Annotated in this window: 60 protein-coding genes and 2 pseudogenes (2 of these 62 only partly in view); 31 read left to right on the top strand and 31 right to left on the bottom strand. The window is 72.5% G+C overall.

The window, feature by feature from the left end:
- From ACGF1Z_RS20415 to ACGF1Z_RS20380, 8 genes are all read right to left on the bottom strand, one after another.
- A protein-coding gene (locus tag ACGF1Z_RS20415; RefSeq protein WP_393005897.1) for an FtsK/SpoIIIE domain-containing protein crosses the window boundary here: on the bottom strand, nt 1–203 show its start. 1,918 nt of this gene lie to the left of the window's left edge; the window shows 203 of its 2,121 coding nt (coding positions 1–203); the start codon lies at nt 201–203; the stop codon falls past the left edge of the window.
- Nucleotides 204–291: 88 nt separating this feature from the next.
- Nucleotides 292–495: a DUF6257 family protein gene (locus ACGF1Z_RS20410; protein WP_393005895.1), complete on the bottom strand. Its 204-nt coding sequence runs from the start codon at nt 493–495 to the stop codon at nt 292–294.
- Between the two features lie 75 nt (nt 496–570).
- Complete coding sequence (locus tag ACGF1Z_RS20405) at nt 571–948, bottom strand: DUF6251 family protein (RefSeq protein WP_393005893.1); 378 nt, start codon at nt 946–948, stop codon at nt 571–573.
- A gap of 20 nt (nt 949–968) precedes the next feature.
- Nucleotides 969–1,307, bottom strand: a complete 339-nt coding sequence (locus tag ACGF1Z_RS20400; protein WP_393005891.1) for an RRQRL motif-containing zinc-binding protein — start codon at nt 1,305–1,307, stop codon at nt 969–971.
- Entirely contained in the window at nt 1,304–2,416 is a 1,113-nt protein-coding gene (locus ACGF1Z_RS20395) for a conjugal transfer protein (protein ID WP_393005889.1), read from the bottom strand. The genes ACGF1Z_RS20400 and ACGF1Z_RS20395 overlap by 4 nt, the downstream gene beginning before the upstream one ends.
- The gene (locus ACGF1Z_RS20390) at nt 2,413–2,679 is read right to left on the bottom strand and encodes a hypothetical protein (RefSeq protein ID WP_393005887.1); all 267 of its coding nucleotides are present in this window, start codon (nt 2,677–2,679) and stop codon (nt 2,413–2,415) included. The genes ACGF1Z_RS20395 and ACGF1Z_RS20390 overlap by 4 nt, the downstream gene beginning before the upstream one ends.
- Nucleotides 2,679–2,978: a hypothetical protein gene (locus ACGF1Z_RS20385; protein WP_393005885.1), complete on the bottom strand. Its 300-nt coding sequence runs from the start codon at nt 2,976–2,978 to the stop codon at nt 2,679–2,681. Before ACGF1Z_RS20385 ends, ACGF1Z_RS20390 begins: the two co-directional genes overlap by 1 nt.
- The gene (locus ACGF1Z_RS20380; protein ID WP_393005883.1) at nt 2,975–3,241 is read right to left on the bottom strand and encodes a DUF6284 family protein; all 267 of its coding nucleotides are present in this window, start codon (nt 3,239–3,241) and stop codon (nt 2,975–2,977) included. The genes ACGF1Z_RS20385 and ACGF1Z_RS20380 overlap by 4 nt, the downstream gene beginning before the upstream one ends.
- A gap of 499 nt (nt 3,242–3,740) precedes the next feature.
- On the opposite strand from ACGF1Z_RS20380, the gene ACGF1Z_RS20375 reads away from it, so the two are divergent.
- Together ACGF1Z_RS20375 and ACGF1Z_RS20370 are read left to right on the top strand one after the other, a co-directional pair.
- Nucleotides 3,741–4,514, top strand: coding sequence for a GntR family transcriptional regulator (locus ACGF1Z_RS20375; RefSeq protein ID WP_393005881.1), 774 nt, complete (start codon nt 3,741–3,743; stop codon nt 4,512–4,514).
- Nucleotides 4,511–5,095, top strand: a complete 585-nt coding sequence (locus ACGF1Z_RS20370; protein WP_393005879.1) for a GNAT family N-acetyltransferase — start codon at nt 4,511–4,513, stop codon at nt 5,093–5,095. The genes ACGF1Z_RS20375 and ACGF1Z_RS20370 overlap by 4 nt, the downstream gene beginning before the upstream one ends.
- A gap of 50 nt (nt 5,096–5,145) precedes the next feature.
- Here ACGF1Z_RS20370 and ACGF1Z_RS20365 read toward each other — a convergent pair whose 3' ends face one another.
- Together ACGF1Z_RS20365 and ACGF1Z_RS20360 are read right to left on the bottom strand one after the other, a co-directional pair.
- Complete coding sequence (locus ACGF1Z_RS20365) at nt 5,146–5,799, bottom strand: hypothetical protein (protein ID WP_393005877.1); 654 nt, start codon at nt 5,797–5,799, stop codon at nt 5,146–5,148.
- Nucleotides 5,800–6,273: 474 nt separating this feature from the next.
- Nucleotides 6,274–6,483, bottom strand: a pseudogene (locus tag ACGF1Z_RS20360) (tyrosine-type recombinase/integrase); the annotation flags it as partial.
- Nucleotides 6,484–6,811: 328 nt separating this feature from the next.
- Between ACGF1Z_RS20360 and ACGF1Z_RS20355 the strand changes: the two are divergent.
- Nucleotides 6,812–7,003 (top strand): CsbD family protein, encoded by a 192-nt coding sequence (locus tag ACGF1Z_RS20355; RefSeq protein ID WP_393005875.1) that lies wholly within the window; start codon nt 6,812–6,814, stop codon nt 7,001–7,003.
- Between the two features lie 7 nt (nt 7,004–7,010).
- Here ACGF1Z_RS20355 and ACGF1Z_RS20350 read toward each other — a convergent pair whose 3' ends face one another.
- Complete coding sequence (locus ACGF1Z_RS20350) at nt 7,011–7,235, bottom strand: hypothetical protein (RefSeq protein ID WP_393005873.1); 225 nt, start codon at nt 7,233–7,235, stop codon at nt 7,011–7,013.
- Between the two features lie 78 nt (nt 7,236–7,313).
- The gene (gene lepB, locus ACGF1Z_RS20345) at nt 7,314–8,102 is read right to left on the bottom strand and encodes a signal peptidase I (RefSeq protein ID WP_393005871.1); all 789 of its coding nucleotides are present in this window, start codon (nt 8,100–8,102) and stop codon (nt 7,314–7,316) included.
- A 127-nt stretch (nt 8,103–8,229) separates the two neighbouring features.
- On the opposite strand from lepB, the gene ACGF1Z_RS20340 reads away from it, so the two are divergent.
- Together ACGF1Z_RS20340 and ACGF1Z_RS20335 are read left to right on the top strand one after the other, a co-directional pair.
- Complete coding sequence (locus ACGF1Z_RS20340) at nt 8,230–8,925, top strand: pyridoxamine 5'-phosphate oxidase family protein (RefSeq protein ID WP_393005869.1); 696 nt, start codon at nt 8,230–8,232, stop codon at nt 8,923–8,925.
- A gap of 125 nt (nt 8,926–9,050) precedes the next feature.
- Nucleotides 9,051–9,392: a VOC family protein gene (locus ACGF1Z_RS20335; RefSeq protein ID WP_393005867.1), complete on the top strand. Its 342-nt coding sequence runs from the start codon at nt 9,051–9,053 to the stop codon at nt 9,390–9,392.
- Between the two features lie 309 nt (nt 9,393–9,701).
- On the opposite strand, the gene ACGF1Z_RS20330 is transcribed toward ACGF1Z_RS20335, so the two are convergent.
- Together ACGF1Z_RS20330 and ACGF1Z_RS20325 are read right to left on the bottom strand one after the other, a co-directional pair.
- Nucleotides 9,702–10,484 (bottom strand): sigma factor-like helix-turn-helix DNA-binding protein, encoded by a 783-nt coding sequence (locus ACGF1Z_RS20330; protein ID WP_393005865.1) that lies wholly within the window; start codon nt 10,482–10,484, stop codon nt 9,702–9,704.
- Between the two features lie 28 nt (nt 10,485–10,512).
- A complete protein-coding gene (locus ACGF1Z_RS20325; RefSeq protein WP_393005863.1) occupies nt 10,513–10,902 on the bottom strand; it encodes a DUF6479 family protein in 390 nt (129 codons plus the stop codon).
- Nucleotides 10,903–11,102: 200 nt separating this feature from the next.
- Between ACGF1Z_RS20325 and ACGF1Z_RS20320 the strand changes: the two genes are divergently transcribed.
- Both ACGF1Z_RS20320 and ACGF1Z_RS20315 read left to right on the top strand, forming a co-directional pair.
- Complete coding sequence (locus tag ACGF1Z_RS20320; RefSeq protein WP_376626650.1) at nt 11,103–11,612, top strand: SigE family RNA polymerase sigma factor; 510 nt, start codon at nt 11,103–11,105, stop codon at nt 11,610–11,612.
- Nucleotides 11,613–11,686: 74 nt separating this feature from the next.
- Nucleotides 11,687–13,015 carry a hypothetical protein gene (locus tag ACGF1Z_RS20315; RefSeq protein WP_393005861.1) on the top strand — a complete coding sequence of 443 codons (1,329 nt, stop codon included), beginning with the start codon at nt 11,687–11,689 and terminating at the stop codon, nt 13,013–13,015.
- 360 nt (nt 13,016–13,375) lie between these two features.
- On the opposite strand, the gene ACGF1Z_RS20310 is transcribed toward ACGF1Z_RS20315, so the two are convergent.
- The gene (locus tag ACGF1Z_RS20310; RefSeq protein ID WP_393005859.1) at nt 13,376–15,097 is read right to left on the bottom strand and encodes a bifunctional 3'-5' exonuclease/DNA polymerase; all 1,722 of its coding nucleotides are present in this window, start codon (nt 15,095–15,097) and stop codon (nt 13,376–13,378) included.
- A gap of 239 nt (nt 15,098–15,336) precedes the next feature.
- A complete protein-coding gene (locus ACGF1Z_RS20305; protein WP_393005857.1) occupies nt 15,337–16,890 on the bottom strand; it encodes a LuxR C-terminal-related transcriptional regulator in 1,554 nt (517 codons plus the stop codon).
- 119 nt (nt 16,891–17,009) lie between these two features.
- Between ACGF1Z_RS20305 and ACGF1Z_RS20300 the strand changes: the two genes are divergently transcribed.
- Together ACGF1Z_RS20300 and ACGF1Z_RS20295 are read left to right on the top strand one after the other, a co-directional pair.
- A complete protein-coding gene (locus tag ACGF1Z_RS20300; RefSeq protein ID WP_393005855.1) occupies nt 17,010–17,927 on the top strand; it encodes an NADP-dependent oxidoreductase in 918 nt (305 codons plus the stop codon).
- A gap of 312 nt (nt 17,928–18,239) precedes the next feature.
- On the top strand, nt 18,240–18,719 hold the full coding sequence (locus tag ACGF1Z_RS20295; protein WP_393005853.1) for a DUF4265 domain-containing protein: 480 nt from the start codon (nt 18,240–18,242) through the stop codon (nt 18,717–18,719).
- A 46-nt stretch (nt 18,720–18,765) separates the two neighbouring features.
- Here the strand turns inward: ACGF1Z_RS20295 and ACGF1Z_RS20290 are convergent, their stop codons facing one another.
- From ACGF1Z_RS20290 to ACGF1Z_RS20280, 3 genes are all read right to left on the bottom strand, one after another.
- Nucleotides 18,766–19,248 (bottom strand): DUF1877 family protein, encoded by a 483-nt coding sequence (locus tag ACGF1Z_RS20290; protein WP_393005851.1) that lies wholly within the window; start codon nt 19,246–19,248, stop codon nt 18,766–18,768.
- A gap of 429 nt (nt 19,249–19,677) precedes the next feature.
- Nucleotides 19,678–19,803 carry a hypothetical protein gene (locus ACGF1Z_RS20285; RefSeq protein WP_393005849.1) on the bottom strand — a complete coding sequence of 42 codons (126 nt, stop codon included), beginning with the start codon at nt 19,801–19,803 and terminating at the stop codon, nt 19,678–19,680.
- 99 nt (nt 19,804–19,902) lie between these two features.
- The gene (locus ACGF1Z_RS20280) at nt 19,903–20,280 is read right to left on the bottom strand and encodes a hypothetical protein (RefSeq protein WP_393005847.1); all 378 of its coding nucleotides are present in this window, start codon (nt 20,278–20,280) and stop codon (nt 19,903–19,905) included.
- Nucleotides 20,281–20,319: 39 nt separating this feature from the next.
- Here ACGF1Z_RS20280 and ACGF1Z_RS20275 point away from each other — a divergent pair, with 39 nt between their 5' ends.
- The 7 genes from ACGF1Z_RS20275 (at nt 20,320) to ACGF1Z_RS20245 (ending at nt 26,948) form a co-directional block, all read left to right on the top strand.
- Nucleotides 20,320–20,526, top strand: coding sequence for a hypothetical protein (locus ACGF1Z_RS20275; protein WP_393005845.1), 207 nt, complete (start codon nt 20,320–20,322; stop codon nt 20,524–20,526).
- A complete protein-coding gene (locus ACGF1Z_RS20270) occupies nt 20,523–21,752 on the top strand; it encodes a DUF2786 domain-containing protein (protein ID WP_393005843.1) in 1,230 nt (409 codons plus the stop codon). Before ACGF1Z_RS20275 ends, ACGF1Z_RS20270 begins: the two co-directional genes overlap by 4 nt.
- Before the next feature lie 374 nt (nt 21,753–22,126).
- Nucleotides 22,127–24,172 carry an FUSC family protein gene (locus ACGF1Z_RS20265; protein ID WP_393005841.1) on the top strand — a complete coding sequence of 682 codons (2,046 nt, stop codon included), beginning with the start codon at nt 22,127–22,129 and terminating at the stop codon, nt 24,170–24,172.
- Between the two features lie 87 nt (nt 24,173–24,259).
- Nucleotides 24,260–24,853 carry a hypothetical protein gene (locus tag ACGF1Z_RS20260; protein WP_393005839.1) on the top strand — a complete coding sequence of 198 codons (594 nt, stop codon included), beginning with the start codon at nt 24,260–24,262 and terminating at the stop codon, nt 24,851–24,853.
- 84 nt (nt 24,854–24,937) lie between these two features.
- Nucleotides 24,938–25,483, top strand: a complete 546-nt coding sequence (locus ACGF1Z_RS20255; RefSeq protein ID WP_393005837.1) for a SigE family RNA polymerase sigma factor — start codon at nt 24,938–24,940, stop codon at nt 25,481–25,483.
- A 57-nt stretch (nt 25,484–25,540) separates the two neighbouring features.
- Nucleotides 25,541–26,497, top strand: coding sequence for a hypothetical protein (locus ACGF1Z_RS20250; protein WP_393005835.1), 957 nt, complete (start codon nt 25,541–25,543; stop codon nt 26,495–26,497).
- A gap of 238 nt (nt 26,498–26,735) precedes the next feature.
- Entirely contained in the window at nt 26,736–26,948 is a 213-nt protein-coding gene (locus ACGF1Z_RS20245; RefSeq protein WP_030219358.1) for a DUF397 domain-containing protein, read from the top strand.
- A 66-nt stretch (nt 26,949–27,014) separates the two neighbouring features.
- Here ACGF1Z_RS20245 and ACGF1Z_RS20240 read toward each other — a convergent pair whose 3' ends face one another.
- Complete coding sequence (locus ACGF1Z_RS20240; RefSeq protein WP_393005833.1) at nt 27,015–27,518, bottom strand: ATP-binding protein; 504 nt, start codon at nt 27,516–27,518, stop codon at nt 27,015–27,017.
- Between the two features lie 324 nt (nt 27,519–27,842).
- Between ACGF1Z_RS20240 and ACGF1Z_RS20235 the strand changes: the two genes are divergently transcribed.
- From ACGF1Z_RS20235 to ACGF1Z_RS20210, 6 genes are all read left to right on the top strand, one after another.
- On the top strand, nt 27,843–28,715 hold the full coding sequence (locus tag ACGF1Z_RS20235; protein ID WP_393005831.1) for a helix-turn-helix domain-containing protein: 873 nt from the start codon (nt 27,843–27,845) through the stop codon (nt 28,713–28,715).
- Between the two features lie 94 nt (nt 28,716–28,809).
- A complete protein-coding gene (locus ACGF1Z_RS20230; RefSeq protein ID WP_393005829.1) occupies nt 28,810–30,285 on the top strand; it encodes an aldehyde dehydrogenase family protein in 1,476 nt (491 codons plus the stop codon).
- 198 nt (nt 30,286–30,483) lie between these two features.
- On the top strand, nt 30,484–31,026 hold the full coding sequence (locus ACGF1Z_RS20225) for a DinB family protein (RefSeq protein WP_393005827.1): 543 nt from the start codon (nt 30,484–30,486) through the stop codon (nt 31,024–31,026).
- A gap of 66 nt (nt 31,027–31,092) precedes the next feature.
- Nucleotides 31,093–31,737, top strand: coding sequence for a PadR family transcriptional regulator (locus ACGF1Z_RS20220; RefSeq protein ID WP_393005825.1), 645 nt, complete (start codon nt 31,093–31,095; stop codon nt 31,735–31,737).
- A gap of 101 nt (nt 31,738–31,838) precedes the next feature.
- Nucleotides 31,839–32,798: an ATP-binding cassette domain-containing protein gene (locus tag ACGF1Z_RS20215; RefSeq protein ID WP_393005823.1), complete on the top strand. Its 960-nt coding sequence runs from the start codon at nt 31,839–31,841 to the stop codon at nt 32,796–32,798.
- Nucleotides 32,795–33,559 (top strand): ABC transporter permease, encoded by a 765-nt coding sequence (locus ACGF1Z_RS20210; protein ID WP_393005820.1) that lies wholly within the window; start codon nt 32,795–32,797, stop codon nt 33,557–33,559. The genes ACGF1Z_RS20215 and ACGF1Z_RS20210 overlap by 4 nt, the downstream gene beginning before the upstream one ends.
- A 210-nt stretch (nt 33,560–33,769) precedes the next feature.
- On the opposite strand, the gene ACGF1Z_RS20205 is transcribed toward ACGF1Z_RS20210, so the two are convergent.
- Nucleotides 33,770–35,179, bottom strand: coding sequence for a glutamate decarboxylase (locus ACGF1Z_RS20205; RefSeq protein ID WP_393005818.1), 1,410 nt, complete (start codon nt 35,177–35,179; stop codon nt 33,770–33,772).
- Nucleotides 35,180–35,208: 29 nt separating this feature from the next.
- Nucleotides 35,209–36,507, bottom strand: a complete 1,299-nt coding sequence (locus ACGF1Z_RS20200) for an ion channel protein (protein ID WP_393005816.1) — start codon at nt 36,505–36,507, stop codon at nt 35,209–35,211.
- 17 nt (nt 36,508–36,524) lie between these two features.
- Between ACGF1Z_RS20200 and ACGF1Z_RS20195 the strand changes: the two are divergent.
- Nucleotides 36,525–37,004 (top strand): annotated as a pseudogene (locus tag ACGF1Z_RS20195) (TipAS antibiotic-recognition domain-containing protein); the annotation flags it as partial.
- 90 nt (nt 37,005–37,094) lie between these two features.
- On the opposite strand, the gene ACGF1Z_RS20190 reads toward ACGF1Z_RS20195, so the two are convergent.
- Nucleotides 37,095–37,463 carry a YbjQ family protein gene (locus ACGF1Z_RS20190; protein WP_393005814.1) on the bottom strand — a complete coding sequence of 123 codons (369 nt, stop codon included), beginning with the start codon at nt 37,461–37,463 and terminating at the stop codon, nt 37,095–37,097.
- Between the two features lie 159 nt (nt 37,464–37,622).
- Between ACGF1Z_RS20190 and ACGF1Z_RS20185 the strand changes: the two genes are divergently transcribed.
- Nucleotides 37,623–38,321: a DedA family protein gene (locus tag ACGF1Z_RS20185; protein WP_393006897.1), complete on the top strand. Its 699-nt coding sequence runs from the start codon at nt 37,623–37,625 to the stop codon at nt 38,319–38,321.
- A 67-nt stretch (nt 38,322–38,388) separates the two neighbouring features.
- Here the strand turns inward: ACGF1Z_RS20185 and ACGF1Z_RS20180 are convergent, their stop codons facing one another.
- Together ACGF1Z_RS20180 and ACGF1Z_RS20175 are read right to left on the bottom strand one after the other, a co-directional pair.
- Nucleotides 38,389–40,047, bottom strand: a complete 1,659-nt coding sequence (locus tag ACGF1Z_RS20180) for a threonine/serine exporter ThrE family protein (protein WP_393006895.1) — start codon at nt 40,045–40,047, stop codon at nt 38,389–38,391.
- Between the two features lie 144 nt (nt 40,048–40,191).
- Nucleotides 40,192–40,683 (bottom strand): inorganic diphosphatase, encoded by a 492-nt coding sequence (locus ACGF1Z_RS20175; protein WP_376626600.1) that lies wholly within the window; start codon nt 40,681–40,683, stop codon nt 40,192–40,194.
- A gap of 105 nt (nt 40,684–40,788) precedes the next feature.
- Between ACGF1Z_RS20175 and dacB the strand changes: the two genes are divergently transcribed.
- The 6 genes from dacB (at nt 40,789) to folE (ending at nt 48,164) form a co-directional block, all read left to right on the top strand.
- Nucleotides 40,789–42,216, top strand: a complete 1,428-nt coding sequence (gene dacB / locus ACGF1Z_RS20170) for a D-alanyl-D-alanine carboxypeptidase/D-alanyl-D-alanine-endopeptidase (RefSeq protein WP_393005812.1) — start codon at nt 40,789–40,791, stop codon at nt 42,214–42,216.
- 72 nt (nt 42,217–42,288) lie between these two features.
- Entirely contained in the window at nt 42,289–43,437 is a 1,149-nt protein-coding gene (locus tag ACGF1Z_RS20165; protein WP_393005810.1) for a zinc-dependent metalloprotease, read from the top strand.
- Between the two features lie 197 nt (nt 43,438–43,634).
- Nucleotides 43,635–44,663 carry a tRNA lysidine(34) synthetase TilS gene (tilS, locus tag ACGF1Z_RS20160; RefSeq protein WP_393005808.1) on the top strand — a complete coding sequence of 343 codons (1,029 nt, stop codon included), beginning with the start codon at nt 43,635–43,637 and terminating at the stop codon, nt 44,661–44,663.
- 42 nt (nt 44,664–44,705) lie between these two features.
- Nucleotides 44,706–45,245, top strand: a complete 540-nt coding sequence (gene hpt, locus ACGF1Z_RS20155) for a hypoxanthine phosphoribosyltransferase (RefSeq protein ID WP_345530466.1) — start codon at nt 44,706–44,708, stop codon at nt 45,243–45,245.
- 189 nt (nt 45,246–45,434) lie between these two features.
- A complete protein-coding gene (gene ftsH / locus ACGF1Z_RS20150) occupies nt 45,435–47,459 on the top strand; it encodes an ATP-dependent zinc metalloprotease FtsH (protein ID WP_393005806.1) in 2,025 nt (674 codons plus the stop codon).
- A 99-nt stretch (nt 47,460–47,558) separates the two neighbouring features.
- Nucleotides 47,559–48,164 carry a GTP cyclohydrolase I FolE gene (gene folE, locus ACGF1Z_RS20145; protein ID WP_393005804.1) on the top strand — a complete coding sequence of 202 codons (606 nt, stop codon included), beginning with the start codon at nt 47,559–47,561 and terminating at the stop codon, nt 48,162–48,164.
- Nucleotides 48,165–48,322: 158 nt separating this feature from the next.
- Here the strand turns inward: folE and ACGF1Z_RS20140 are convergent, their stop codons facing one another.
- The 6 genes from ACGF1Z_RS20140 to ACGF1Z_RS20115 all read right to left on the bottom strand — a co-directional run bounded on the left by ACGF1Z_RS20140 (nt 48,323) and on the right by ACGF1Z_RS20115 (nt 53,176).
- On the bottom strand, nt 48,323–48,811 hold the full coding sequence (locus ACGF1Z_RS20140; RefSeq protein ID WP_393005802.1) for a DUF3180 domain-containing protein: 489 nt from the start codon (nt 48,809–48,811) through the stop codon (nt 48,323–48,325).
- A 57-nt stretch (nt 48,812–48,868) separates the two neighbouring features.
- Nucleotides 48,869–49,468, bottom strand: coding sequence for a 2-amino-4-hydroxy-6-hydroxymethyldihydropteridine diphosphokinase (folK, locus tag ACGF1Z_RS20135; protein WP_393005800.1), 600 nt, complete (start codon nt 49,466–49,468; stop codon nt 48,869–48,871).
- Nucleotides 49,465–49,824: a dihydroneopterin aldolase gene (folB, locus tag ACGF1Z_RS20130; RefSeq protein ID WP_356698728.1), complete on the bottom strand. Its 360-nt coding sequence runs from the start codon at nt 49,822–49,824 to the stop codon at nt 49,465–49,467. The genes folK and folB overlap by 4 nt, the downstream gene beginning before the upstream one ends.
- 121 nt (nt 49,825–49,945) lie before the next feature.
- Entirely contained in the window at nt 49,946–50,344 is a 399-nt protein-coding gene (locus tag ACGF1Z_RS20125; RefSeq protein ID WP_393006893.1) for a nuclear transport factor 2 family protein, read from the bottom strand.
- A 62-nt stretch (nt 50,345–50,406) separates the two neighbouring features.
- On the bottom strand, nt 50,407–51,267 hold the full coding sequence (gene folP / locus ACGF1Z_RS20120; RefSeq protein ID WP_393005798.1) for a dihydropteroate synthase: 861 nt from the start codon (nt 51,265–51,267) through the stop codon (nt 50,407–50,409).
- 67 nt (nt 51,268–51,334) lie between these two features.
- Nucleotides 51,335–53,176: a phosphatidylglycerol lysyltransferase domain-containing protein gene (locus tag ACGF1Z_RS20115; protein WP_393005795.1), complete on the bottom strand. Its 1,842-nt coding sequence runs from the start codon at nt 53,174–53,176 to the stop codon at nt 51,335–51,337.
- A gap of 174 nt (nt 53,177–53,350) precedes the next feature.
- Between ACGF1Z_RS20115 and ACGF1Z_RS20110 the strand changes: the two genes are divergently transcribed.
- A protein-coding gene (locus ACGF1Z_RS20110; RefSeq protein WP_393005793.1) for an alpha/beta hydrolase crosses the window boundary here: on the top strand, nt 53,351–53,497 show its 5' portion. The gene runs 966 nt beyond the window's last position; only the first 147 of its 1,113 coding nucleotides appear in the window; the start codon lies at nt 53,351–53,353; its stop codon lies beyond the right edge, outside the window.

Raw genomic sequence — 53,497 nt, 5'->3', positions numbered from 1 at the left:
TAGGAGGTGTGCCGGACCATCGCGCGGCCGGCGGCGCGGGTGCGGTCGTGACGGGCCGCCCGGACGACGCTGCGACCGGCACGCTTCCACACCCGCATGGGCTGCGCGGGGTCAGGCTGAGGGACGACCGTGAGCGGCGTGGGCGGCTCGGTGGGCTGATCGGTGGTGGGGTTCTTGAACAGGGGGACGACGTTGTCGGTCATGCTGGTCTCTCCTGCTGCTCGAAAGAGTGGAGGCAGGGCCCGGGGCGGTCGGTGATGCTTGGCGGCTGTCGGCCGCCCCGGGGCACCGCTACTTCTTGGCGTTCTTCTCGGCCCGCTTGTGGGCGCGGTCGAGGATGCGATTGACGTTGCGTTCCAGGTCGGAGCGGTCGGCGTTCTCGCCCGCGAGCGATCGCTTGGCCATGCGGGCGACGTTCCACGCGATCCGCGCGTTCTCGCCGGCGGTGAGCTGGGGGTAGTTCGGGTCCGGCTGCTCGTTCTTCTTGCTGGCCACGACGGGTTCCCTTCCGGGGCCGGACTGTCCGGCTCCCCTCACCGCCCGGCAGGTGTCGGGCGGATCGGGCAGCCGTCAGCGGCGGCGCTTGCGCGTCCTGGTCAGCGTCTTGGCGGCGCTCCTGCCGTCGGCGCCGCCGACGCTGCGGACCACGCTCACCACGCCCCAGGACAGGACAGCGGCGAGGAACGCGAGCATGGCCAGGTTCGCGGCCATGGCGGTGAGTGCGCCGACGAGCAGGGGGCCGAAGTAGACCCCGGCCGCGACCGCACCGGCACCGACACCGGACCCGAGCGCGATGCGCTGCACCGTCCGGTCCGGGGGGGCCTGGTGGATGTGCTGGTGAATGACCTGCGGCGCGGCCGTCGCGTGGAGCGTGGGCAGGTGGTCGGCGTAGGTGTAGGTGCCGTCCGGGAGCTGAACCACCCGGACCGGCTCAGGAAGGTTGTTCACGGTCGTCTCCCCGCTGCCGCTCACGCGGCGGTAGAGGTGTCGGGATGGGCGCAGGGGGTGCACATGCCGAGCGACGGCGGGATGCGGTATCCCGCGTCGCGGCGGCACTCCGGGCAGACCCGGCGGGCAGCATTCGCGCGGGCCAGGGCCGCGCGCTTGGCCTCGGTCATGGGCCGGACCGGCAGGGCCCGGTCGATGCGGTAGAGGTAGGCGACGAGCGGCCCGCGCCGACGGCGGGGCCGCTCCAACTGCGCGGCGACGTCTTGACCACCGGGGCGCAGACCGCGCGCCCGGAGCTGCCGGAACGTCGCCAACCCCTCTGGGGCAAGCCGCCATGGGTAGGTGGGGATCGTGCTCACGCCGTGGCCCGCTCAGCCTTGAGGGTGTCGCGCAGCCACCGGCCGTTCACCGGAGAGGTGCGCAGTTCCTTGCGGATCCGGTCGGCCGTCAGATGCTCGATGGGCCATGACTCGGTGAGCTGCCGTGCCTCGGCCAGCAGCTCATCCTTCGTGCGGCGGGGCTGGGTCGACTTGGCCACGTCTGGCACCCGGCGGGTGATGCGACGCGGGGTCGACTGGTCGGCGGCGACCGCCCGCGCCATGGCGGGCGGGGTGGACTCTTCGTCGTCGAACAGGTCGCACGAGTCGAGTCCGGCCGGGGCGGGCGCCGGGGCGGGTACGGGCTGGTCAGAGGTAGACCGTTCCATGCTGGTCTGGGTCGATTCCTCCGCATTTGCGGGGTCGATCGACCGGGTAGACCGATCTACCTCCAGCTCCACCGTGATCCCGCCAGAGCGGGTGGGAAGCTCCGGTCCGGTCGGGGCGAGCGTGATGGCGTACATGGCGGACAGGGCCGCCTCGGCGCCGTCGGTGAGCTGGGTGCGCTGGACGTCGAGCAGCCGCTCACCGAGCGCAAGATCCCCGGAACCGACCCGCTTGGCGAGCTTCCACGACTCCAACTCCGCCCGCTTGCGCACCTGTGCGTCCGGGTGGTTGGCGGCCATGGCCCGGTGATATGCGAGAGCCTGGACGACCTCGGCCGCACGGCGCTCCGCCTCGGCGTCACGGCCGTCGCGGTAGACCACGATCCGGCGGGCCAGGAACGCGGCGCCCTCGGCGGACGCAGTCATGCCGAGAGGGGTCAGGGCGTAGATGACCACTTCCCCCGGGGTCTTGGCAGCCATGGCCGACATGGCGGACGCGGCGGCGGGAAGAGCCCACAGGCCGACCCGGATCACGAGCGGCGCGGACTGCCCCAGCAGCGTCAGGCCGAGCAGCACGACCGCGAGGACGGCGGTGGCGCCCTCGCCGGCCGCGACCGCCCCGACCGCCGTGCCCGCTCCGTAGGCGGCCTTGATGTTGGTGAAGGTGCCTGCCGCGCCGGCGCCGCCGGTAGCGAGCATCGGCACGAACGCGAGACCGAGCACGATCTTCTGCCCCCGGCTCAGCGGCTTACCGGTGGCGTTCACCGGAACCACCCCCGCTTCTTCGGCTCCTCGGTGAAGGTCGCGTAGTCACCGGGCGGGTAGACATAGACGCTCAGCGCACCCTCGGCCGCGACGGCCGCCGCACCCAGGAGAGAGATGCCGGCAGCGGCGACCGTGGAATGGTCGGCCGCGACATCGGCGAGGCCAGCCGAAACCTGCGTAGCGCGGCGCGCCAGGTTCGGCGTGCCGTCCGGGTCGGTCATGTTGCGGATCGCGTAGTCGCGGACCTTGTCGCGCAGACCCATCACGCCACCGCCCCGGTGTCGGGACGGTCCTGCTCGGCGCGCTCGAACGGGGTGTAGGTGACGGGCTTGTCGGCGGTGTGGCGGCGGATGTACGCCGTGGTGTCCTTCAGCTCTCCGGAGCCGGGGTCCTGGAGCAGGACCGAGACGGCCACCCACACGTTCGTCGCGCGGTCGATGAGCAGCCGGTTGAACTTCTCGTCGTCGCCCTCGCAGATCGACGGGACCGGCAGGTCCAGGGCATCCGCGATCGCTCCCAGCAGCGCGGCTACGTCGCCGCGCAGCTCCGTGTGCTCGCTCATGCGGCACCGCCCGCATGCGCCAGGCCGGCGCGGTTGGTCAGGTCCCGGCGGGCCGCCATGACCCGGTTACGGGCCCGGCGGATGCGCTGGTGGTCCAGCTCATTGGCCGGACGGTCGATGGTCATGATCTGCGCGTCGAGCAGGTCGACCTCCGCCAGGATCAGCGGAAGCTCCTGCTCGATCGCGTCCAGCTCCGTGTCCGACGGCTCACCGTCGAACGGGGTGGCCGTAACAGCGGCCTGAAGTGCAGCGATGGACTTCATTGGGTGTGTTCCTCTCATCCAGGAACGGCCCGAACAGAGCCCCCGGTGTTCCCGCACTGGGGGCTCACGCCGTTTGGAACCATCCGGCTCCCCTCAGCCCCGCCCGTACGAGACGGGCGGAGGAGGCAACCGGCCACAGCGGGCAGCTGCGGCGAGGCAGGTACAGCGGTGTCCCCTTCAGGTCTGCGACTCCCGTGTCAGGTAGAGCCGCCATGCCTGTGTAGGCGTATGGGGACGTGACCTTTCGGTCTAAGCCCTCCGGTTGACCAGGGATCCGGGACCCTCGGCCCGCTCTGTCCCGGGCCCCTTGTTGCGCGTGTGGCGGGCTCCCGAACCATGGGAATACCGCCGCAAGCGGGCACACTTACAGGTGTTGCACCGCTTGCTCAACTTGTTGGTACAAGCTGATGCAGTGATGCTGCACCCACGGACAGTGAGGCGTCAAGTGATCGGGGCCAACATGTACCAACAAGTTGAGCGAGTGCGTCATGATGGGCTCATGAACAAGCAGCCGAAGTACCGGCAGGTCGCGGACGCGCTCCGTCGCGACATCGACAACGACGTCTACAAGCCGGGCTCTCGCCTGCCCTCCGAGGCCGATCTGTGTACGCGCTTCGATGCCTCCAGGAACACCGTGCGCTCCGGCCTCGCCCTGCTGGTCAGCGAGGGGTTGATCTCGTCGAGCCAGGGACTTGGGTACGAGGTCCGGAAGCATGAGGTGTTCGAGCTCAACGCGTCCCGCTTCGAGAACCTGACCTTCCCGCAGAGTGGCGACGCCTACAGCACCGACGTCACCAACGCTGGCCGCCACCCCACCCAGACGTTTCGCGTCGAAGTGACCCCGGCGACCGAGTACGTGGCGGAGCGGCTCAGGGTCCTGAGGGAGTCGACCACTGTCCTCCGGTTCTGTCATCGGTTCGTGGATGACGTGCCGTGGTCGACTCAGGCCACCTACTACCCCGACTGGCTAGTGAAGGACGCTCCGCGGCTCGCGGCGCCCGGCGACATTGCTGAGGGGACGACCCGCTATCTCGCAGCTATCGGCGTGGAGCAGATCGGCTACTTCGACGAGATCGCGGCTCGGATGCCCACGCCGGATGAAGCGCGGCTACTCGACATTGGTGCCGGCGTCCCGGTGCTGCTCTGGACGCGTACCGGCTACTCGGCGGACAAGGTCATCCGCTGCACGATCACGACCTTTCGGGGCGACCTGAACCGGATGAACTACGAGATCGGCACGCTGTCCGCTCGGCAGGAGGACGAACCGCAGTGATCATCGAGCGAGCGACCGCAGACGATTTGGATGTGCTGCTCACCTTCCGCCAGGAAGCCGCGTCGTGGCTCACGGCCCTCGGTACGGACCAGTGGCAGCGTCCGTACCCGTCCGACAAGCTTCTCGCCACGATCGAGGCCGGAGTGGTGTTCATGGTCCGCGACGGGTCGGCAACGGCGGCGACGATCACGTTGACCCCGGAAGCGGAGGAAGGGCTCTGGACGGAGCAGGAACTCCAGGAGGAGTCCCGGTTCGTGAACAAGCTGACCGTGGCGCGCACGCATGGCGGGCAAGACCTCGGTGGGCGGCTGCTCGATTGGGCGGGCGACCGGGCGTATCGTTCCGGCGCCCAGTGGCTCCGGCTCGACGCGTGGACCACGAACAAGCCGCTCCAGGATTACTACCTGAGGCATGGCTTTGAGCACGTGCGGACTGTCACGGAGGGTGGAGCAGTTAACGGCGGCCCCCGTGTGTCTGGCTGGCTGGGGCAGCGCTCGGCAGCCCCCTCAGATGGCCACAACTTCACAGACCTGACTGGCTTGCCGGCTGGACCACCTTTGAGGCACCTCCGCCCCGCCTAGGTCGACGCTGGCGGGGCGGGAGTCCACCGATGGCTCTCGCCCCACAAGGGTTAAGCCGGGTACTTCATCATGAAAGCGCGCACTCCATCGATGAAGAGCCGCACCTGAGGATTGTCGTAATCGGCGTAATCGCCATGCGCAGCCTTATTGCGCAAGTCCAGCCAGGCGGTGACCTGCTTCTGCTGCAGGCCGTCGTAGACAAGAGCCTTCTTGAGGTCGGCGTTCATGGTGTCCGCCTTTTTCGGCTTGCCGGCCACCGCTGTCGTCACGCCGTTCTTCGTGCAGAGGGCTCGCACGTGCACCTCAAGGGAAGAGCCGGTGATGACGGCAGCCGCATCCTTGTAGCCCTTGGCCAGGAGCCCTTCCGCCATCTCCAAGTAGTCGCTGAACGTGTCTGCGTGGACCAGTTCTACGACCGTTGCGGCCCACCCCGCATTGAGATCGTCTCGAAGTGAGACTGCCACCCCGTAGTCGTGCTTCAAGCGAGACGTCGGCAGAAGTCCTTGGCCCCGCTTCAGTTGATGCGAGTAGACGGAGCCATCGGGGGTGAGGCGGGTCACGGCAGCTTCCAGGCGGTTGGCCAGGATCCCTGCCTCGTCCTTCGTGGCGCCGTTGTTGTACTCCCAGCCCGGACTCGCCATAAGGGCATCAGACTTGGAGATCAGATCGTCAAGCTGCCGCACCATGTCCTCAATGGCCAACATGACTCCCGAGTAACCGATTTGGGTTGTGTGAGGTTGATCATCCTACTCTCGTGTGACGGTTTCGCGCTCGTGAGATCCGGCGTACCGGCAGGGGCGAGCGGACACCAACGGTTGAGCATCCGGTCTCACTTGTGGTCTCAGACCAGGCTTGTTCCATGGGCGTCCGCTTCGGTGTGGTGAGATCCGCTGCGGTCGCTGAGCTGCACCGCAGCGCACCTGGCGGACGTCCACGGACACCCCCAGAACAAGATCGGACAACTCGTAATGCGTAGGTCTCGGGTTCGAATCCCGAAGGCGGCTCGGATCAGCCCCAGGACTCACTCGCCGTGACCTGGGGCTTTTTCATTCACCGAATGCGACGGCGGAGCCCTGAGCGAGCCGCTCGGCTGTGCGTTGCTGTGCGTCTGCTTGCCGAGGGTGAACCCTGCCCGCTGTGCGACTGAGGCAGGGTGCCGAAAGCCCGGAGTGGCCCTGTTCGGAACGCCCCTTCACGTACCGCCGGGTCTGGGCGACCCGGGTGTGCCGCAGAATCTCCACGCTGGTCACCAGCGGGACGCCCAGCTCGTTCAGGATCGTGCCGGCAGTGTGGCGGTTCCCGTCATGGAGGCGCCGGTCATCGAATCCGGCCTCGGCGAGCAGCTCCTTGAACTCCTCCCCGTCCTGTTGCGGGTCGAGCGGGCGGCCGAATGCCGAGCGTCTCGCCTTGCCGGAAGCCCGTGCCGACATCGACCGGCCACCGCACGAACGTCGGCCGCCTGGTCGCCGCCTCCAGGACGTCAGGAAGGGTAGATCAATTTCGGCCGCCACCGACGTCAACTCGCCGTCGGACAGCATGGCGTACGCGGGGAACGAGGCGACGTCGAAGTACCAGCCGTCATCGAGCGGGTAGGCGTGTCCGCGCCCGTTCCCTTCGGGGCCTCCGCTCCTCCGACGGGCTACCTCAGAAGGCGGCCGGGGGCGCCTCATGTGTTCCTGGTGAAGAGATCTGTCCATCCCGAAATGGAGGAGATTCATGTCTGGCGCGAAGGACAAGGCCAAGGGCCTGGCGAACGAGGCGGTCGGCAACGTCAAGCAGGGCGTTGGCAAGGTCACGGACCACGACAGGCTGCGGGCCGAGGGCAAGGCGCAGGAACTCAAGGGGAAGGCGCAGCAGGTCAAGGGCGACGTCCGTGACGCGGTGAGCCGAGACGACCGCGATTCCTGAGCCGGGCTCAGCAGGGGCGCCACCGCCGGTGGCGCCCCTGCTGCCTGTTCTCCTGAGCCAGCGGGTCGGGCCGGATGCCGGAGAAGGTGAGCAGAACCATGATCGCCGCCATGGGCCGTCCCGAGGTCGTCAGGTGCAGGGTCCCTGGCAGCCACGTGAGTCCGGCAAGCACAAGAAGCACCGCACCCAGCCCGGCCGCGAGGCCCGCGTGCAGTGTGAAGCTCCACCCCATGCCCCGCATGCTGCCAGAGGCATCGATCCGAGGCGCTGCCTCTTCCCGCCGGGTTTCGGCGTTCGCCGCCTGCCGGGGTCAGTTGGTCGGGGTGAGGTTCGGCTGGTCGAAGGTGTCCGGGACCGGGAGGGTGTCCCAGTGCGAGACCGGCCAGGCCACGACGACGGCGCGGCCCACGACGTCGGTCAGGGGGACCATGCCGCCGCGGGGGTCGGACTGGTGGTAGCGGGAGTCCAGGGAGCTCTGGCGGTGGTCGCCCATCACCCACAGGTGGCCGCTCGGGACCGTGACCTTGAACTGGCCCGGACCGTCCGTGCTGCAGGGGGTGTTGCCCGCGAAGACGTACGGCTCGTCGAGAGGCTTGCCGTTCACCTTCAGGGGGCCGCTGCCCTTGCACTCGACGGTGTCCCCGGCGACGCCGATGACCCGCTTGATCAGGTGCTGTTCGCCGGCCGCCGGCATCAGGCCGATGAAGCTCAGGAACTTCTGGGCGGCGTTGGGCTCCGCCACCGGGCGGCCCGCCAGCCAGTCACCGGGGTCGCGGAAGACCACGACCTCTCCCCGGTCGGGCTCCGCCCCGAACCACGGGGTGAGCTTGTCGACCAGGACGCGGTCGTCCTGCTGCAGCGTGTTCTGCATGGAGCCCGACGGGATCAGGAACGCCTGGAGCAGGAACGTTTTGATCAGAAAGGCCATCACCAGGGCGATCGCGGCCAGGAGCGGCAACTCCAGCCAGGCGGGGCGGCCGCGCTTGCCCTTGCGGCCGGCCGGCCGGGCCTCGTCGCCCTCCGGCTCCTCCCGCTCGGACCGCGCCTCGATCGCCACGTCCCCCACTTCCACTCCCCGGTCTCGTCGCACACCTGCCATGCCAAGGGACCTTATGCCCCTTGCCGCCCCGGAGGTGCCCGTCGGCCGCCGCGCACCACGTACGAGTGACCCCGGAGGGGTGGCAATAGGGTGGCGGCCAGGGTCAGGAGAACGGGGAGGGCACCGAATGGGTGAGGAGCTCGAGGTCACCGAGCGCACACGGCTGCGGCGGATGCGGGAGAAGGGGAGCCACCGGCGGGCCGATCTGGACGCCGTGCTCGCCGCCGGTTTCCTCTGTCACCTCGGGGTCGTCGTGGACGGCGCCCCGATGGTCGTGCCCACCGTGTACGGCGTCGACGGCGACCGCATCTACGTGCACGGCTCCGTCGCCAGCCGCAGCCTCGTACAGGCTCCCGACGGGGTCGTGTGCCTCAGCGTCACGCACGTCGACGGGCTCGTGCTCGCCCGCTCCGTCTTCGAGCACGGCGTGAACTACCGCAGCGCGATGATCTACGGCGTCCCGCGCGTCGTGACCGACCCCGACGAGAAGCTCCGCGGGCTGCGCGCGCTCACCGAGCAGTCCTCGCCCGGGCAGTGGGACTACGTGCGCCGCCCGAGCCGCAAGGAGCTCGCCGCGACCGGGCTCGTGGCGCTCGACCTCACCGAGGCGTCGGTGAAGGTCGCGAGCGGTCCCCCGGACGACGGGGACGGGCCGGATGCCGAACTCGGGGTGTGGGCCGGCGTGCTGCCGCTCGTCACCCGCTTCGGCGAGCCGGTGGCCGATCCGCTGCTGCCGGCCGGAATCGAACCGCCGCCCCACATCGCCGAGCGGGCCGGGCGGGTGGCCGGGGCGTCGTCGGGGGAGCCCGTCGGCACCGTGTGACCCGTTCGGGTCTGCCCGGTGCCGTCTCGGCGCGCCCCGGGCGCGGCGGGCGGGTGTCATGGCGGGGGGAGCGTTCGTCCTCTCCCCGCCGCCGGCCTGTTCGCCGCCACCCTGAGGAGCACCTCATGCCCATGAACACGGTGATCTTTCCCGTCTCGGACCTCGACCGCGGGAAGGCCCTGCTCACCGCGCTGCTCGGAACCGGGCCCAGCATCGACCAGCCGTACTACGTCGGCTTCGACGTCGACGGCCGGCACTACGGTCTCGACCCCAACGGACACGACAAGGGGCTGACCGGGGCCGTCCCCTTCTGGGACGTCGACGACCTGCGCGGCACGCTCCAGGGCCTGCTCTCCGCCGGCGCGCAGACCGTGCAGGACGTGCAGGACGTGGGCGGCGGCATGCAGATCGCCACCGTGAAGGACGCGGACGGCAACATGATCGGGATCAGGTCGGCCGCCGGTTAGCCGGTCCCTCCGCCAGGCCGCCAGGCCGTCGGGCCGTTGGGCCGCCGGGCCGCTGGGCTGTTGCGGCTGTGGGGGCTGCTGGGCCGCCGGGGCTGCTGGGCCGCGGGGCTGCTGGGGCCGCTGGGGTCGCCGGGCCTCTGGGGTCGCCGGGCCGCCAGTCGGCCGGGCCGGGGGTTCGCCGGGTCGCCAGGCCTACGTGCCTACGTGCCCGCGCGCCTGCGGCCCACGCGCGCCCCGGCGGCCTGCCCGGTGCCGGCCCGGCCGGTCCCGGCCCGGCGGTCCCGGTCGTCCGTTCGCCGTCGGTCGGGGTCACGTGGGTCCGGTGAGGGCCAGCGCGGCCAGGGTGTGCCGGTCCGCGAGGACGTCCACGGCCGTGATCCGGCCGTCCAGGACCGTGAACGCGAGGACCGCCCCCGGTCCGCCGTCCGGTGCCTGCCGCACCAGCCCCGCCGCACCGTCCACCAGCACCGGGCGGGCCTCGCGTGCCAGACCCGCCAGGCTCCGCGCCACCGCGGGCGCCCCGTGTGCGGGCTCGGTCCCGGTCCGTACGGCCTCGGAGTCGGCCCGCAGCACCACGTCCGGGTCCATGAGCGCGAGCAGCGCCTCCGTGTCGTCCGCCCGCGCGGCCGCCAGGAACGCCGTGACGACCTCCCGGAGTCGCGCCGGGTCCGGTGCGGGCATCTCCTCCGTGCCCTGCACCCTGCGCCGGGCCCGCGCGACCAGTTGGCGGGCGGCGGCGGGGGTCAGGTCGACGACGGACGCGATCTCCTCGTGGGGCACGCCGAAGGCGTCGTGCAGCACGAAGGCCAGCCGCTCCGAGGGCGGCATCGTGTCCAGGACAGCCTCTTCCCGCCCGCGTGGGTCCCCGGGCGGGGCCGGCCGGTTCGCACCGGGGCCGGGGCGGCGCCGGGACGCGCGGGAGCGCAGGCGCTCCAGGCAGACCCGGGCGACGGTGCCCAGGTCCGCCTCGGCGCCGGTCAGACGGGGACCGGCCGCCCTCAGGGCCTCGTCGGCCTCGTCGTACGAGCCGAGCAGCCGGAACGCGACCGCGCGCAGTCGCGTCCGGTGCTCCTCCACGCTCACGGTGAGCACGGCGTGGGCGTCCGTCGGTCGGGGGGCGTCAGTCGCCGTGGCCGGGGCCGCCGCTGCCGAAGCCGCCGCTGGAGATCCCGCCCCACTTGCGCTTCTCCTCGGTCGGCGGTTCCGGGTTGGGCTCGGAGCCGTCCTTCAGCTGGTACGGCATGAGCCGGTGCTCACCGTCGGTCTGCGGCATCTCCGCCGGCCGGCGGTACTCGGACATCTCGCCGGGGAGTGCGTCGGTGTCGGGCCGGTGGGGCTGACTCTCCGGGTCGGGCGGGGGCAGTTCCTTGTTCTTGAGCCGGATCCCGAACATGAAGGCGCCGATCAGGACGAGGACCACGACGAGGCCGCCCACGACCTGGGCGAGGCCGGACTGCCAGACACCGGCCGCCGTGGTGACCTGTGCCGAATCAACCAGGAAAGTGTTCATACTCCAGGATTACCCCGTTTCCGACCGTTTGTTCCTCCGGGCTGCTCCCGAAGTCCCCCCAGGCGCCTCCCGGACCGAAAAACGGGGTGAAACATTTCCCGCGGCCCATCGCGTCAGTGAGGTGGAGGCGCGAACGAGCGCCGACAGGCACCACGACGCACCGCACAAGCGAGCTCGTGACAGCGATGGAGGGGAGGGGCATGAGAACGTCCCGCGCGGACGAGTTCCTGGAGTTCGCCTCCGCCCGTACGGGGCATCTGTTCCGCTCGGCATGCCTGCTGACCAGCGGCGACACCCATCTCGCCGAGGATCTGACGCAGGAGACCCTGGGCCGGATGTACGCCCTCTGGGGACGGGCGAACCGGATCGGGAACCCCGCGGGCTACGCCCAGACCGTGCTCGTGCGGACCTTCCTCAGCCACCGGAGGCGCCGCTCGGCCACCGAGCGCCCCCTGGGGGAGCTGCCCGACCGGGCTCCCGAGACCGGCGAGGACCCGGCCCTGCGGATCGCCCTGCTCGACGCCCTCGCCGGCCTCGCGCCCAAGGACCGGGCGGTGGTGGTCCTGCGCTACTGGGAGGACCGCAGCATCGAGGAGACCGCGGACGCCCTGCACGTCAGCTCGGCCGCCGTCCGCACCCGCTCGGTGCGCGCACTGGCGAAGCTGCGGGAGCGGCTCGGCGGAAGCATCGCCGAATTCGCCGCCCGCTGACCCCCGGCCGGCGGCCCCGCCGCCCGCCGACCCGATACTTTTCCCACTCACGAACCGGAGACGGTGATCTCGGCATGCCTCGACACGGAGAGCACGGACCGCACGACGAACTCGACCCGACGGACGGATACTTCGAGGAGGAGCTCGGCGCGGTCCTGCGCCACGCCGGTGAGGGCTTCGCCGCCGACGACCGGCGCGAGCTCGTCACCGGCGGACTCGCCCGCGGCCGGCGCCGGCTGTTCCGCCGCCGCCTGGCCGTGACCGGCGGCGCCCTCGCCCTCGCCGCGATCGGTGTGGGCGGTGTCTACGGCGGCGCGGCCCTCGGCGGCGCCGGCGGCCTCGACGAGGTCTCGGTCGCGGGGCCCAAGCCGGGGACCAGCACCGATACCGCCAAGGAAAGGAAGGGCACGGCCGAGATCCCCGTCGCCGAGCTCGCCGCCGTCCTCAAGGCGAACACCCCCGCCGGGGACTGGCAGATCGACAACCTCGGCGGCACCGGTGAGGCCGTCTCCGGCATCTACGACGACGGCAAGGGCAAGGCGGCCGTGTCCGTCGGCCTCTACCGCGCCGGCAAGAGCGCGGAGACCAGCCTCGACCTGGTGACCTGCCCGGACAAGGCGGCCGTCCCGTACGACGACTGCAAGACCGCGCGGGTGCCGGGCGGGGGCCGGCTCATGGTCTTCCAGGGGTACGAGTACCCGGACAAGCGGGTCCTCACCAAGAACTGGCGGGCCGTGCTGCTGACCGCCGACGGCTTCGTCGTCGACGTGAGCGAGTACAACGCGCCGGCCGAGAAGGACGCCGAGATCAGCCGCGAGACCCCGCCCTTCGGGGCGGCCCAGCTCAAGTCGCTGGTGCTGGCCGACGGCTGGCGTCCGCTGCTCGAGAGGCTCCCCGTGCCCGTGCCCGTGCCCCCCAAGGGGAAGCCCGCCGCCGGTGACGCGGCTCCGCCGGCGGAGCCCAGCCCCGCCGCGGTCCAGGCGACCCTGCGCTCGCTGCTGCCCAAGGGGAAGGGCCTCAAGGTCGTCGACAAGGGCGGTGACCAGGGTTACGGCTACCTGGTCGTCGACGAGGGCAAGGGCGCGAGCCTCGTCGGGATCGACGTGCAGCGCGACATGAACGACGTCCGCGACCAGCTCTTCGGCTCGGGCGACGTCCAGACGCTGCCCGACGGCACCGTCGTGAAGCTGGACAAGCGGCCCGGCGAGAAGGGCGGCGAGGGCGTCGTCTGGTGGAGCGCCGACACCATGGCCGAGGACGGCTTCCGGGTCGTCGTCTCCTCCTTCAACACCGCCGCCCAGCACGAGGCCGCCACCCGCGCCGAGCCGGCGCTGACCACCGAGCAGCTGAAGGCGATCGCGCTCAGCCCCAAGTGGCGGCAGCTGAGCGAGAGCGCGCGCTGATCGCGGCACCGGTCGGGCCGGCCGGGCCGTTCCGAGTGCCCGCGCGCTGATCGCGGGGCGGCCGGGCCGCTTCGAGTGTGAGGGTCCGGGTCCCGGCGGGGACCCGGACCCTCACCGGCGCACGGCCGTCCGCCGTCGGACTGCCGGCCCGCCGGCCGTGCGGCCGCGCTGCCCCGGCCTGCCGGCCCGCCGGCCGTGCGGCTGCGCTGCCCCGGGCTTCCGGGCCGCCGGCCCCCATGCCGTCAGCCGTCGGGCTTCCGGGAGCCGTCGGGCTTTGTCCGGGGCCCGGGCTCTCGGCCCCCAAGCCGTCGGTCCGCCGTGCCCGCGTGTCGTGGCCCGCGGGCGGGAGCACGCGGGGCGTCACTTCGCGTCCGAGTACCGCTCGACGGTCGCGGTCGTGAAGGGGAAGCGCACCGGCGTCTCGCCGAACGCGATCCGTCCCGCCTCGTCGCCCGCCGCGCGGATCGCCGCCGTCACCGCCTCGGCCTCCTCCGCCGGGCAGTGCACGATCACCTCGTCGTGCTGGAAGAAGACCAGCTCGGCCCGCATCCCCGCGATGGCCCGCCGCAGGGCCGCCAGCATCAGCAGGGCCCAGTCGGCGGCACTGCCCTGGACGACGAAGTTACGGGTGAACCGGCCCCGGGCGCGGGCGTCCGTCGACGCGTAGCCCGGCACGTACCCGTCCGCCCCGCCCTCCGGGGAGCCCGGCGAGCCCCCGGCGTCCGGCGGGAGTTCGGACGGTGGGATGCCCGCCTCGCCGTCCTCGTCGGCGCCTGCCGCCCGCGGGCTGGTGCGGCCCAGCCAGGTCCGTACGAGCCGGCCCTCCTCGCCCGCCCGGGCCGCGTCGTCCACGTACGCCACCGCGCGCGGGAAGCGGCGGCGCAGCGCGGCCAGGTTCTTCAGGCCGTCGCCGCTGGTCTGGCCGTAGATCGCGCCCAGCAGCGCGATCTTGGCGTGATCGCGGTCGCCGGAGAAGGCCCGGTCGGACAGCCGGGTGTACAGGTCGTCGGGGTGCCCCGCGACCTCCATCAGGCCCGGGTCGCGCGAGATCGCTGCGAGCACCCGCGGCTCCATCTGGTCGGCGTCGGCCACCACCAGCCGCCAGCCCTCGTCGGCGACGACGGCCTGCCGTATGACCTTCGGGATCTGCAGCGCGCCACCGCCGTTGGTGGTCCAGCGGCCGCTGACCGTCCCGCCCGGCAGGTACTCGGGGCGGAAGCGCCCGTCCCGCACCCAGTCGGCGAGCCAGGACCAGCCGTGCGCGGTCCAGATCCGGTACAGCTTCTTGTACGCCACGAGCGGGGCGACCGCCGGATGGGCGATCTCCTCCAGCTCCCAGCGGCGGGTGGACCGCACCCGGATGCCGGCCTGCGCGAAGGCCTTCAGCACGTCGGCGGGCAGATCCGGTCTGACCCGGCGCCCGAAGGCGGCGGACACCTCGTCCGCCAGCTCCGCGAGGCGGCGCGGCTCGCCCCCGCCCGCGTACCGCTCGCCGAGCAGCTCGTGCAGCAGCTCCCGGTGCACGTCCGCCCGCCACGGCAGCCCGGCCCGGTGCATCTCCGCGGCGATCAGCATCCCCGCCGACTCGGCCGCCGTGAGCAGCCGCATCCGGCCGGGGTGCTCGGCCCGGTCGTGGCGGCGCTGCTGCTCCGCGTACACGGCGAGAAGCGCGTCGAAGGGGAGCGCCGTGGTGGTGGCCGCCGGCTCGAAGAGGGAGTCCTGCGTGGTCGGTTCCGCGGCTCTGAGCGGCGGGTCGGGCGGCACCGGCGCGTTCCGCAGCCGGGCCCACGCGGCCGCGGCCGAGCGGGGCTCGCCGAGCCGCCCCTCGTGGCCGAGGAGGAGCTGCTCGGCGTCCTCGATGTCGTAGCAGCGCTCCACCCGTACGCCGGCGGCGAGCAGCCGCGGATACACCTCGGAGGTGCTCCGCCACACCCAGCGGGCGGCGTCGGGCCGGGAGCGGACGGCCGCCACGAGGTCCGCCTCCCGTCGCACCTCCCCGGCGGGCAGTCCGTCGCCGCCGAGGGGGACGAGCAGCGCCCCGTCCCCCTCCGGCTCGGGCGCGAGCGCCCACCTTTCGTTCACGGGTGCGAGTCTGGCACCCCTCACTGACAAAGGGGGCTTTTGCCTCGTTTTGTCACGGTCGATGCGTTGAGGAGCGCCGACGGGCAGCGGGCAGGCGCGTCCTTCGGGCAGCCGGCAGCCGTGGAGCGGTCAGTCGGGCGGGCGGGCAGGTGGGCGGCGGGGCGGTGGGTCGGTCGGGCAGCAGGGCGAGCTCGGCCGACGGGTCGCCGGGCGAGGGGGGTCGGGGGTTGTCGGCCCCGTCATGCCGCCCGGTGGAAGAGGGCGGCCGCCTCTCCGCGGGAGCCGACTCCGAGCTTGTTCAGGATGTTGGCGACGTGGAACTTCACCGTGGACTCGCTGATGTGCAGCTCCTGCGCGATCCGGCGGTTGCGGTGCCCGAGGGCGAGGTGGGTCAGGACCTCGATCTCGCGCTCGCCGAGGCCGCTCAGCGGGTCCATCGCGGCGACCGGGGCCTCCGGGGTGGACAGCGGCAGGGTCGCGGCGAGCGTGGTGCCCCAGCCCGGCACCGCGTCGAGCTCCAGGCGCCCGCCGAGCACCTCCAGGCGATCGGTGACACTGCCCGCGCCCATCGGGCAGGAGTCGAGGAGGCCGGGGCCGTCGTCCCGCACGGTCGCGCGCAGTTCGTGCTCGGTCAGCGTCCAGCCGACGTGCACCCGGGACACCGCCTCCTGCTCCAGCACCACCAGGAGCAGGGCCCGGACGATCGCGCGGGCGCCGTGCGCCAGGTCCGCCGGGAGGGTGCGGGTGGCGTCCGGGCCGTCCGGCGGGCCGAGTTCGAGCCGTACGGGGCTGTGGCGCAGCATCGGACGCAGGTCGTCCGCGAGCCGGGCGAAGGCCTCGAACGCGGGCTCCTCCGCCACCGAACGGTCCCGCTGGGACTCGGCCCGCAGTTCGATCAGCGCCGACACGGCCAGGTCGGTGGCGGTCGCGCGGGCCGCGGCGTCGTCCAGGGCGCGGCTGCGGAGCACCCCGAGCAGACCGGAGAGCGCGGCGGCGTGTGCGGTGGTCAGTTCGGCGGTGACCCGCGCCCGTGTGTCGGCGGCCGCCCGTGAACGGGCCAGGGCGCCCGGCATCGCCTCGCTCGCGAAGCGGTCGAAGTGGCTGGTCACCAGGTCCCACAGGGCTTGGACGAGGGCGAGTTCGGCCGGCCCGGCGGGTGCGGCGCCGTCCTCCCGTACGAGCACGAGGACCGCGCCCCGGGGCGTGGCGTCGCTCCGTACCGCGATCACGTCGCGCTCCGCGCCGCCGACGGCCGCGGTCCGCCCCTGCCACGGACGGCCGGCGTCGACGACGGAGAGCAGCGGGGTGAGCTCGGCGGCGGTGAACGGTACGTCGTCGTCACCGGTCCGTTTGAACGGCGAGTGCGCGCAGTGCGTGGAGAGCTCGGCGGCGGCGCGGTGTGGGACGAGCGGGGCGAGCAGCTCGGACAGGCGGGGCAGGATCTCGCCGAGGGGCCGGCTGAGGATGTCGTGGGCGGCCAGGAGAGCGGTGAGGGCGGGGAGTCGGGCGGTGAGCCGCGGGGCGGCCGACGGGCTCGCTCCGGTCGTGGCCGGCTCGGTGGCGGTCGCTCTGGCGGTGGCCGGCTCGGTTGTGGTCGCTTCGGTGGTGGCCGGCTCGGTGGCGGTCGCTTCGGTCGTGGACGTCGCGGTCACGGTCGCTTCGGGCGTCGGCGGGGCGACCGCTTCGGGCGTCGGCGTGGCGGCCGCCGGCGCCTCCACCGGGGGTGCTTCGGCCGTGGGCTTCTCTGCGGGCTCGGTCGAGAGGGGCGCCGTGGGGTCCGCCATGAGTTCCATGCGGGCAGGCTACGGCCGTTCTTTCGGACAGGTGGGCCTGTTCGTTCGGATGGCGGGGGCGGGGCGGTCCGGGGCGGAGGCTTGTCCCATCGAAACCGAGTTCAGGACATGGGGGAACCATGGAAGCGATCGTGTACGAGGAGTTCGGCGGTCCCGAGGTGCTGCGCCACGAGACGGGCGTGACCGTGCCGCTCCCCGGACCCGGCGAGGTACGGGTGAAGGTGGCGGCGGTCGGCGTCAACCCGGTGGACTGGAAGCGCCGTTACGGCTGGGTGGAGGCGTTCTACCCGACGACGTTCCCGGCGGTCCCCGGTCTGGAGTTCGCCGGCACGGTCGAGGCGCTCGGCGAGGGTGTCACCGAACTGGGCGTCGGCGACGAGGTGTTCGGGTGGACCAAGACCGGCGCGTACGCCGAGTACGCCCTCGCGGAGGTCGTGGCCCGCAAGCCCGAGGGCCTGTCCTGGGAGAGCGCCGCGAGCATTCCGGTCGCCGGCGAGACCGCCAAGCGCGTTCTGGAGCTGCTCGCCGTCGAGCGCGGCGAGACGCTGCTCCTGCACGGCGCGGCGGGCGCGGTCGGCGCGGTCGCCGCCCAGCTGGCCGTCGCGGCCGGCGTGACGGTGATCGGCACGGCGTCCGAGCGCAACCACGCGTTCCTCCGGGAGCTGGGGGTGACCCCCGTGACGTACGGGGAGGGCCTGGGCGACCGGGTGCGCGCGGCGGCCCCGCAGGGCGTCGACGCGGTCTTCGACGCGGCCGGCCACGACACCCTGCCGGTGTCGATCGAGCTGCTCGGCGGCGAGACCTCGCGCATCGTGACGATCGCGGCCACGGACGCGGCCGAGCGGGGCATCGTCTTCTCCGGTGTCACCGTCGAGGCGGCGACCGCCCGCGAGTGGCTGACCGGCCTCGCGGCCCTGGCGGTGGACGGCCGGCTGCGGCTCGACATCGCGGACACCCTGCCGTTGAAGGAGGCGGCGCGGGCGCAGGAGCTGAGCGAGGCGGGGCACGTGCGGGGGAAGCTGGTGCTGCTGCCGTAGGGATCGGTGGGGGCGCGGTGCGAGGTGCGGTGGTGCGGCGCCGCGCGATGCCGTGCCGTGCGATGCCGTGCCGTGCGGCACGGTGCGATGCGTCGGGGACCTGGCGAGGTGGGGGAAAGGCGGGGCGGCCCGGGATCACGGGGGTGTTCCGGGCCCCGCTCCGGCGAGCGGCCCGGGGCCGTGGGGCCCCCGGGCCGGGCGCCCCTGGGCGGTGCGCGGTCGAGGGGCCGGGCCGGGCTCCCGGGGGCGGTCCGCGGGGCCGGGCCGGGCTCCCCGGGGGCGGGCCGCGGTCGCGGGGGCTAACCTCGCCGGGTGAGTGAGACACCCGCCGATCGCATCAAGATCTGGTTCCGTTTCGCCCCCCGTGAGGGCTGGCTTCCGCAGGACACCGAGGGGCTGTGGGCCGTCCGGGTGGGCGAGGGCACGGCTCGGGTGGCCAACGTGCCGTTCCTGCAGGACGGGGTGGCCGAGGGGGACGTCGTGCACTACACGACGGACGCCGAGGGCATGCACTGGGCCACGGGCCGGGCGGCCGCGTCCGGGAACGTCACGGTCCGCGTCCTGCCCGTCCGCTCTGGGCCCCTCGGGCCGAACGCCCGGGCGGTCCACGAACGGCTCGCGCCCTTCGGGCTCGGCGGCGAGTCCTTCAGCGGCGACTTCCCGCTCGTGGCCCTCACCGTGCCGGCCGATGCCCCGATGGGGGAGATCAAGGCGCTGCTGGAGAGGGGGACGGAGGACGGGTGGTGGCACTGGGAGACGGGCTGCACGACGGAGGCGTGGAACGCGGCGTGAGCTCCGGCCGGACGCCACGCCGTCCGGCGTCCCCTGTCCGTTGCCCTCAGGACCAGCCCGCCTTGATCACCGCGTGGCCCGACGCCGCCGCCCGGGCGTAGAACGCACGGAGGATCTCGTGGTGGCACCGGAAGATCTCGCGCACGGTCGGCTCGGGCCGGCCGGGGCCGAAGGAGGCGTGGGTCCGCGCGCCCGCGCGTGACCACAGGCCGTCGAAGGACACCGAGGCCAGGAAGGCCGCTGCCCGCGCCGTCTCGCCAGGTGCGAGCAGCATCAGGGGTGGACGGGCGAGCCCATCCGACGGGGCGCCGACGGGCCGGCGGCCGCCGAAGACCGGGAGCCGCGCGTCGCTCGCGGCGCTCGCCTCGTACAGCTCGTGGAGCGTCCGGGAATTCTGCTCGACGGAGTCGGCGACCCCCGCCGCGCACTCGACCTCGTGGTGCGCCCAGGCCGTGCCCATGAAGGCGGTCAGCCAGGCGTGGTCGTCCCGCAGGTCCGTCTCCACCGCGGCGCGCAGGTGCAGATGCACAGCCGTCCCCCTCGCCCCCGATTCGGTGTCCGTACGGGGGAAGCTAGCCCCCGCCACTGACAGTCGGACCCCGTCCCGCCGGCCGCCGACGGACCCCGCGAGCGGCCCCGGGTCCCGCGAGCCGCCTCGGCGCCGCGACCGCTACCGGGCCCCTCCGGGAAGTGTCGGTTCGGCCCCGCGACCGCCACCGGGCCCCTTCGGGAAGCGCCGCCTCGGCGAGGTGCCGCCCAGCGAGGGTGCCGCCCGGCGAGGGTGCCGCCCGGCGAAGCGGGACGGGACAGGAACCCGGCTCCGACCCCAGTCCCTGTCCCGTCCCGACTCACCAGCCTCGCGCCTCAGCGCGTCAGCCGCACGCGGGGACCCGCGCCGCCGCCGTCGCGACCGCCGCGCAGATGCCCGCCGCCGCACCGAGCGTGCCCCAGGGGACGGTCAGGGCGACCGGGGCGGAGAGGGCCCCGCGAGGCCGGTGCCCAGGGCGCCGAGGCACCGGGCGGTGACGGCCGGGCCCAGGACCGCGCCGACCGCCGTGGCCAGCAGCGACTCGCCCGCGACCATCCGCAGGACCTGCGCCCGGGTGGGTCGTGACCGCCTATCGGGCGCGCAGTTCGCGCAGGAGTTCTCTGTCCACAGGCTGTGGACGGTCGAGCGGCGCCGTCACCACGGCCGTCCCCGGTCCGCGCCGCACCTCCACGGCGATCCGGTGCCGACCCTGCACGACGAATGGCGACGAAGCGAATCGCTCGGGGGCGCGGAGGGTGGCGGGCAGACCGAGTCCCATGACGCGACGAGCCCGACCCTGAGCGCCAGCGCCGTGAAGCCGCCGACGAGAGAGGCCCAGCGGGCCCGCCGCCCGGCGAGAACGACGGTCAGCACGGGACGCCTGCCGTCCGGGCCGTGGCAGCCGTGGCGGCCGACGCGCCCGGCGAACCGCTCCGCGGCGAGCGCGCCGGAGACGCCGGAGACGCCGGCGGCGAGCAGCATGGACTCCCCCTGAGCATGGATGATGGCGGTGTAGTGAGCGCCCGGGACCATCGTGCCGAGGCGGGGAGGATCTCGTAAGGAGGCACCTTGATGCCGGAGGGGCACACCGACGTCACCACCACGGTGGCCGTCGCGGCCGCGGTCGAGCCGGCTGCCGACACCCCGGCCGCCGTCGTCGTCGTGGATGTCACCGACTCGGCCGCCATGGTGGATGCCGACGCCCCGGCCGTCGCCGCGGATGCCGCCGGCCCGGTCGTCAGCTGTGCCGACGAGTCCGACGCGAGGCACGCCGCATGAGCGCCCACAAGAACAAGAACAGGAACAAGAACAGGAACAAGAGCGGCAACGGCAGCAAGGGCGAGAGCAGGAGTGCGGGCGGGAGCGAGAGCAAGAGCACGGGCGGGGGCACCGTAGGGGAGGCCCTCAAGGCGCTCTACGGAGACGCACGCGACGACCGCGCCCTCGACACCGCCGCCTCCCTGCTGGCCGCCGACCGCTCGGCAGACGCCGAACTCTCGCTTCGTGGGCGCGAGTTGGTCCGCACGCTGTGGACGCGCGGCTGGCAGCCAGCGGATCTCCTCCGCATGGCCCGCCGCGAACTCGGCGACGAGCACGTACGCCTCCTCGCCTCGCTCGTACGGTCGGAGACGGCCGGCTACGAGCGGCTCCCGCACCGCTGGCAGGCCCAACTCGACGCGCTCGAAAGCGAGGAGCCACTCCGGGCCGACCGCTTCTCGTACGCCACCACCACGCTGGAGCTCTACCGCCTCCTTGTGCGGCTGCCCCGCCTCGACGCCGTCGGGCCCGTGCCCGGCGAGGCCCTGCCGCCCGCCGTCGCGGGCGAGCCGAAGATGCTGACCAGGATCCGCGCGCTGCTCGCCAAGGCGGAGGCGACCACGTACGCGGAGGAGGCCGAGGCCCTGACGGCCAAGGCGCAGGAGCTGATGGCCCGGCACAGCCTCGACGAGGCGTCGCTGGCCGCCGGAGCGCCCTCACCCGAGACGCCCGGGGCGGTCCGGGTCGGGGTGGACGCGCCCTACGAGCAGGCCAAGGCGATCCTCCTCGACGCGGTCGCCACGGCGAACCACTGCCGGGCGGTGTGGAACGAGGCCTACGGCTTCTCGACGGTCGTCGGCTTCGAGGCCGACCTGGAGCCGGTCGAGCTGCTCTACACCTCCCTGCTCGTCCAGGGCACGGCGGCCATGACCCGGGCGGAGGCCGAGCAGCGCAAGGCGGGCCGCAAGCGCACCAAGTCCTTCCGGCAGTCCTTCCTGCTCGCCTACGCCAACCGGCTCGGCGCCCGCCTCGCCGCGACGACCCGCCGGGTCGCCGCCGAGACGCCGACGCTGCTCCCGGCCCTCGCGTCCCGCGAGGTGGCGGTCACCACCCGCACGGACGAGCTGTTCCCCGAGACCCGGACGACCCGGGTCCGCGCCGCCTGGGACGAGGCGGGCTGGGACCACGGGACGACGGCGGCGGACCGCGCGGGGCTGGGCGCGCCCCCACGGGGCGAGCTCCGCTAGCCGCCCCGCCGCCGCGCGCCGCGGTCGCCCCGCCGCCGCGGTCCCCCTCGCCACCGCGCGCCGCGGCCCGGCCGCCACCGCGCGCCCAGTCGCCCCGCCACCGCGCGACGCGGCCGCGGCCCGCCCGCCACCGCGCGCCCAGTTGCCCCGCCGCCGCGCGCCGCGGGGCGCCTGCCACCGGGAACCTGCCGGAGTGCGTCGCGGTCGCCCGCCGGTACGGGCCGCGGCCCCCCGCCACCGCGCGCCGCGGTCGCCCCGTCACCGCGCCCCGTAGCCCGCTGTCGGCCTTCCGCCGCCCCCGTCGCCCCCGCCGCCCCCGTCGCCCTGCCGCCCTGAATGCCCGATTCGTCTGCCGGCGCGATTAGGCTCGCCCCATGAGCTGGCTCCGGGCGCTGAAGGAGACGGCGCGCTCGGGGCTCAGGGTCGAGCGGCGGCGGCTGGAACCGGCTGTCGCCGCGCGGGGCGCGCTCGGGCTGGCGCTCGTCGTGGGCGTGTCCCTCGCGGTCTTCGGGCCTTCGGTGGCGGCGGCGTCGGCGTTCGGGGCGTTCCAGGCGGCGATCGCGACGTTTCAGCGTTCGTACCGGCCGCGTCCGACGCTGGCGCTCGCCTCCGGGGTGAGTCTGGCCGTGTCGACTTTCCTCGGCTACCTGACCGGGTCCCGCCTCCTCCTCTTCCTCGTCCTCCTCGCGGTGTGGACCTTCCTGTCCGGGCTCGCCTGGGCCGCCGGCCCGACCGTCGGGCTCATCGCCTCATCGAACGTGGCGATCATGCTGGTCACCGTCACCCTTCCCACCTCCGTGGCGACCGCAGCCGGTCACGCCGCGATGATCGCGGTCGGCGGCCTGGTGCAGGCCGCGCTGATCGTGCTGCTGCCCGTGCGCCGCTGGGGCGTGCAGCGCGACGCCCTCGCCGACGCCCTCGCGGCGGAGGCGGACTACGCGCGGCGGCTCCGGCACGACCCGACCGCCGCCTTCGACCCCGTACCGCTGATGGCGGCCCGCAGCGCGGCCGCCGTCACCCCGCGCCAGGCCCGCCGCCGGCCGGCGGAGCTGCACGGGGCGCGGGGGCTCGCGGAACGGATCCGGCCGGTGCTGGCCTCGCTCGCGGACCCGGCGGTGGGAGCGCCGGACGAGGGACCGGAGCGGGACCGGGTCCGGGAGCTGCTCGCCGCGGCCGGCGAGGTCCTGGACGCCTGTGCGCACGCGATCCGGCACGGCGAAGCGGTCGTGCTGCCGCCGCCCGCGCTCGCCGCGCTCCGCACGCCGGACACGGACGCGATCCTGACCGGCGCGCCGCGCCGGGCCGCGACCCGCCTCGCGGCGCTGCTGGGTGACGTCGTGGAGACGGCGGAACCGCGGACGGAGACGGCCGCCGGGGCCCGCAGCCGGCCCACCCTCGTGCGGCTGGTGCCGGCCGCGCTGGCCCGGATGCGGGCCGAGCTGCGGCACGAGTCGCCGATCCTGCGGCACGCGATCCGGGTGACGGCCGTGGCGACCGCCGGCTATCTGCTGGGCACGGCGCTCCCGCTCGGGCACGGCTACTGGGCGCCGCTGGCCTCGGTGATGGTGATGCGCCCGGACTTCTCGCAGACGTACGGGCGTTCCGTCGCCCGCTTCGGCGGCACCCTGGTCGGGGTGGCCCTCGCGACGGGGGTCGTGCAGGCCGCGCATCCGGGCAGCTACGCGCTGGCGGCGCTCGCCGTCCTGTGCGCGTTCGGGATGTACCTGCTGATGCGCACCGGGTACGCGGTGGCACAGGTCTTCGTCGCCGCGTACGTGGTCTTCCTGCTCGGCATGGCCGGCGAGGGCGCCGCCCAGACCGTCCGCGACCGGGTGCTCCTCACCCTCCTCGGCGGGGTGCTCGCGATGCTGTCGTACGCCGTCTATCCGGCCTGGGAGACGCCCCGGCTGCACGGCCGGCTCGCCGACTGGCTGAGGACGAGCGGGCGGTACGCGGCCTCCGTCGTCGGTCACTACGCCCACCCGGCCGGGCCCGCCTGCCCGGATGTCCGCGAGGCGCTGCTCGCCGCCCGCGAAGCGCGTATCGCCTGGCAGGAGGGCGTGGCCCGGGCCACCCACGAGCCGGTGCGGCACCGGGGGCTGTCGCATGCGGCGGCGGACGACGCCGAGCACGCCCTGGCCCAGTTCGGGCGGGTGGCCATGCTCCTGGAGGCGCACCTCCCGGAGCGCGGCGCGCCGGCGGTACCGGAGGCGGCCGTCCTGGCGGAGGCGCTGCGGCAGGCGACCGAACGGGGCGCGAAGGAGCTGCGGGAGCGCACGCCGCCCCGCTGGGACGAGCTGCGGGAGACGGTCGCGGCCTGGGAGACCGGCGGCCCGGACCACTTCCTGCTGCGCAAGGCGGCCGTGCTGCTCCTGGAGGCCCTGGACGGATTGTCGGCGGTGCTTCCCGGCCGTCACTGAGATTTTCCGTACGGCATGTCATCCGGCCCGGTGCGCGGGCGGGTTGGAAGGGGTGAGGACCGCTCGTCGGAGACCAGGAGCAAGCGTATGAAGAAGTACCTCTGGGCAGCGGCCGTGGTCGTGGCCGTGTGCACGGCCGCCGCCGCACCCGCCGTCGCCGCCCCGGAACGGGCCGCCGCTCGCACCGCGTCCGGCCCGTCCGCCCACCGCGCGTCCACCGCCGCCGGGACCGTCGCCGTGCCCGCCCGGTCCGCTGCGGCCACGGCACCGTCCGTCCGGGCCGTCGCCCCGGGCGAGCGCGTGGACGCCGGCCGCGGCTGGACGGTGTGGCTCACCGAGGAGGGCAGGTACTGGTCCGGCCCCGACGGTGACGAGAACTTCCGCAGCGTCGTCGACGGCAACGTGGACCTGTCCCGGCCGGGCGTCAGCCACCAGTCGGAGGGCGACGCGGCCGGCGTCTTCCACTCCGGTCTCTACTACGGCACCAGGAAGGCCGGGAAGGTCGTCCTGACCGGCACGGACGGCAGGCAGACGCCCGCCATCCTGCTCGCACTGCCCGGACGGCCCGGCTGGGGCGTCTGGTACGCGCACACCGGCCCGGAGGGCAGGGGCGGTGCCGCCGTCGCGCTCTACGACCGCAACGGGCGGCTGCTCGCCGAGCTGCCGGGCCGGAACGCCTGACCCCTCGTCATGCGTGTCTCATGGCAGGGCCCGGCACGGGGCGGGCCCTGCCCCGCACCCGCAGCGAGCACGAGGTCCGTCACCGTGTCGTACGAGCCCGCACCGCAGGAGTCCGCCGACGCGGACGACGGCTTCGCCGCGTTCGCCGTCGCCGCCTGGCCCCGGCTGGTGCGCACGGCACAGCTCCTGACGGGCGACTTCCACGAGGCCGAGGACCTGGTGCAGACGACCCTCGCCAAGGTGTACGCGCGCTGGCGGCGGGTGCCGCGCGGGGAGATCGACCTCTACGTACGCAGGGCGCTGATCAACAACAACCTCAGCCGGCTGCGCCGGAAGCGGGTGGTGCACCTGCTGACGCCGGTGCTGCCGGAGTTACCGCGCCACGCGTCCGGCGGGCACGCGGAGGCGGTGGAGCAGCGCACGGCACTGCTCGGCGCCCTGGCCGACCTGCCGCCGCGGCAGCGGGCGGTCATGGTGCTGCGCTACTGGGAGGACCTGAGCGAGCAGGAGATCGCGACGGTGCTCGGCTGCTCGATCGGTACGGTCAAGACGCATGCCCGGCGCGGCCTCGCGGCGCTGCGGAGCCATCCGGGCCTCACCCTTCCCTCCGTGCCCGCCGGAGCCCGATGATGCCCGCCACCCCCACCGGAGGCCGCTGATGATCCCCACCCGCACCGGAGTCCGCTGATGTCCCGGGCCCCCGACCCCGGCCCCGGCCCCGGCCCCAACCCCGGCCCCGCCTTCGGCCCGGATCCTGCCCCCGGCTCCGCTCCCGGCTCCGCCCGGGACCCCGGCCCTGCCCGGGACCCCGGCCGCACCGTCGGCCCCGGCCCGGCCCGGGACCCCGGCCCCGCCTTCGGCCCCGGCCCCGGCCCCGCTCCCGCCTCAGGTCCTGACCCCGATCGCGATCCCGAGCGCCACTCCGACCACGCCGCGGACGCCCGCCTGCGGGCCGTGTTCGCGCGGGCCGCGTACGACGTCACGCCGAGTCCGGTGCCGCTGGCGGCCGTTCGGCGGCGGGGCCGGGCGCACCGGCGGCGGCGGACGGTGACGCTGGCCGTCCTCGCGGTGCTGTCGGTGTCCGGCGCGTCCGCGGTGGCGGCGCTGTCCCTGCCCGGGGAACACGACCGGCCGGTCCGGGGCGCCCCGGCGGTGCCGTCCGTCCGGGCGGTGCCGACGGGCACGGCCGGACCGGGCAGGGCGGCCGGGCCGCGGGTGACGCCGGTGCGCGAGGTGCGGGCGGGGCAGCGGGTGGACGCGGGCCGGGGCTGGCGGGTGTGGCTGACGAGCGAGGGCAAGCACTGGTCGGGTACGGAGAGCGAGGAGAACTTCCGGAGCGTCACGGACGGCAACGTGGAGACGTCCACGCCGGGGATCTCGGCCCAGTCGGAGGGCGGTCCGTCGGGGATCTTCCTGTCGGGGCTCTACTACGGCACGCGCGCGGTGGGCCGGGTCGAGCTGCGGGACGCGGACGGGCGTACCGCGCTCGCGACCCTGCTGGAGCTGCCGGGCCGCCCCGGCTGGGGGGTCTGGTACGCGCACATGCCGGCCTCGCTGCGGGAGCCGGGCAGCACGCCGGACCTCGCCCTCTACGACCGCACGGGCAGGCGGCTGGCCGACCTCGACGGGATGCCCGGCTCGTGAACCGGAGGGGCGGTGGCTGCGTCCCTGCTCCTGTGAGTCAACATGCTGGTGGGAGCTGTTCGCTCCGGCGTACCGGGGAGTAGCACGCTGAGTCGTGTAGTCGCTACACCACCCCGCGTGCACGTGCATCTGCTCATGCATCGGCATATGAACACAGCTATGATCCGAGGAAGTTGACACCTACACCAAAGATCTCGGGGAGCTTCCAGTGCATCACGCGCACCACGCGTACAACGGCATGGCGGCCACGGAGCTTCGTGGTGTCGTGTGGCAGAAGAGCCGGCACAGCAACTCCCAGGGCTCCTGCGTGGAGTTCGCCAAGCTGCCGGGCGGGAACGTCGCGGTGCGCAACTCGCGGCACCCCGACGGCCCCGCGCTCGTCTACACGCCCGCCGAGATAGAGGCCCTTCTCCTGGGCGTCAAGGACGGGGAGTTCGACCACCTGGTGTGAACGGCGGAACGCGAAGGGCCCCGGGGGCTGCTGCCACCGGGGCCCTTTCCCGTGCGTCGCGGAGGACTACTCCGGCCCCAGCCGGAACAGCGCCCACACCACCTTGCCCTGGAGCGTGCCCGCGAGCGGGTGCCAGCCCCAGCTGTCGCTGAACGACTCCACCAGGAACAGCCCCCGGCCGGACTCGGCGGCGAAGTCCTCCTCGCTCTGCCGCGCCTCGGGGCTCTCCCGGCTGGGATCGCGCACGGCGCACACCAGGCGTGAGGCCCAGCGCATGAGGTGCAGCCGGACCGAAGGGTTCAGGCCTTCCTCGTGCTCCAGGGCCGCCTCACCCGGCACCGCGTGCCGCAGGGCGTTCGTGACCAGCTCGGAGACGACGAGGGCGACATCGTCGAAACGGTCGGACAGATCCCACTTGTCGAGCGTCTGGCCGGTGAACTTCCGCGCACCGCGGACCGCTTCGTAGCGGGGTGGGAGTGCGCAGGAGGCGGAGTTGGAGACGGCCGCGGGATCGACCGGAGGAAGCCCCTGCAGTAACGGCTCGAGCATGGTCGATCCATTCGGTCCCATGCGAGGCACTCCCGGGAATCGCGGCGGTGGTGCGACAAGGCGGTGCGACAACGGTGCGACAGCCCGCGCGAGTACGCGCTGCGCGAGCACCATGGTTCCGAATGCGCCGTGGGGATGCAAGGGCAGATGCACGTGCACGCGCCGGACCTGTCCGCCCCCGTGCCTAATCTGTGCATAAGTCGTCCGACCGGTGGACCGCAGGTGCCCGGAACCCGCCGTCTATCCGTAATCGAATGTGTACGCGCTGAAGCGTTTAGTGGCAGAATCCGGGGCTCGACGGGGGCTCGACAGCGAGAGCAGCACCGTGAAGGGGAGGCTGGAGCCGTGACGGCAGGCGAATCGAGCGGGGCGAGCGGGAGCGTGGTGCGCCGCATTCTGCTGGGCTCCCAGTTGAGGCGACTGCGCGAATCGCGTGGCATCACCCGGGAAGCCGCCGGCTACTCGATCCGAGCGTCCGAATCCAAGATCAGCCGTATGGAGTTGGGAAGGGTGAGCTTCAAGGCCAGGGACGTCGAGGATCTGCTCACGCTCTACGGGGTCAGCGACGAGAGCGAGCGCGGCGCGCTCCTCAGCCTCGTCCGCGAGGCCAACGTGGCCGGCTGGTGGCACAGCTTCGGCGACGTGCTCCCGGGGTGGTTCCAGACGTACATCGGCCTGGAGGGCGCCGCCTCCCTCATCCGCTTCTACGAAGTCCAGTTCGTCCACGGCCTGTTGCAGACCGAGGCCTACGCCCACGCCGTCGTGACCAGGGGCATGCCCGGCGCCCCGCGGGCCGAGATCGAGCGCCGGGTCGCGCTGCGCCTGGAGCGCCAGAAGGTCCTCGTGTCGGAGAACGCCCCGCACCTCCACGCGGTCCTCGACGAGGCCGCGCTGCGCCGCCCCTACGGCGACCGGGCGGTCATGCAGGGGCAGTTGCGGCACCTCATCGAGATCTCGGAGCACCCGAACGTCACGCTCCAGGTCATGCCCTTCAGCTTCGGCGGGCACGCGGGCGAGAGCGGCGCCTTCACCCTGCTGAGCTTCCCCGAGTCGGACCTTTCGGGCGTCGTCTACCTGGAACAGCTGACCAGCGCCCTGTATCTCGACAAGCGCGAGGAAGTGGCCCAGTACGGGCGGGTGCTGGAGCGGCTGCAGGCCGACAGCCCCGACCCCGCGGAAAGCCGTGATCTTCTCCGAGGACTCCTTCAACTCTCCTGATACGTCAGTACGATGACGGGACATCAGTGAGACAGTTGTGACGCGGCAGCTGTCCGTGCCGGAATCCGCCACCGCGGGTAAGGGGTCTCGTTCCATGGCGTCTGCTTCGTCTTCGGCCTACTTCACCGAGCTGGCTCACCAGTACATCGACGGCGAGTGGAAGCCCGGCAGCGGCTCGTGGGACATCATCGACTTCAACCCGTACACCGGGGAGAAGCTGGCGGCGATCACCATCGCGACCGCCGCCGAGGTGGACCGCGCCTACCGGGCCGCCGAGCGCGCCCAGGCGGAGTGGGCCGAGACCAACCCGTACACCCGCCGACTCGTCTTCGAGCGCGCCCTGCGGATCGTCGAGGAGCGCGAGGACGAGCTCGCGGAGGCGATCGTCGCCGAGCTCGGCGGCACCCGCCTGAAGGCCGCCTTCGAGCTGCACCTGGCGAAGGAGTTCCTGCGCGAGGCGATCCAGCTGGCGCTGCGCCCCGAGGGCAGCATCCTGCCGTCCCCCGTGGACGGCAAGGAGAACCGCGTCTACCGCCTCCCGGTCGGTGTCGTCGGCGTCATCTCGCCCTTCAACTTCCCCTTCCTCCTGTCGATCAAGTCGGTGGCCCCGGCCCTCGCCCTCGGCAACGCGGTCGTGCTCAAGCCGCATCAGAACACCCCCGTCTGCGGCGGCACCCTGGTCGCCAAGGTGCTGGAGGACGCCGGTCTGCCGGCCGGACTGCTCAACGTCGTCGTCACCGACATCGCCGAGGTCGGCGACGCCCTGCTGACCCACCCGGTCCCGAAGGTCATCTCCTTCACCGGCTCCGACCGCACCGGCCGCCACGTCGCCACCGTCTGCGCCCAGCACTTCAAGCACGCGGTCCTCGAACTGGGCGGCAACAGCGCCCTGATCGTCCTCGACGACGCCGACGTCGACTACGCGGTGGACGCGGCGGTCTTCAGCCGCTTCGTGCACCAGGGCCAGGTCTGCATGGCCGCCAACCGCATCCTGGTGGACCGCACCCTGGAGGCGGAGTTCACCGAGAAGTTCGTCGCCAAGGTGAGGACCCTGCGGGTCGGCGACCCGGCCGACCCGGCCACCCACATCGGCCCGCTCATCAACTCCCAGCAGGCGGAGGCCGTCGCCGCGCTGGTCGAGCAGACCGTCGCGGGCGGTGCGACCGCCCTGCTGCGCGGCTCGGTCGAGGGCAGCCTGGTCTCCCCGACCGTCCTCGGCGGCATCGCCGCCGACGCGCCCGTCCTCCAGCAGGAGATCTTCGGCCCGGTGGCCCTGATCGTGCCCTTCGACGGCGAGGACGAGGCCGTACGGATCGCCAACGACAGTCCGTACGGGCTCAGCGGCGCCGTCCACACCGGTGACATCGAGCGGGGCGTGCGGATCGCGAAGCGCATCCACACCGGCATGATCCACATCAACGACGGCACCGTGCACGACGAGCCGATCGTGCCCTTCGGCGGCGAGAAGCGGTCGGGCGTCGGCCGGCTCAACGGCGAGGCGATGATCGAGGCCTTCACCACGCAGAAGTGGATCTCGATCCAGTACGGGCGCAGCCGCTTCCCGTTCTAGGTCGGACCGGTACGGACCGGGCGCGGACCGGGGCGGCGAGGCCCGTCGCGGTGCGCGCGGACCGGGGCGGCCCGCGCCGCGCGGGAAGTGGTGCGGAGTTCAGGACCGTATCTGTCCGCAAGGGTCCGTAGCGTGGTGGTCGTCGGAGGGGCTGAGGCTCCGGCGGACGGTCAAGGACGCATACGGAAGGCGGACATCATGGTTGCTCTTGTTCCTGCGGAGGCCCCCGGCGACGAGCGCGGCGCGTTCCTCAACTTCATCGAGGCACAGCGTGCCGCGATCGTACGGGCGACTCTCGGACTCTCCGAGGAGCAGGCGGCGAGCCGCCCCAGCGCCAGTGAGCTCAGCCTCTCCGGGCTGGTCAAGCACGTCGCGGAGGTCGAGCTCAACTGGCTGCGGCTGGCCCAGCAGCGGCCGAACGAGCGGCAGCGGACCCAGGAGACCTGGGGCGAGGCCTTCCGGCTGCTCGACGACGAGTCGATCCCGCAGACCGTGGCCTTCTGGCAGGGCGTGGCGAAGGAGACGGAGGAGTTCGTCCGCAACGTGCCGAGCCTGGACGACACCTTCCCGCTGCCGCCGGCGCCGTGGTTCCCGAAGGACGGCCGCGTGTCGGTGCGCTGGATGCTGCTGCACCTGGTCCAGGAGATGGGCCGGCACGCCGGGCACGCCGACATCGTCCGGGAGTCGCTCGACGGCAAGGGCTCCTTCGAGCTGATCGAACTGGAGAAGCGGCAGGGCTGAGCCGGCCCCGCCCCGCCCTCGCCCCTGGCCTACCCTGGTCGGACATTGACCAGGGAGGTCCGCGGGATGTCGGCGATCCGCCTTCTCGTCCTGGGCGCGGTCAAGATGCACGGCCGCGCCCACGGCTATCAGGTGCGCAACGACCTGGAGTACTGGGGCGCGCACGAGTGGTCCAACGCCAAGCCCGGCTCGATCTACCACGCGCTGAAGCAGATGGCGAAGCAGGGGCTGCTGGCCGCCGACGAGATCGCGCCCAGCACGGCGGGCGGTCCGCCGCGGGTCGAGTACGAGATCACGGACGCGGGCCGGGAGGAGTACCTCCGGCTGCTGCGGGCGGCCCTGTCCACGTACGACCAGGAGATGGACGTCCTGTCGGCGGCCCTCGGCTTCGTCGTGGACCTGCCGCGCGCGGAGGCCGTGGAGCTGCTGCGGGCCCGGGTGCGGGAGCTGGACGAGTGGCGGACGGCCGTCACGACCTACTACACCCCGGAGGGCGGTCCCGGGCAGCTGGGCCACATCGGGGAGATCATGCACCTCTGGGTGCACTCGGCCGACTCCAGCCGGGAATGGACGCTCGGCCTGATCGACCGGATCGAGGGCGGGGCGTACGTCTTCGCGGGGGAGGGCGAGTCCTTCGTGGGCGTCCTCGCGGAGGGTGAGGAGAACCCGTACGCGACGGGCCCGCACCAGGGCGACCAGAAGATGAGCTGAACGGACAGCGTAATCAAGTTTGACTAGTTGCCCGGCAGGGCATAGCCTCCCTCGCCGGGGTATTGGTCAAATTTGACTACGGGGTTTCCGGGAGGAAGGGGATGTCGGTGGACGACGCGATCCTGATGCGGGGCGCGCGGAAGCGGTACGGACGGAAGCAGGCGCTGGACGGGCTCGACCTGGCCGTCCGGCGCGGCACGGTGCACGGGCTGCTCGGCCCGAACGGCGCCGGGAAGACCACGACGGTACGGGTCCTGGCCACCCTGCTCCGGCACGACGAGGGCGAGGTGCGGGTGGCCGGGCACGACGTACGGCGGGAGGCCGCCGAGGTGCGGCGGCGGATCGGGCTGCTCGGGCAGCACGCGGCGCTCGACGAGGAGCTGTCCGGCCGGCAGAACCTGGAGATGTTCGCGCGGCTCCACCACCTGGGCGCCCGGCGTGCGGTGCGGCGTGCGGACGAGCTCCTGGAACGCTTCTTCGGGCTCGCCGACACCGGCCGCAAGGCCGTACGGCAGTACAGCGGCGGCATGCGGCGACGGCTCGACCTGGCCGCCTCGCTGATCACCGACCCGGAGGTGCTCTTCCTCGACGAGCCCACCACCGGGCTTGACCCGCGCGGGCGCGGCGAGGTCTGGGAGTCCGTGCGCTCGCTGGTCGGCGCGGGCACGACGGTGCTGCTGACCACCCAGTATCTGGAGGAGGCCGACCAGCTGGCCGACCGGATCTCCGTCGTCGACCAGGGCCGGGTGGTCGCCGACGGCACCCCCGACGAGCTGAAGACCCGGGCCGGCCGGGACCGGATCGACGTGGTCGTCCGTGACGGGGCCCGGCTCGACGAGGCGCTGCGGCTGCTGCCGTCGGGCACGGCCGAGGCGGACGTCGACCGCGACCGGCGGCGGATCAGCGCCCCCGTGCGGGACCGGACGGCCTCGCTCGCCGAGACCGTACGAGCTTTGGAAGCGGCCGGGATCGAGGCGGAGGACATCGCCCTGCGGCGGCCCACGCTCGACGAGGTCTTCCTGCATCTGACGAGCGCCCGGGCCGAGGAGGTGGCCGCATGAGCGCGGCGTACGCGGTGAGCGACTGCTGGACCATGACCCGCCGGGAGCTGGCCCACTGGGCCCGGCAGCCGGTCCAGGTGGTGGTCGGGCTGGTCTTCCCGGTCATGATGCTGCTGATGTTCGGCTACCTGGTCGGCGGCGGGCGGACGGTCGAGGGCGACTACGTCGACTTCCTCGTGCCCGGAATGCTCACGCTGACCATGGTCTTCGGCCTCGAAGGGACGATGACCGCGGTCACCCGGGACCTGGACAAGGGGGTGGTCGACCGCTTCCGCGCCATGCCCATGGCGGACGGCGCCGTGCTCGTGGGACGGGCGGCCGCCGACATGCTGCAGTCGACCGTGGGACTGCTCCTGATGATCGGGGTGGGCCACGCGCTCGGCTGGCGGGCGCACGGCGGCCCCGGGGCCTTCGCGGGGGCGGTGGGGCTGCTGCTCCTGCTGCGCTTCGCGATGCTGTGGATCGGGATCTTCCTCGGCCTGCTCGCGGGGCGCGCGGAGCTCGTGCAGGCCGTGCAGATCCTGGTCTGGCCGGTCGGTTTCCTCTCCAACGCCTTCGCCTCGCCCGACGCGATGCCAGGCTGGCTGGGCGCGGCCGTGGAGTGGAACCCGATGTCGGCGACGGCGACCGCCGTCCGCGACCTCCTCGGCGGTCCCGGCGGCGAGCCGGGGTGGATCGGTGCGGCGGTGGCGTGGCCGCTGGTGCTGCTCGCGGTCTTCCTCCCGATGGCGGTGCGGAGGTTCGGCCGGCTGGGGACATAGCCGGCGTGACGGTGTACGGGGAGCGGGCGGCGTACGGCGGCCGCTCCTTCCGGCCGCCCGCCGCGGGCGCGTCCCGGATACGCCGGGCCGCTGGCGGGCCGCTGCGGGAGTGCGACCGCCGCCCGTACGCGACGAGCCGGGACGGGGGCGCCGGCCGGGGGCCGTCCCGGCCGGCGAGGAGCCGGTCCCGGCCGAGGGGCAGGGCCGCGCTCAGTGGTGGAAGGAGGTGGCCGCGGCCTTGTCGTGGGTGAACGGGGCGGACTGGCGGCGCAGTTCGGGCAGCAGTTGTTTCAGGTCCTCGATGAGCAGAGTGGCCAGGTCGGCGGAGAAGCCGTTGCGGCAGACGACGCGGAGGACCGACAGGTCCTCGCGGTTCGCCGGGAAGGTGTAGGCGGGGACGAGCCAGCCGCTCTCGCGCAGCCGGCGTGAGACGTCGAAGACGTCGAAGTTGGTGACCTCGGGTGCGGTGGTGAAGGCGAAGACGGGGAGTTGGTCGCCGCGGGTGAGGAGGCGGAAGTCGCCCAGCGCCTCGATCCGTTCGGCCGTGCCCCGGGCGACGTCCCGGCTGGTCTGCTGGACCGTCCGGTAGCCCTCTCGGCCCAGCCGGAGGAACGTGTAGTACTGGGCGACGACCTGGGCGCCGGGGCGGGAGAAGTTGAGGGCGAAGGTCGGCATGTCGCCGCCGAGGTAGTTGACCCGGAAGACCAGCTCCTCGGGGAGTTCGGCGGGGGAGCGCCACAGCGCCCAGCCGACGCCCGGGTAGACGAGGCCGTACTTGTGGCCGGAGGTGTTGATCGAGGAGACGCGGGGGAGCCGGAAGTCCCACACCACGTCCTCGTCGAGGAACGGGGCGACCATGGCGCCGGAGGCGCCGTCGACGTGGACGGGGATGTCGAGGCCGGTGCGCTCCTGGAGGTCGTCGAGGGCGGCGCAGATCTCGGAGACGGGTTCGTAGGAGCCGTCGAAGGTGGAGCCGAGGACGGCGACGACGCCGATGGTGTTCTCGTCGCACAGCGCGGCGGCGGAGGCCGCGTCCATGTGGAAGCGGTCGCCGTCCATGGGCACGAGCCGGGGCTCGACCTCCCAGAAGTTGCAGAACTTCTCCCAGCAGACCTGGACGTTGATGCCCATGATCAGGTTGGGCCTGGCGGCGGGGTAGCGGTCGGCGTTGCGATTCGCCCAGCGGCGCTTGAGGGCCATGCCGGCGAGCATGCAGGCCTCGCTGGAGCCGGTGGTCGAGCAGCCGACGGCGGTCGAGGGGTCGGGGGCGTGCCAGAGGTCGGCGAGCATGGCGACGCAGCGGCGCTCGAGTTCGGCGGTGCGCGGGTACTCGTCCTTGTCGATCATGTTCTTGTCGCGGCACTCGCCCATGAGCACCCCGGCCTGCGGTTCCATCCAGGTGGTGACGAAGGTGGCCAGGTTGAGGCGGGAGTTGCCGTCGAGCATCAGCTCGTCATGGACGAGCTGGTAGGCGCTCATCGGCGGGAGCGGCCCGTCCGGGAGGCGGTGGCGCGGGGGCGCCTCGGTCATGCCGCTGACCGGGTTGGCATCGCCGTAGAAGGGATTGAAGGCGAGACGGCGGAAGGGCTCGTTCTCGTCGGGACCCTTGTGCAGTGCCACGGGGGCTCTCCTTCTGATCAGGGGTCGGCTCAGCGCAGGGCCTTGCCGCGTTCGTCGAGTTGCAGGAAGGGGCGGCCGGTGACGACCAGCCAGGCGGGCAGGGAGGCGATGCAGAGCAGCGCGAGCATCGCCGGGGACGCGGCGACCACGGCGGCGACGAAGAGGCTCACCCACCCCTGCCGGGTGGTGGCGAGCAGGATGCCGAGGACTCCGGCGGAGACGGCCACGGTGGGGTTGATCTCCGGGACGAGCGCCTGGGCGCAGAGCCCGAAGGCGGCGCCGACGAAGACGGCGGGGAAGACGCGGCCGCCGCGGAAGCCGCAGGCACTGGCGACGAGCAGGGCGACCAGCTTCACCAGGGCGAGTTTGGCCAGCTCGCCCGAGCCGAGGGTGCCGAGGTCCTCGACGATGTCCCTGGTCTCGGTGAGGCCCTTGAACAGCGTCAGATGCCCGCCCAAGGCGCCGAGGAGGCCGAGGAGGAGGCCGCCGAGCGGAAGGATCACCATGGGATGGCCCAGACGGGTGAAGGCCCGGTGCACGTGGGGGAAGGCGTAGCCGGCGAGCAGGCCGAGGGCCGCGGCCAGGGTGGCGAGGACGAGGGCCGCGAGGAGGTCCTCGTAGCCGGGGTGGTCCAGCGGCGGCAGTCCCATGTCGAAGCTGGGGCTGGAGGCCAGCTGGGTGGTCATCGAGCCGGCGGCGGCGGCCAGCAGCGGGGCGAAGAGCCGGTCCCAGAGCGATCCCTTGCCCGGAGTGGACGCCAGGGCCTCGGAGATGACGAGCGCGGCGGCGACCGGGGTGCCGAACAGGGCGCCGAGGGTGCCGGCGATGCCCAGGGACACCCAGAAGCCCCCCGGGACGGCCGGCAGGAAGCGGTGGCCCACCCAGTAGGTGAGGGCGATGGCGGAGCCGATCGTCGGGCTCTCCGGGCCCAGGCTGACGCCGCCCGCGAGGGCCAGGGTGCTGGCGAGGAGCAGGCCGGGCACCACGACGACCGGCATCGGTGGTCCGCCGAGTCCCTCCATGGCCGGGTCGGGCCCGGCGTGCCCGGGCGCCTTCCAGACGACGAGGCCGACCGCGATACCCGTCGCGGTGAGCATGACGATGATCCAGAGGGCGGAGTAACGGCCGATGCCGAGGGCGTCCGGGACGTTGTTCCACATCAGTTCCTGGAGCTGGTCGGCGAGCTCGCTGACGCCCAGGTACAGCAGACCCGAGCCCACCCCGACCACGAGCGCGGGCAGGATCTGGGGCAACAGGATCCGCAGGGGAGCCTCTGGGGAGGGTGTCTCGGTGGCCACCGCCCCACCATAAGTGAGCAAATGCCGCATAACATCCCGAGATTCGGATGTGCACCTCACGTCGCGTCAGGGCCGAGGGGGAGACGCGAACCGACAGAAGGAGCAGGGGGCCATGGGCCACCCCGTGGGACAGGTCGCGGGCTTCGCCGGGATCACGGCGCACGCCAGGGAGGGGACGGGCATCGACCGCACGCCCGAGGAGAAGGCCGCGGTCTTCGGCGGCAAGGCCCCGGAGGCGTGCGCGGAGGACTCCGCCCGCCGGTGGGGAGGGAGGCACCCACACCTCCGGGCAGACGCAGGCCCGCGTCGCCCCGTACACCGAGGACGACTGGCAGCGCATGAAGGAGGAGACCGACGCTCGGGGCACCGCGTACGGCGCCCTCATGGACGCCGGCGCCACCCCTGACTCCCCGGCCGCCCCGGACCTCGCCGAGGCCCACCGCGCCCCCTCACCCGACGGTTCTTCGACTGCCACCATCCGGTGGGGAGGCACCCACACTCATGTCCCCGAGGAGAACCCCGCCGCCTCCTGCGACTCGATCCGCGAAGGCCTCGACGGGCACCTGCACGCCGCGATCCACGCGAACGCGCGCCGCCCGCCGGCAGGGGCGACAGGCTCAGGCGCGCGGCGCGATCACCACGGCGGTCCCGTAGGCGCACACCTCCGTGCCCACGTCGGCGGCCTCCGTGACGTCGAAGCGGAACATCAGGACCGCGTTCGCACCACGCGCCCGCGCCTGCTCCACCAGCCGTTCCATCGCCTGGTTACGGGTCTCCACCAGGGTCTTCGTCAGCCCCTTCAGCTCCCCGCCGACCAGCGACTTCAGGCCCGCGCCGATCTGACTGCCGACGTGGCGCGAACGGACGGTCAGGCCGAAGACCTCACCGATCACCTGCCGCACCTCGTAGCCGGGTACGTCATTGGTCGTGACCACCAGCACATCCGACTGGGACGTCTGGCCGCCGCCGTACTCCTCGATGCCCATGCGCATCCACCTCCTGGGCCCCAGCCTGGGACCCGCGCCCGTCCCCCGCATCCGGAGGGGGCCGGGTGGAACCCGGGAGGTTCACCCCGCGTTGATAGCTTGGGGCGGCACTCCGTACGACCGCCCCCTCTTCCCCCCGACCGCAGGAGCCCGGAACCCGTGAACACGCTTGCCCTCGGACCGAGCTGGCTGGACCCGGACTACCTGATCCAGACCTTCGGTCTGATCGGTGTCCTCGTCATCGTCTTCGCCGAGTCCGGACTGCTCATCGGCTTCTTCCTGCCGGGCGACTCGCTGCTCTTCACCACCGGCCTGCTGGTCACCACGGGCAAGCTCGACTACCCCCTGTGGATGGTCTGCACCCTCGTGGTCGCCGCGGCGGTCATCGGCGACCAGGTGGGCTATCTCTTCGGCCGCAAGGTCGGCCCGGCCCTCTTCAAGCGCCCCGACTCCAAGCTCTTCAAGCAGGAGAACATCGAGAAGGCGCACGAGTTCTTCGAGAAGCACGGCCCGAAGTCCCTGATCCTGGCCCGCTTCGTGCCGATCATCCGCACGTTCACGCCGATCATCGCCGGCGTCAGCCGGATGAACTACCGCTCCTTCATCACGTTCAACGTCATCGGCGGCCTGCTGTGGGGCGCCGGAGTGACCCTGCTCGGCTCCGCCCTCGGCAAGATCGAGTTCGTGCACAAGCACATCGAGCTGATCCTCGTCGCGATCGTGCTCATCTCCGTCGTCCCGGTCGTCATCGAGGTGCTGCGCGCCCGCTCCCAGTCCAAGAAGAACCCCGGCGGCGGCCACGACGCCCCCGGCACCCCCAACCCGCCGTCCGAGCGCGGCCGCCACGCCAAGCGCTGACCGGAGCCCCCGGGTCACGCCGCGAGCGCGGCGTGACCCGAAGGACACGCCCTGACGAGGTCACACCCTAGAAACCACGGGTGCGCTTCGCGGCCCGTCGGGCCGCCGCCGCCCGCGGGGCCTGCATGAACAGGCGGGCCAGCTCGCCACCCAGGTTCACCCCGATCGCGATCGCCAGCGCCAGCGCCGCCGCCTTCGCCAGCGAGCCGAAGCCCTGGTCCAGATTGTTCTGGGCGATCGCGAGCACCCCGAAGTACGTCGCCGAACCCGGCAGCAGCGGGCCGATCGCCGCCGTCACGTACGGCAGCGACGAGGTGTGGTGATAGCGGGCGGTCAGCTGCCCGAACAGACCCACCAGACCGGCCGCGACCGCCGTCGCCATCACCGTGGAGCCGTTCGCCGTCACCGCGATCGACGCGTAGACGACCCACGCGACCCCGCCGTTCAGCGTCGCGAACAGCACCGTCGCGCGCGACTGCTGCAGCAGGACCGCGAAGGTCGCGCACAGCACCATCGACGCGGCGATCTGCACCCAGGGGCGCTCGACCGCGTTCAGCACGCCCTCCGGATTGAGCTCCGCCCCGAACTGCACCGCCAAATACAGCACCGACAGCACGCCCACCACGATGGCCACGAAGAAGTACCCGACCTCCAGCAGCCGCGCCGAGGCCGTGATGTAGAAGCCGGTCAGACCGTCCTGCACGGCCGCCACCAGGGCCCGCCCCGGGATCAGCGCGAAGAGACCACCGGTGATCACCGCCGACGGCCGCAGATCGGCGTGCAGCATCGTCAGCGCCACGCCCATCGCCGCCGGCGGCATCGCCGCCACCAGGAACTGGTAGAACTCCGGCAGCCCGCGCCCCGCGCACAGCCACGCGAGCCGGTCGCCCAGCATCGCGCCCAGCGCCGCCACGAAGAACACCGTCGGCCCGCCGCCCAGCAGCACCGACGCCGCGCCCGCCAGGACACCGGCCGCGGCCGTCAGCGCCCAGCCCGGATAGGGGTGCCGGTTACGCCGGATCTCCGCCAGCCGCCGGTACGCCTCCTCCGGCGCCACCTCGTGCTCCGGATCGTTGATGTCCGCGAGCAGCTGGTAGACCGCCGCGAGCCGGGTGTAGTCCGTGCCACGCCGCCGCACCGTGCGGTTCGCCGTCACCGGGTCGTCCACGAGCGACGGCTGGTACGTGACCGACAGCAGCGTGAACGTCACCGTCGGCTCGCAACGGTCCAGACCGTACGACCGGCAGATCGCGAACATCGCCGCCTCGACGTCCTCCGCGCCCTCGCCGCCCGCGAGCAGCAGCTCGCCGATACGCAGCGTCAGGTCGAGCACACGCGGCACCGCGGGACCGGACTCGTCGTCCTTGCGCGACGCCTCCGGCACCGGCCGGTCACCGACCGGCAGCCGCAGCATCGTCCGCATCCGGTCCTGCCACGGCGCGTCCTGCGGCAGCCGCACCATCGGTATGCCGTAGGCGGGCGTGAACGCCGGCGGCGAACTCTGCGCCGAATACGTCGAGGGCGGAGCGAACGCCGAACCCTCCTGCTCGGCCGCCGGCTCCGCCGCCAGCCCCTCCGGCAGGGCGAACTCGGAGGTCGGGTGCTCCTCCTCCGGCGGTTCCGGCGGCTCCACCCCGGCCGGCGGGATGAACGCGCTGCGAGCCTCGTCCGAAGGCGGCTTCCGGTCCTCCGGGCCCTCCTCGGACCCCTCCGGCATCGCCACCACTCTGTTCGCCCTCATTCCGGCCTGGTACCCACGCGGTCACGCCCCATACGGGCCCGACACCAGCACAGTATGAACGCGCGAAGGGCGGCGCACCTCAGCAGGTGCGCCGCCCTTCACAGGTCAGCGGCTCGCGGCAGAGCGGGCTCAGTGGCCGCCCTGCTCCTTGAAGCGCTTGTACGACTTCTCGATCTCGGCCTCGGCCTCGGCGCGGCCGACCCAGTCGGCGCCCTCGACGGACTTGCCCGGCTCCAGGTCCTTGTAGACCTCGAAGAAGTGCTGGATCTCCAGGCGGTCGAACTCCGCGACGTGGTGGATGTCGCGCAGGTGCTCCATGCGCGGGTCCGTCGCCGGGACGCACAGCAGCTTGTCGTCGCCGCCGGCCTCGTCCGTCATGCGGAACATGCCGATGGCGCGGCACTTGATCAGGCAGCCCGGGAAGGTCGGCTCGTCCAGGATGACCAGCGCGTCCAGCGGGTCGCCGTCCTCGCCGAGGGTGTTCTCGACAAAGCCGTAGTCCGTCGGGTAGGCGGTCGAGGTGAAGAGACGGCGGTCCAGGCGGATCCGACCGGTCTCGTGGTCGACCTCGTACTTGTTCCGCGATCCCTTGGGGATCTCGATGGTGACGTCGAACTCCACGGGTGGATCTCCTCCTGAATCAACACATGTCAATGCTCGCGACGACGCGCGGTGGTTAAGTGTCCCTCACGCACGGTCTTGATCGCGAAAGGGGCTGGTCATCACATGCCGGAGCCGAGAACCTGGCAGCTCGCGGCGGGGTCCGCCGCGCTCGGTCTGGCCCTGGCCGCCGGTGCGGTGGCCGCGGCCGGCCCGTGGGACTCCGGTCAGCGTAAGGCCGAGCGGGCCCGCGCGGTCTCCGCCGACAGCCGAGGTGGCGCACATCACGCCGGCGCCCCCGCCCAGGCGGCCCCGCGCCGCCCCGCCCCCGCCCCCAGCGCCGCCGGAGTGCTGCGCGCCCTGGGCGCCACCGGCCACGCCGGCGGGATCACCCGGTCGGGGGACGACCTCGCGGCCGTCCTGGTCCCCCTGCTCGCCGATCCCGGCCTCGGCCCGCTGCGCACCGCCTCCGTCGTCGACACCGCCACCGGCCGCCCGCTCTACGGCGAAGGCGCGTCCACCCCGATGACCCCCGCCTCCACCGTCAAGATCGCCACGGCCGCCGCCGCGCTCTCCGCCCTCGGCCCCGACCACCGCATCCCCACCACCACCGTCGCCTCCCCGGACCACCGCACCCTCACCCTCGTCGGCGGCGGCGACCCCACCCTCGACCGCACCCGCCTGAAGGCCCTCGCCGACGCCACCGCCCGCGCCCTCCGCGGACCCGGCGCCACGCCCCCCGCACCCGTCCGCCTCGGCTACGACACCAGCCTCTTCAAGGGCCCCCTGCTCCACCCCATCGGACCCAACGAGAACCTGGCCCCCGTCAGCGCCCTCATGACCGCCGAAGGCCGCCTCGACGGCAGCCGCCACGGCCCCGCCCCGCGCACCGGCGACCCCGCGGGCGACACCGCCACCGCCTTCGCCGCACTCCTCCAGGACGCCGGCATCACCGTCCAGGGCCCGCCCCGACCCGCCAGGGCCCCCCAGGCCGCCCCGCTCGCCCGCACCGAGTCCGCCCCGCTGGCCGACCTCGTCGAGCACACCCTCACGCACAGCGACAACGACCTCGCCGAAGCCCTCGCCCGGCAGACCGCCCTCGCCCGCCGGCAGCCCGCCAGCTTCGCCGGCGCCGAGAAGGCCGTCCACGACGAACTCGCCCGCCTCGGCCTCCCGCTCGCCGGAGCCCGCTTCGCCGACGGCAGCGGCCTCGACCGCCGCGACCGGGTCTCCGCCACCCTGCTCACCGGCATCCTCACCCGCGCGGCCGACCCGGCCCGCCCCGCCCTGCGGCCCGTCCTCACCGGACTGCCCGTCGGCGGCTTCAGCGGCACCCTCGCCGGCCGCTTCGGCTCCGGCCCCGCCGCCCCGGGCGCCGGCCTGGTCCGCGCCAAGACCGGCACCCTCACCGGCGTCAACACCCTCGCCGGCACCGTCGTCACCGCCGACGGCCGCCTCCTCGCCTTCGCGTTCCTCGCCGCCCGCACCAGCTCCCCCGACACCGCCCAGCCCGCCCTCGACCGCCTCACCGCAGCCCTCGCACCACCCCGCTGACCCCCTCGGCGACCCGGGCGAATACTGCGCCGAACCCTCACCGAACAGGCCCCGAGAACGTACGGTTGACGCATGACGAGCATCGGTGGTGCAGGCACATCGGGGATGGTCGACTGGAACCTCGCCGTCGCGACGGCGACCCGGCTGGTCCGCCCGGGCCCCGAGGTCACCCGGGAAGAGGCCCGCGAGATCGTCGCCGAACTCCGCAGACACGCCAAGGCCGCCGAGGACCACGTCCGGGCCTACACCCGGATGATCCCCGAAGGACGCGACCCCGCCGACGTCAGCGACACCCCCGTCCTCGTCGTCGACCGCGCCGGGTGGATCAGGGCCAACGTCGCCGGCTTCCGCGAACTGCTCTCCCCGCTCCTCGACAAGATGAAGGAACGCCGCTCCACCACCGCCGGCGGCACCATGCTCAGCGCCGTCGGAGGCAAGGTCACCGGCGTCGAACTCGGCGTCCTGCTGTCCTTCCTGGCCTCCCGCATCCTCGGCCAGTACGAGACCTTCGCCCCCGCCACCCGCGACCTGCCCGCCGGCACCGACGGCAGCGGCCGCCTCCTGCTCGTCGCCCCCAACATCGTCCACGTCGAGCGCGAGCTGGAGGTCTCCCCCCACGACTTCCGCCTCTGGGTCTGCCTCCACGAGGAGACCCACCGCACCCAGTTCACCGCCGTCCCCTGGTTGCGCGACCACCTCCAGGGCGAGATCCAGTCATTCCTCGCCGCCACCGACGTCGACCCCTCCACCGTCGTCGAACGCCTCCGCGAAGCCGCCCAGGCCCTCGTCGGCGGCCGCCCCGAAGGCGAACGCGACGAACCCGCACCCTCCCTCGTCGAACTCGTCCAGACCCCCGAACAACGCGAGATCCTCGGCCGCCTCACCGCCGTCATGTCCCTCCTCGAAGGCCATGCCGACTACGTCATGGACGGCGTCGGACCCGATGTCGTGCCCTCCGTCGCCGAAATCCGCGAGAAGTTCCAGCAACGCCGCGCCCGCGGCGCCTCCCGCCTCGACCTCGCCCTGCGCAAGCTCCTCGGCCTCGACGCCAAGCTCCGTCAGTACCGCGACGGCGAACGCTTCGTCCGGGCCGTCGTCGACGAGGTCGGCATGGACGGCTTCAACCGCGTCTGGACCTCGCCCAACACCCTCCCCACCAAGGCCGAGATCGCGAAACCGGCCGACTGGGTGGCAAGGGTGCACCGTAAGGCAGACTCCTGAGACAGGTGCGTCGGATGACCGGAGAACACCCCACCAATCACCCATCCGAGGGACCGTAGGCGGCGGGTGAGCCGTGCAATGCTCGGGTAACGGCCAGGTTCTGTCACCATCGACGCACTCTGAGTGACCGAACCCCCACTTCCGACCGTTAAGACACCGACCGAGGCACTGCACACTCTTCACGAAGGGCACCGGACATGGGTCCCCATCCTGCGGTCGCGGCGATACGCCTGGCGGTCCGCCGCGTACTCCACGACGTCCTCACCGAGCACCAGACCGACACCGCCGCCGGCTCCGGCGACGCCACCGCACCACACCCCCTGGTACTCGTCGCCTGCTCCGGCGGCGCCGACTCCATGGCACTCGCCTCCGCGCTCGCCTTCGAGTCCCGCAAACTCGACCTCCGCGCCGGCGGCATCACCGTCGACCACGGCCTCCAGACGGGCTCCGCCCAGCGCGCCGACGAGGTCGCCGAACGCATGACCGCCCTCGGCCTCGACCCCGTCGAAGCCGTCGCCGTCACCGTCGGCCGCGACGGCGGACCCGAAGCCGCCGCCCGAGACGCCCGCTACACCGCCCTCGACGCCGCCGCAGAGCGCCACGGCGCCACGGCCGTCCTGCTCGGCCACACCCGCGACGACCAAGCGGAAACCGTCCTGCTCGGCCTCGCCCGCGGCTCCGGCATCCGCTCCCTCTCCGGCATGGCCGCCGTCTCCGGCACCGCAGGCCGCTACCGACGCCCCTTCCTGGAACTCGACCGGCAGACCGTCCGCAAGGCCTGCATCGCCCAGGAACTCGCCGTCTGGGACGACCCGCACAACAGCGACCCCGCCTACACCCGCTCACGGCTCCGCCACGAAGGCCTCCCCGCCCTCGAGAAGGCCCTCGGCAAGGGCGTCGTCGAAGCCCTCGCCCGAACGGCCCAACTCTCCCGCGACGACGCCGACGCCCTCGACTCCTGGGCCGCCGACGTCGAACCCGCCGTACGCGACGAAGCCGGCCGCCTCGAGTGCGCCAAACTCTTCGGACTTCCCCCCGCCGTCCGCCGCCGTGTCCTGCGCCGCGCCGTCATCGCCGAGGGCGCCCCGGCCGGCTCCCTCTTCGCCCGCCACATCGAAGAGGTCGACCGGCTGATCACCGGCTGGCGCGGCCAAGGGGCCATCAACCTGCCCGGCCGCGTCGAGGCACGCCGCCAGGGTGGCAGACTGGTCATTCGGCAAGGCTGACGCAAGGCTGCAACGAAAGTGACCCGGGTGAACGAGAAGGACATGGGCACCGACCTCAAGTCGGTGCTCATCACCAAGGAAGAGATCGACGCGAAGCTGGCCGAGCTGGCCGCGAAGATCGACACGGAGTACGCGGGCAAGGACCTGCTCATCGTCGGCGTCCTCAAGGGCGCCGTGATGGTGATGGCGGACCTGGCGCGCGCGCTGTCCACCCCCGTCACCATGGACTGGATGGCCGTCTCCTCCTACGGCGCCGGCACCCAGTCCTCCGGCGTGGTCCGCATCCTCAAGGACCTCGACACCGACATCAAGGGCAAGCACGTCCTGATCGTCGAGGACATCATCGACTCGGGCCTCACCCTGTCGTGGCTGCTGTCCAACCTCGGCTCGCGCGAACCGGCGTCCCTCGAGGTCTGCACCCTCCTGCGCAAGCCGGACGCCGCCAAGGTCGCCATCGACGTCAAGTGGATCGGCTTCGACATCCCGAACGAGTTCGTCGTCGGATACGGCCTGGACTACGCCGAGAAGTACCGCAATCTCCCCTTCGTCGGCACCCTCGCCCCCCACGTCTACGGCGGCTGAGGGCAGCGACCCCGCGGGAACCCGCGCCGTCTTCCCTCCGTTGAACGATGGGAAGACGGTCGCGGGCACCGATGCTGGGGTACCGTCCGAAGAACAGCTTTTTCATACCGCAGCTCCAAACAACCGCAGCTACTGAGCAGCATTCACCTACGGGCAGGAGGGACGGGGCGTCGTGTACGCCCCGTATGGATGGACGTGAAGCGATACTTCCGCGGGCCGGTCATGTGGATCGTGCTGGCCGTCCTCGCCGTGGTCGTGCTGATGCAGGTCGTCGGCTCGTCCGAGGGCTACAAGACGGTGGACACCGGCAAGGTCGTCCAGGCGATCGACAAGAACCAGGTCAAATCCGCAAAGCTCACCACCGGTGACGAGCAGATCGTCAAGATCGAGCTCATCGACGGCCAGAAGATCGACAAGAGCAGCAAGGTCCAGGCCAGCTACATCGGCACCCAGGGCGCCGACCTGGCCGACAAGCTGCAGGAGAAGTTCGAGGCCGGGCAGATCGAGGGCGGCTACACCGTCTCCCCGACGAAGCAGTCCCCGTTCCTCTCGGTCCTGCTCTCCCTGCTGCCCTTCGTCCTCATCGTGGTCGTCTTCCTCTTCCTGATGAACCAGATGCAGGGCGGCGGCTCCCGCGTCATGAACTTCGGGAAGTCCAAGGCCAAGCTCATCACCAAGGACACCCCCAAGACGACCTTCGCCGACGTCGCGGGCTCGGACGAGGCGGTCGAGGAACTCCACGAGATCAAGGAGTTCCTGCAGGAACCCGCCAAGTTCCAGGCCGTCGGCGCCAAGATCCCCAAGGGCGTGCTGCTCTACGGCCCGCCCGGAACCGGCAAGACCCTCCTCGCCCGCGCCGTCGCCGGCGAGGCCGGAGTGCCGTTCTACTCGATCTCCGGCTCCGACTTCGTCGAGATGTTCGTCGGCGTCGGCGCCAGCCGCGTCCGCGACCTCTTCGAACAGGCCAAGGCCAACGCCCCGGCCATCGTCTTCGTCGACGAGATCGACGCCGTCGGACGCCACCGCGGCGCCGGCCTCGGCGGCGGCCACGACGAGCGCGAGCAGACCCTCAACCAGCTGCTCGTCGAGATGGACGGCTTCGACGTGAAGGGCGGCGTCATCCTGATCGCCGCCACCAACCGCCCCGACATCCTCGACCCCGCCCTCCTGCGCCCCGGCCGCTTCGACCGGCAGATCGCCGTCGACCGCCCGGACATGCAGGGCCGCCTGGAGATCCTCAAGGTCCACCAGAAGGGCAAGCCCGTCGCGCCCGACGTCGACCTCGGCGCCGTCGCCCGCCGCACCCCCGGCTTCACCGGTGCCGATCTCTCCAACGTCCTCAACGAGGCGGCGCTGCTCACCGCCCGCTCGGACAAGAAGCTGATCGACAACCTGGCGCTGGACGAGGCGATCGACCGCGTGGTCGCGGGTCCGCAGAAGCGGACCCGGATCATGTCGGACAAGGAGAAGAAGATCACCGCGTACCACGAGGGCGGCCACGCCCTCGTCGCGGCGGCCTCGCCGAACTCCGACCCGGTCCACAAGATCACGATCCTGTCCCGCGGCCGGGCCCTGGGGTACACCATGGTCCTCCCCGACGAGGACAAGTACTCGACCACCCGCAACGAGATGCTCGACCAGCTGGCGTACATGCTGGGTGGCCGCGCCGCCGAGGAACTGGTCTTCCACGACCCGACCACCGGCGCCGCGAACGACATCGAGAAGGCCACCGCCACGGCCCGCGCGATGGTCACCCAGTACGGCATGACCGAGCGGCTCGGCGCCATCAAGTTCGGCGGCGACAACACCGAGCCCTTCCTCGGCCGTGAGATGGCGCACCAGCGCGACTACTCGGAAGAGGTCGCCGCGCTGGTCGACGAAGAGGTAAAGAAGCTCATCGAGACCGCGCACAACGAGGCGTGGGAGATCCTCGTCGAGAACCGCGACGTCCTCGACAACCTCGTCCTGGCCCTCCTGGAGAAGGAGACCCTGGGCAAGGAGGAGATCGCCGAGATCTTCGCGCCGATCGTCAAGCGCCCGGCCCGGCCGGCCTGGACCGGCTCGGCCCGCCGAACGCCCTCCACGCGCCCGCCGGTGCTCTCCCCGAAGGAACTGGCCCTGACCAACAGCGCCAACGGCTCCTCCTCGGCGAGCACCCCGGTGGACACGACCAAGGCCATCGAGGTGGCCCCGGAGGACACCCCGGAGCCGTAGGCTCCACGGGCCCGGAATGGAAGCCGCGCCCCCACAGGTTCTAGCCTGTGGGGGCGCGGATTTTTTCGCGCCAAGTCAGACAGACGGAACGAGGCACACATGACCGACCCGGTGACGCTGGACGGCGAGGGCACGATCGGCGAGTTCGACGAGAAGCGCGCAGAGAACGCCGTACGGGAACTCCTCATCGCGGTCGGCGAGAACCCGGACCGCGAAGGTTTGCAGCAGACCCCCGCGCGAGTTGCACGTGCGTATCGCGAACTCCTGGCCGGTATGCGGCAAGAGCCTGAAGACGTCCTGACCACGACTTTTGACCTGGGTCACGACGAGATGGTCCTCGTGAAGGACATTGAGCTCGTTAGCTTCTGCGAACATCATTTGCTCCCGTTCCACGGTGTGGCTCACGTGGGCTACATCCCGGCGGAAAGCGGAAAGATCACGGGGCTGTCCAAGCTGGCCCGTCTGGTCGACGTCTTCGCGCGCCGTCCACAGGTGCAGGAGCGCCTGACGACGCAGGTCGCCGATTCGCTGATGAAGATCCTCGACGCGCGCGGAGCCATCGTCGTGATCGAGGCCGAGCACATGTGCATGTCGCTGCGCGGCATCCGCAAGCCGGGCGCGAAGACGACGACCTCGGCGGTGCGTGGTCAACTGCGTGACGCCACGACGCGAGCCGAGGCCATGTCCCTGATACTGGCCCGTTAGCAGCGAGCTGCCCGCCGTGCTCCCTACCGTCCCTGATCAGTGGGATCGATTGCTGACCAGGGGGCGGTAGGGGGTACGGGCTTGCTACAGGCTGTCCCCGTACCCCAGCTTCCCGGTGAACGGGCATCTCGTACGGGAGCCCTGGTAGGGGCCGGGAGCTACGCGACCGGGGCGCGGCCCTGGCCGTTGTCGTCCTCGTCCTCGGGGAGCTTGCAGACGTGTTCCAGGAAGAGGGCGGCGGCGATGACGCCGATGCCGGCGAGGACCGAGAACGCGGCGTAGATGGCCTGGTCGCGGCGGGCCGGGATGTCCAGGGAGCCGAGCAGGAAGACGCCCGTGCCGCCGTACATGCCGGCGACCAGGGCGGCGACGAGGGCGCTGGCCTGGCCGAAGACGACGGCGCGGGCGGCCATCAGGGGTTCCACGCCCTTGGCGCCGGGCCGGCGCTCGCGCTGGGCCTTGAGGCGGGCGCGCAGCGAGAGGGCCGTGGCGGTCAGGACGACGGCGATGGCGGCCAGGACGATGGGGGCCGCGAGCGGCACGCTGGGGAGCGTGCCGACCGAGTCCCACAGGCGTGCGGCGCCCCAGGAGAGGACGCCGGCCGCGATGAACAGTCCGGCGAGCACCTTGAGCCGCAGTTGTTTCACCGGAATGTCGTCCTTCGTCTGGCCGGGCCGGGTGGATGTCCGTGTCGAGACTAACGACTACTCGGGGAGTCGGAGTTCCAGGTCGGTGCGCGGCACGACTCCGGTGTGTCCGACGGCGGCGAGGAGCTCGGCGACGGCGCCGTGGCCGGGCAGCTGGGCCTCGGGGTCGACGTCGTGCCAGGGGGCCAGGACGAAGGCCCGCTGGTGGGCGCGGGGGTGGGGGAGGGTGAGGACGGGGTCGTCCGAGACGACTTCGGCGTACGTGATGATGTCGACGTCGATGGTGCGGGCGCCCCAGCGCTCGTCGCGGACCCGGAGGAAGGCTTCCTCGACGGCGTGGGCCCGCTCCAGGAGGGAGGCCGGGGGGAGGGTCGTCTTCACCAGGAGGACGGCGTTGAGGTACGAGGGCTGGGAGTCGGGGTCGACGCCCCAGGGCTCGGTCTCGTAGACGGGGGAGACGGCCTTGACCCGGAGGCCGGGGGTGTCCTCGAGGGCGTCGACGGCGCCCTGGAGGGTCTCCAGGCGGTTGCCCAGGTTGGAGCCGAGGGCGAGGACGGCCCATCGGGGGTTGGAGAGGGTGACGTCGGCCGCGTCCACGGCGGCGGTCACGGCCGCCGGTACGGGCTGCACGGTCGGATCACTGTGCTGGGGCTTCATGCGCGGCTCCGGGTGATGGTGACGGTCACGTCGTCGAAGGGGACGGTGATCGGGGCGTCCGGCTTGTGCACGACGACTTCGACCTCCTGGACGCCGGCGTGCTTGAGGCACTGCTGGGCGATCCGCTCCGCGAGGGTTTCGATGAGGTCCACCGGCTCGCCCTGGACGACGTCCACGACCTCTTCGGCGACCACGCCGTAGTGCACGGTCTTCGTCAGGTCGTCGTCGGCGGCGGCGGCGCGGGTGTCCAGGCCGAGGGTGAGGTCGACGATGAAGGTCTGCCCCTCCTCGCGTTCCTTGGGGAAGACGCCGTGGTGCCCTCGGGCCTTGAGGCCGCGCAGCGCGACACGATCCACGCGAATCACTCCTGCTGTCGTAGTTCGGGTGGCCACGCAGCCGGGTGCGGACGGCCGGGTGTCCGGCATCGAATCTACCTGCGGGCGCCGACAGCCGGGGCGGGGGCTCGGTCGGGGCGGTTCAGTCGGGGGTGTCGGCCGCGTCGCCGGAGGGGTCCTCGGGGATCACGGGCGAGCCGTGGTGGGACCAGACGCGCCAGCCCTCCGACGTGCGGCGGAACACGTTGGTGGCGACGACGAGCTGGCCGACGAGGGGGCCGAGGGAGGCGCCGTCCTCGGCCGGTCCGCCGCTGAGGATGTTCTCCGTGCACGTGACGACCGCCACGTCCGCGGACATCGAGATCTCGACGTCGGTGAGGAAGAACTGGATGTAGTCGGTGTTCGCCATGATCAGGGCGTACGAGCGGAGGACCTCGCCGCGGCCGGTGAGAACGGGCCAGCCGGGGTGGACGCAGGAGATCTCGGTGGCGCCGTCGTCGAGCCAGAGTTCGGTGATGCCGTCGAAGTCTCCTTGTTCCATCGCCTCGTAGAAGGCGGTGTTGGCGGCTTCGACGGCCGCGCGGTCGGCCTCGCGGGCGCGGGTCACCTGGCTCCTTCGACGGCCCTGGCGACCCGTACGGCGTCCGCGGTGGCGCGGACCTCGTGGACGCGGACGGCCCAGGCGCCCTCGTGGGCGGCGAGGGCGGAGACGGCGGCGGTGGCGGCGTCGCGTTCGCGGGCGGGTGGCGGGGAGGAGCCTTCGTGGGCGAGGACGTGGCCGAGGAAGCGTTTGCGGGAGGCGGCGACGAGGAGGGGGCGGCCGAGGGCGCGGAGCTCGGGGAGGTGGGCGACGAGGGCCAGGTCGTGCGGGGCGAGCTTGGCGAAGCCGAGGCCGGGGTCGAGGACGATGCGCTCGGGGGCGACGCCGCCGTCGATGACGGCTTCCATGCGGGCGCGGAGTTCGTGGACGACCTCGCCGACGACGTCGTCGTAGGTGGCGAGGCTGTTCATGGTCTCGCTGAAGCCGCGCCAGTGCATGACGACGAAGGGGACCTGGGCGGCGGCGACGACGGGGACCATCCGGGGGTCGGCGAGGCCGCCGCTGACGTCGTTGACGAGGACGGCGCCGGCTTCGACGGCGGCGGCGGCCACGGTGGCGCGCATGGTGTCGACGGAGACGGTGACGCCTTCGGAGGCGAGTCCGCGGACGACGGGGACGACGCGGCGGAGTTCCTCCTGCTCGTCGACGCGGGTGGCGCCGGGGCGGGTGGACTCGCCGCCGACGTCGACGAGGTCGGCGCCCTGGGCGACGAGGTCGAGGCCGTGCTTGACGGCGGCCGTGGTGTCGAACCAGCGGCCGCCGTCGGAGAAGGAGTCGGGGGTCACGTTGACCACGCCCATGACCGCGCAGCGGTCCCACTCCGGCAGGCCGAGTGCGGTGCCCCGGCCGATCGTCGTACTCATGCGTCCAGCGTAGGGCCCGGTGCGTGGTTCGGGCGCCTCCGGGGCCGGGCCCCGTCGGGGGCCCGGTTCAGGCGGCGCGGACCTCGTGTTCGGCCTGCGCGGGGATGATGTGGGCGCAGGGGCGGGGGGTCGTCGTGCGGGAGCGGCGGGCCAGGGGGCGGGGCAGGGTGAAGGTCACGAAGCCTTCGGCCTGCATGGCGGCGAAGCCGATGCGGGGGAGGTCGCGGCTTTTGCGGTAGACGACGAAGCGGGGTTCCCAGCGGGGCTGGAACTTGGCGTTGAACTTGTAGAGGGATTCGATCTGGAACCAGCGGGAGAGGAAGACGAGCAGGCCGCGCCAGACGCGCAGGACGGGGCCGGCGCCGATCTTCTCGCCGCGGGCGAGTGCCGAGCGGAACATGGCGAAGTTGAGGGAGACCCGCTGGATGCCCAGGCGGGGGGCGTTCTGGAGGGCGGCGACGATCAGGAGCTCGTTCATGCCGGGGTCGGCGCTGCGGTCGCGGCGCATGAGTTCCAGGGAGATGCCGTCGGTGCCCCAGGGGACGAAGTGGATGATCGCCTTCAGGTCGCCGTAGGGGGAGTCGGCGCTGTCGGCGTCGTCCTTGTGGGCGGTCGCTATGACCGCGTCGCCGTCGCCGGGGTCGCCGATGCGGCCGAGGGCCATGGAGAAGCCGCGTTCGGTGTCGGTGCCGCGCCAGTCCTCGGCGGCGCGGTGGATGCGGGCGAGTTCGCCGTCGCTGAGTTCGGCGACGCGGCGCACTTTGGTCGTGTAGCCGTTGCGTTCGATGCGCTTGACCATCTGGCGGACGTTGCGCATGGCGCGGCCGGAGAGGGAGAAGTCGGGGACGTCGACGATGGCCTCGTCACCGAGTTCGAGGGCGTCGAGGCCGGTCTCGCGGGTCCAGACCTGGCCGCCGGTCTCGGAGCAGCCCATGACGGCGGGGGTCCAGGAGTGGGCCTTGGCCTCGTCCATGAAGCGTTCGATGGCGCCGGGCCAGGCCTCGACGTCGCCGATGGGGTCGCCGCTGGCGAGCATGACGCCGGAGACGACGCGGTAGCAGACGGCGGCCTTGCCGCTGGGGGAGAAGACGACGCCCTTGTCGCGGCGGAGCGCGAAGTGGCCGAGGGAGTCGCGGGCGCCGTGCTTGTGGAGCAGGGTACGCAGCCGGGTCTCGTCTTCCTCGGTGAGGAGGGCGGCGGGGTGTTCGGGCCGGAAGGCGAAGTAGATGGTGGTGAGTGCGGTGAGCATGCCGAGGGCGCCGAGGGAGTAGCCGACGGTCCAGTCGACGTCGCCGGTGTAGGCGACGGGGCCTTCGACGCCGAAGAGGCCGTAGAGGACGTGTTCGAGGCGGTCGGCGAGGCTGGGGCTGCCGACGATGCGGCGCGGGTGGGCGCTGACGATGACGAGGCCGAGGGCGATGGATCCGGCGCCCATCAGGACGAAGTTGGCGAGGGCGCGCCAGCGGCTGCGGGGGTCGGGCAGCGCCGCGAACTGGTCGCGGTTGCGGACCAGGAGGGCCAGCAGGGCGAGGGAGAGCACCGCTCCGGCGAGGGAGTGGCGCCAGACGAACTGGGCGGCGGCGCCGAGCGGCAGCAGGACGACCGCGGCTCGCCAGGCGCGGCGCTTGTTGCGCTTGAGGCCGTGGGCGAGGAGCAGCAGCAGGACGCCGGCGCTGAGTGAGAGCGCTGCGGAGAGCGGCCCGAGCGTGCCGGGCAGCACCTCCGCGATGGCGTGCATGCGGCTGGCGCGGAACCGCGGGAAGACTCCCGCGGCGATGTCGATCAGGCCGATCAGCGTGCAGGCCGTGCCGACGAGTGCGGGGACCCTTTCGGGTCGGGGTCCGCGCAGAATCCGGCGTACATGATCCGGAACCGATCCGGATTTATCCCCATCTACCGTGACAGACATCTGCTTCCCGTGCTTCCCGTGGCTCCGCAAGAGATCGTTTGATCCGGTGGGCCGCGCTGGTCGGGCGGGCCGCTCCGGAGGTTTGCGCCTTCTAGGACGGAGCAGCGATGTGGCGGGTTCACTCGCCGTCAGGGAAATCTCAGGGAAATATCAGGAAGAAAGCTCGGACGTCTCATGGGTCTCACCAGCAACAAGGTCCTCGCGCTGGCGGTCACGCTGGCCGTGGTGCTGTTCGTCGCGACGATCTGGCTCTGGCCCAGGCTCGCGCGCGGCGGCTGGAAGGCGGTCCTGGGGCGGGTGGGGCTGCTGCTCGCCACCCAG

It is taken from the genome of Streptomyces sp. NPDC048018 (assembly GCF_043202995.1).
GTDB lineage: Bacteria > Actinomycetota > Actinomycetes > Streptomycetales > Streptomycetaceae > Streptomyces.
Note: the sequence above shows the minus strand (reverse complement) of the source record. Positions and strands in the feature narration are given on the sequence as shown.

Bases quoted from the DNA above. Each gene is read 5' to 3' on its own strand.
- ACGF1Z_RS20390 (WP_393005887.1), bottom strand. From the start codon at position 2,679: ATGGGTCTGCGCGACAAGGTCCGCGACTACGCGATCCGCAACATGACC.
- ACGF1Z_RS20385 (WP_393005885.1), bottom strand. From the start codon at position 2,978: ATGAGCGAGCACACGGAGCTGCGCGGCGACGTAGCCGCGCTGCTGGGA.
- ACGF1Z_RS20380 (WP_393005883.1), bottom strand. From the start codon at position 3,241: ATGAAGTCCATCGCTGCACTTCAGGCCGCTGTTACGGCCACCCCGTTC.
- ACGF1Z_RS20375 (WP_393005881.1), top strand. From the start codon at position 3,741: ATGAACAAGCAGCCGAAGTACCGGCAGGTCGCGGACGCGCTCCGTCGC.
- ACGF1Z_RS20365 (WP_393005877.1), bottom strand. From the start codon at position 5,799: ATGTTGGCCATTGAGGACATGGTGCGGCAGCTTGACGATCTGATCTCC.
- ACGF1Z_RS20355 (WP_393005875.1), top strand. From the start codon at position 6,812: ATGTCTGGCGCGAAGGACAAGGCCAAGGGCCTGGCGAACGAGGCGGTC.
- ACGF1Z_RS20350 (WP_393005873.1), bottom strand. From the start codon at position 7,235: ATGGGGTGGAGCTTCACACTGCACGCGGGCCTCGCGGCCGGGCTGGGT.
- lepB (WP_393005871.1), bottom strand. From the start codon at position 8,102: ATGGCAGGTGTGCGACGAGACCGGGGAGTGGAAGTGGGGGACGTGGCG.
- ACGF1Z_RS20340 (WP_393005869.1), top strand. From the start codon at position 8,230: ATGGGTGAGGAGCTCGAGGTCACCGAGCGCACACGGCTGCGGCGGATG.
- ACGF1Z_RS20335 (WP_393005867.1), top strand. From the start codon at position 9,051: ATGCCCATGAACACGGTGATCTTTCCCGTCTCGGACCTCGACCGCGGG.
- ACGF1Z_RS20325 (WP_393005863.1), bottom strand. From the start codon at position 10,902: ATGAACACTTTCCTGGTTGATTCGGCACAGGTCACCACGGCGGCCGGT.
- ACGF1Z_RS20320 (WP_376626650.1), top strand. From the start codon at position 11,103: ATGAGAACGTCCCGCGCGGACGAGTTCCTGGAGTTCGCCTCCGCCCGT.
- ACGF1Z_RS20315 (WP_393005861.1), top strand. From the start codon at position 11,687: ATGCCTCGACACGGAGAGCACGGACCGCACGACGAACTCGACCCGACG.
- ACGF1Z_RS20305 (WP_393005857.1), bottom strand. From the start codon at position 16,890: ATGGAACTCATGGCGGACCCCACGGCGCCCCTCTCGACCGAGCCCGCA.
- ACGF1Z_RS20300 (WP_393005855.1), top strand. From the start codon at position 17,010: ATGGAAGCGATCGTGTACGAGGAGTTCGGCGGTCCCGAGGTGCTGCGC.
- ACGF1Z_RS20285 (WP_393005849.1), bottom strand. From the start codon at position 19,803: ATGGTCGCGGGCGAGTCGCTGCTGGCCACGGCGGTCGGCGCGGTCCTG.
- ACGF1Z_RS20280 (WP_393005847.1), bottom strand. From the start codon at position 20,280: ATGGTCCCGGGCGCTCACTACACCGCCATCATCCATGCTCAGGGGGAG.
- ACGF1Z_RS20275 (WP_393005845.1), top strand. From the start codon at position 20,320: ATGCCGGAGGGGCACACCGACGTCACCACCACGGTGGCCGTCGCGGCC.
- ACGF1Z_RS20270 (WP_393005843.1), top strand. From the start codon at position 20,523: ATGAGCGCCCACAAGAACAAGAACAGGAACAAGAACAGGAACAAGAGC.
- ACGF1Z_RS20265 (WP_393005841.1), top strand. From the start codon at position 22,127: ATGAGCTGGCTCCGGGCGCTGAAGGAGACGGCGCGCTCGGGGCTCAGG.
- ACGF1Z_RS20260 (WP_393005839.1), top strand. From the start codon at position 24,260: ATGAAGAAGTACCTCTGGGCAGCGGCCGTGGTCGTGGCCGTGTGCACG.
- ACGF1Z_RS20250 (WP_393005835.1), top strand. From the start codon at position 25,541: ATGTCCCGGGCCCCCGACCCCGGCCCCGGCCCCGGCCCCAACCCCGGC.
- ACGF1Z_RS20245 (WP_030219358.1), top strand. From the start codon at position 26,736: ATGGCGGCCACGGAGCTTCGTGGTGTCGTGTGGCAGAAGAGCCGGCAC.
- ACGF1Z_RS20240 (WP_393005833.1), bottom strand. From the start codon at position 27,518: ATGGGACCGAATGGATCGACCATGCTCGAGCCGTTACTGCAGGGGCTT.
- ACGF1Z_RS20230 (WP_393005829.1), top strand. From the start codon at position 28,810: ATGGCGTCTGCTTCGTCTTCGGCCTACTTCACCGAGCTGGCTCACCAG.
- ACGF1Z_RS20225 (WP_393005827.1), top strand. From the start codon at position 30,484: ATGGTTGCTCTTGTTCCTGCGGAGGCCCCCGGCGACGAGCGCGGCGCG.
- ACGF1Z_RS20220 (WP_393005825.1), top strand. From the start codon at position 31,093: ATGTCGGCGATCCGCCTTCTCGTCCTGGGCGCGGTCAAGATGCACGGC.
- ACGF1Z_RS20215 (WP_393005823.1), top strand. From the start codon at position 31,839: ATGTCGGTGGACGACGCGATCCTGATGCGGGGCGCGCGGAAGCGGTAC.
- ACGF1Z_RS20210 (WP_393005820.1), top strand. From the start codon at position 32,795: ATGAGCGCGGCGTACGCGGTGAGCGACTGCTGGACCATGACCCGCCGG.
- ACGF1Z_RS20200 (WP_393005816.1), bottom strand. From the start codon at position 36,507: ATGCGGCATTTGCTCACTTATGGTGGGGCGGTGGCCACCGAGACACCC.
- ACGF1Z_RS20190 (WP_393005814.1), bottom strand. From the start codon at position 37,463: ATGGGCATCGAGGAGTACGGCGGCGGCCAGACGTCCCAGTCGGATGTG.
- dacB (WP_393005812.1), top strand. From the start codon at position 40,789: ATGCCGGAGCCGAGAACCTGGCAGCTCGCGGCGGGGTCCGCCGCGCTC.
- ACGF1Z_RS20165 (WP_393005810.1), top strand. From the start codon at position 42,289: ATGACGAGCATCGGTGGTGCAGGCACATCGGGGATGGTCGACTGGAAC.
- tilS (WP_393005808.1), top strand. From the start codon at position 43,635: ATGGGTCCCCATCCTGCGGTCGCGGCGATACGCCTGGCGGTCCGCCGC.
- hpt (WP_345530466.1), top strand. From the start codon at position 44,706: ATGGGCACCGACCTCAAGTCGGTGCTCATCACCAAGGAAGAGATCGAC.
- ftsH (WP_393005806.1), top strand. From the start codon at position 45,435: ATGGACGTGAAGCGATACTTCCGCGGGCCGGTCATGTGGATCGTGCTG.
- folE (WP_393005804.1), top strand. From the start codon at position 47,559: ATGACCGACCCGGTGACGCTGGACGGCGAGGGCACGATCGGCGAGTTC.
- folK (WP_393005800.1), bottom strand. From the start codon at position 49,468: ATGAAGCCCCAGCACAGTGATCCGACCGTGCAGCCCGTACCGGCGGCC.
- ACGF1Z_RS20125 (WP_393006893.1), bottom strand. From the start codon at position 50,344: ATGGAACAAGGAGACTTCGACGGCATCACCGAACTCTGGCTCGACGAC.
- folP (WP_393005798.1), bottom strand. From the start codon at position 51,267: ATGAGTACGACGATCGGCCGGGGCACCGCACTCGGCCTGCCGGAGTGG.
- ACGF1Z_RS20115 (WP_393005795.1), bottom strand. From the start codon at position 53,176: ATGTCTGTCACGGTAGATGGGGATAAATCCGGATCGGTTCCGGATCAT.